Origin of the sequence: Streptococcus sp. SK643 (assembly GCF_000259505.1) — a bacterium.
GTDB lineage: Bacteria > Bacillota > Bacilli > Lactobacillales > Streptococcaceae > Streptococcus.
This window is the reverse complement of record NZ_AJMM01000025.1, coordinates 1-56289: the sequence shown is the minus strand read 5'-3', so window position 1 is coordinate 56289 and position 56289 is coordinate 1. Positions and strand designations below refer to the sequence as shown.

Here is a 56289-nt window from a genome sequence, read left to right as displayed (position 1 = left end):
TATTGATTCGGAGACAGAAACTCTTGTTCAAAATTCTCTGGCTAAGATGAGACAAGGGCGGACAACCATAGCTATTGCCCATCGCCTATCTACTATTCAAGACGCTAACTGTATTTATGTCTTGGATAAAGGAAGAATTATTGAGAGCGGGACTCATGAGGAGCTCTTAGCTTTAGAAGGAACCTACCATAAGATGTATAGCTTGCAGGCTGGAGCGATGTCCTAAGTGGTAAATCCTCTAAACTACAGATTTCTTTCACCGCCTTTTCCATTTTGTGGTATAATGAAAAATGTTGACAAATAGTATAATAAAAACAAAGGAGAAACAGCATGCTGAAATGGGAAGACTTGCCCGTGGAAATGAAATCAAGCGAGGTTGAGTCTTACTACCAGCTTGTCTCTAAAAGGAAGGGTTCGCTGATTTTCAAGCGTTGCTTGGACTGGGTTCTAGCCTTGGTCTTACTGGTTCTGACCTCTCCCATCTTTCTCATCTTGAGCATTTGGATCAAGTTGGATAGCAAGGGGCCAGTGATTTACAAGCAAGAGCGTGTGACCCAGTACAACCGTCTGTTCAAGATTTGGAAGTTCCGTACCATGGTGACGGATGCAGATAAAAAAGGAAGTTTGGTGACTTCTGCTAACGATAGTCGCATTACCAAGGTTGGCAATTTCATCCGCCGTGTGCGTTTGGACGAACTGCCTCAGTTGGTCAATGTCCTTAAAGGTGAGATGTCCTTTGTCGGTACACGACCTGAAGTGCCACGCTACACGGAGCAGTATAGCCCTGAAATGATGGCGACTTTGCTTTTACCAGCAGGGATTACCTCTCCAGCTAGCATCAACTACAAGGATGAGGACACCATCATCAGTCAAATGACGGAAAAAGGCCTGTCAGTTGACCAAGCCTATGTAGAACACGTCCTTCCTGAAAAGATGCGCTATAACCTCGCCTATCTTCGAGAGTTTAGTTTCCTTGGAGACATCAAAATCATGTTTCAAACCGTGTTTGAAGTGCTAAAATAAAGTAATCATGAGAAAATGAGTACAGATAAAAGGAGCAAATCAATGCCAAATTACAATATTCCATTTTCACCTCCCGATATTACAGAAGCAGAAATTGCTGAAGTAGCGGATACCCTGCGTTCTGGTTGGATCACAACAGGTCCTAAGACAAAAGAACTGGAGCGTCGCTTGTCCCAATACACACAGACGCCTAAGACTGTCTGCCTCAATTCTGCAACTGCCGCTCTTGAGTTGATTTTGCGCGTCTTGGAAGTGGGACCTGGTGATGAAGTCATCGTTCCAGCCATGACCTATACAGCTTCATGTAGTGTCATCACTCACGTAGGAGCAACACCTGTCATGGTGGATATCCAAGCAGATACGTTTGAGATGGATTATGACTTGCTGGAGCAAGCTATCACTGAGAAAACTAAGGTGATCATCCCAGTAGAGCTTGCAGGGATTGTTTGCGACTATGACCGTTTGTTCCAAGTTGTGGAGAAAAAACGTGATCTCTTTACCGCTTCAAGTAAGTGGCAAAAGGCATTTAACCGTATCGTGATTGTTTCTGATAGTGCCCATGCTTTGGGATCTACTTATAAAGGGCAACCAGCTGGTTCTATCGCTGACTTTACTTCCTTCTCATTCCATGCCGTTAAGAATTTTACAACTGCAGAAGGTGGAAGTGCCACTTGGAAAGCCAATCCAGCGATTGATGACGAAGACATGTACAAAGAATTCCAAATTCTTTCCCTTCACGGGCAAACTAAGGATGCCCTTGCCAAGATGCAACTGGGCTCATGGGAATACGATATCGTCACACCAGCCTACAAGTGCAATATGACCGATATCATGGCGTCACTTGGTTTGGTACAATTGGACCGTTACCCTGGTTTGCTAGAACGTCGTAAGGATATCGTGGATCGCTATGATCGTGGTTTTGCAGGTTCTCGCATCCATCCATTGGCACACAAGACTGATACTGTAGAATCTTCACGCCACCTCTATATCACCCATGTAGAAGGAGCAAGTTTAGAAGAGCGCAATCTCATCATCCAAGAATTGGCCAAAGCAGGAATTGCAAGTAACGTACACTACAAACCGCTTCCGCTCTTGACAGCCTATAAGAATCTTGGTTTTGATATGGCGAATTATCCTAAGGCCTATGCCTTCTTTGAAAATGAAATTACCCTCCCTCTTCACACTAAACTAAGCGATGAAGAAGTGGACTATATTATTGATACTTTCAAAACAGTTTCTGAAAAAGTACTAGTTTCATCAAAAAAATTGTAAAAAAGTCTTGACAAAGAGGATACAAAGATTTATAATGAATCACATAAATCAGAAAAGTAACTATTTTTAATCTTCAGGGAACCTGTGGTTATTGTGAACAGGTGGTTGGAAGTAGTGAAAGTGGGCTGATTTAAAAAATGAGTTTGAAACAATGAAAATTCGGTGTGCACACCTTACAGTGCAACTTGTTGTTAGACAAGGCAGAGATGTAAAGGGGAATAGTCTCTTTACAATTGAGGTGGCACCGCGTTACTAACGCCCTCACATGGAATTTAATTCTGTGTGTGGGCTTTTTTCTATCCGTCATTTTGTTTGTCTTCTATTAGGGCGTTAAGTAGCTTTGATGAACTTGAGTTCTATCTACAGCTCCTTGCCTACTACTAAAAGCAAACAAAAAGTCGAATAAATACAGAAAGAGGAAAATTTTATGACAACTAAAGGTTATTTTGGACAATTTGGTGGTAGTTTTGTACCGGAGCCGATTCAGGCTTTGTTGGATGAGTTGGAAGTGACATTTGACAAGTACAAGGATGATCCAGAGTTTTTGGCAGAATTTCGTCATTACTTGAAGGACTATTCAGGTCGCGAAACACCTCTCTATTTTGCGGAAAGTTTGACAGATTACTTAGGTGGAGCTAAGATTTACCTCAAGCGTGAAGATCTTAACCATTTGGGTTCTCACAAGCTCAACAATGTTTTAGGGCAAATTCTTTTGGCTAAACGTATGGGTAAAAAACGTGTTATTGCGGAAACAGGAGCGGGTCAGCACGGTGTTGCGACAGCAGCGGCTGCAGCCAAGTTTGGTATGGCCTGTGATGTCTACATGGGAGCAGAGGATGTGGAACGCCAACGTCTCAATGTTTTCCGTATGGAGATGATGGGAGCAACTGTTCATGCAGTTGAAACGGGGACACGAACTCTTAAGGATGCGGTTGATGCAGCCTTTGGAGCATGGATGAATGATTTGGAAGCATTCTACGTTTTGGGATCTGCTGTAGGACCTCACCCATATCCTACAATTGTTCATGAGTTCCAAAAGATCATCAGTGAAGAATCTCGTCGTCAAATCTTAGAAAAAGAAGGTCGTTTACCAGACTACGTTATTGCCTGTGTAGGTGGTGGTTCCAATGCCATCGGAGCTTTTTCTCAGTATGTGGCTGATGAAGAAGTCAAATTGGTTGGGGTTGAAGCTGCTGGTCACGGACTTGATACAGACAAGCACGCAGCTACTATGACAAAAGGTAGTATCGGTATTGTCGACGGCATGAAGACCTATGCAGTCTTTAAGGAAGACGGAGAGCTGGCTCCGGTTTACTCTATCTCAGCTGGTTTGGACTATCCAGGGGTTGGTCCAGAACACGCCTACTTTAAAGATTCAGGTCGCGTAGAATATGTCGCTGCGACGGATGAAGAAGCTGTTCAGGCTCTCCTCCTTCTCAGCAAGACTGAAGGAATTATCCCAGCGATTGAAAGTTCGCACGCTATCGCAGAAGCAGTTAAACGTGCACCGAAACTTAGTAAAGATGACATCATCATTATCAATGTCTCAGGTCGTGGAGACAAGGACGTAGCTGCGATTGCAGACTACCTAGAAGCTAAAAAATAAAAGATGGAAAAATTACAGTCTTTTCTCTCACAGAGAGCTTGTGGTTGCTGGAAACAAGCAGAGAAAGCTGTAAGGTTGGGTCCATTTGAAACAAGAGAAGAAAACATAATTCTCAAGGGAGTGCCCTTTATCGCACAGCCTGTTACAGGAGGTATCTGAGACAGGAATGAGAGATAGGAGAAATCCTATAATTGAGGTGGCACCGCGAATTTCGTCCTCACGCAAGTTATTTTGCGTGGGGATTTTTCATACAGTCACCACGGACTAGAAGTAGAACTGAAAGGGAAATTACAATGGAACGAATCATTCATGGAGACGTCTTATCACCAATTTTGGCTTATATGCGCCTAAAGGGGCAACACAAGGTTATCTTAGAGAGTATTCCGAGAGACAAGGAAACAGCTCGTTTTTCTATCCTAGCCTATAATCCAGTTTTTGAGATTAAGTTTGAAAATAGAGTTCTCTATCAAAATGGTCAAGTGATTGATCAGGATCCCTTGGATTTCCTTTATGAGGTGACTCATAAGAGACAGCACCATTCAGACCTACCTTTTTGTGGGGGAGCCATAGGTTTTGTTGGTTACGATATGATTTCGCTTTATGAAGAAATTGGTCAAATTCCTGAAGATACAATTGGGACGCCAGATATGCATTTCTTTGTCTATGAGAGTTACATGGTCTTTGACCACAAGAAGGAAAAAATCCATGTCATCGAGGATGCTCTCTATAGTGAGCGTAGTCAAGAAGCCTTGGAAGAAGCCTTGAACCAAGTGCTTGAGGAATTACGCATTCCTGCTCCAAATGAATTTGAAGACTTGGATCTATCTCCGTTAGACTTCAAACCGCATATCGCTCCTCAGAAGTTTGAGGAAATGGTGGAAACAGCTCGTGACTTGATTCGAAATGGTGATATGTTCCAATGCGTACTCAGTCAGCGTTTCTCAGCAGAAGTTACTGGAAATCCATTTGACTTCTACAGAAATCTCCGCGTGACCAATCCATCCAATTACCTTTATTTCTATGATTTTGGGGATTATCAGATTATCGGTGCCAGTCCAGAAAGTTTGGTTTCCGTCAAAAATGGCATCGTGACAACCAATCCGATTGCAGGGACACGACCAAGAGGCGCTACGGATGAAGAAGACAAGGCTTTGGCGACAGACCTGCTTTCGGATGAGAAGGAAACAGCAGAGCATCGGATGTTAGTAGACTTGGGACGAAATGATATTGGCCGCATCTCTGAAACGGCCAGTGTCCAAGTCACCAAGTATATGGAAGTGGAGCTTTTCCGTTATGTCATGCATTTGACCAGTGTGGTCAAGGGGCGTTTGCTTCCAGAACTCACTGCTATGGATGCCTTGAAAGCAACACTTCCAGCTGGAACAGTTTCTGGAGCACCAAAAATTCGGGCAATGAGACGTATCTATGAACTGGAAGCAGAAAAACGGGGCGTATACGCAGGAGCAATCGGCTACTTGTCTGCGACGGGTGATATGGATTTGGCCATTGCCATCCGAACTATGATTCTCAAAAATAAAAGAGCCTATGTGCAGGCTGGGGCAGGGATTGTCTACGACTCTATCGCCCAAAACGAATACCAAGAAACCATTAACAAAGCAAAATCTATGACTAGAATTGGAGAACTAAGACCATGATTTTATTGATTGATAACTATGATTCTTTTACCTATAACTTGGCCCAATACATTGGGAATTTTGCAGAAGTACAGGTCTTGAGAAATGATGATCCCAAGCTGTATGAAGAAGCTGAAAAAGCAGATGGTCTGGTCTTTTCCCCTGGTCCTGGTTGGCCAGTTGATGCTGGAAAGATGGAAGATATGATTCGTGACTTTGCTGGCAAGAAGCCGATTCTTGGGATTTGTTTGGGTCACCAAGCAATTGCCGAAGTCTTTGGTGGTAAGTTAGGCTTGGCTCCCAAAGTCATGCATGGGAAACAGAGCCATATCAGCTTTGAAGCGCCATCTGTTTTGTATCAAGGTATTGAGGATGGCCGTGCGGTCATGCGTTACCACAGTATTTTGATTGAAGAAATGCCAGAAGACTTTGAAGTGACAGCTCGTTCGACTGATGACCAAGCCATCATGGGGATTCAACATAAAAACCTGCCGATTTATGGCTTCCAGTACCATCCAGAGAGCATTGGAACGCCAGATGGCTTGTCCTCTATTCGGAATTTTATCGAGAAGGTTGTAAAGTGAGGAAACTAGGATGAAAGAGATTATTGAAAAACTAGCAAAGTTTGAAAATTTATCAGGTGTGGAAATGACGGATGTCATTGAGCGTATCGTAACTGGGCGTGTAACAGAGGCACAGATTGCTTCTCTTCTCTTGGCGCTTAAGATGAAGGGGGAAACACCTGAAGAACGCACAGCCATTGCACAGGTCATGAGAGGGCATGCCCAACATATTCCAACTGAAGTTCATGATGCCATGGACAACTGTGGTACAGGTGGGGACAAGTCTTTCAGCTTTAACATCTCCACAACTGCAGCTTTTGTCTTGGCTGGTGGCGGTGTTCACATGGCAAAACACGGTAACCGCTCGATTTCTTCTAAATCTGGTTCTGCAGATGTTCTCGAAGCCTTGGGCATCAACTTAGACCTCAAACCAGCTGAACTAGGTAAGGTTTTTGATAAGACTGGAATCGTCTTTCTCTTTGCTAAAAATATGCACCCAGCTATGAAATACATCATGCCAGCTCGTTTGGAATTGGGAATTCCAACGATTATGAACTTGACTGGTCCCCTGATTCACCCAATGGCCTTGGAAACACAGCTTCTTGGAATTAGTCGTCCAGAACTCTTAGAAAGTACAGCTCAGGTTTTGAAAAATATGGGTCGCAAACGTGCCATTGTGGTTGCTGGACCAGAAGGACTGGATGAGGCTGGTTTGAATGGAACAACTAACATTGCTCTTCTTGAAAATGGCGAAATTACCTTGTCAAGCTTCACTCCAGAGGATTTGAGCATGCAACGCTACGCTATCGAAGATATTCGTGGAGGCAACGCTCAGGAAAATGCAGAAATTTTGCTTAGTGTTCTCAAGAACGAACCAAGTCCATTCTTGGAAACTACAGTCTTAAATGCTGGTCTTGGTTTCTATGCCAATGGTAAGGCAGCTAGCATCAAGGAAGGAGTTGCCTTGGCCCGTCAAGTGATTGCTAGTGGCAAAGCCCTTGAAAAACTCAGACTGTTACAGGAGTACCAAAAATGAGTCAGGAATTTTTAGTACGAATTTTGGAGCAGAAGGCGCGTGAGGTTGAGCAGATGGAGCTGGAGGAAATCCAGCCCCTGCGTCAGACCTATCGCTTGGCTGACTATCTAAAACAACACCAAGACCGTTTACAGGTAATCGCAGAAGTCAAGAAAGCTAGTCCTAGTTTGGGAGATATCAATCTCGATGTGGATATTGTGCAACAGGCCCAGACTTATGAAGAAAATGGAGCAGTGATGATTTCTGTTTTGACAGATGAGGTTTTCTTTAAAGGGCATTTGGATTATCTGAGTGAGATTTCCAGTCAGGTACAGATTCCAACGCTCAACAAGGACTTTATCATCGATGAAAAGCAAATCATTCGAGCTCGCAATGCAGGTGCAACAGTCATCCTGCTCATTGTGGCCGCCTTGTCAGAAGAACGTCTCAAGGAACTATATGACTACGCGACAGAGCTTGGTCTGGAAGTTTTAGTGGAAACCCACAATCTAGCTGAACTAGAGGCAGCTCATAGACTTGGTGCTGAGATTATCGGGGTCAACAACCGTAACTTGACTACCTTTGAAGTTGATTTGCAGACCAGTGTAGATTTGGCTAAACATTTCAAAAATGATTGCTTGTACATTTCTGAATCTGCTATTTTCACAGGGCAGGATGCGGAACGAGTAGCACCATACTTTAACGGAATTTTAGTAGGGACAGCTCTCATGCAGGCAGAGGATGTGGCTCAAAGAATCAAGGAGTTGCAGATTGACAAAGGTTAAGATTTGTGGACTATCGACCACAGAAGCGGTGGAAACAGCCGTATCAGCAGGAGCAGACTACATCGGTTTTGTCTTCGCACCTAGTAAAAGACAGGTGACCTTGGATCAGGCTACTGAGCTGGCAAAGCTTATTCCTGCGAATGTCAAAAAGGTTGGTGTATTTGTTTCACCAAGTCGGGCAGAACTGCTAGAAGCGATTGACAAAGTTGGCTTGAACTTGGTTCAAGTTCACGGTCAGGTGGCAGATGATTTGTTTGAGGATTTGCCTTGTGCCAGTATTCAGGCTGTTCAGGTGGATGGAGAGGGTCATGTGCCCAATTCTCAGGCAGACTATCTCCTCTTTGATGCCCCTGTGGCTGGGAGTGGCCAGACCTTTGATTGGGCTCAACTGGATACGACGGAATTAGCTCAGCCCTTCTTTATCGCAGGTGGGCTTAAGGAAGACAATGTAGCAAAAGCAATTCAACACTTTACTCCCTATGCAGTAGATGTATCGAGTGGAGTGGAGACAGATGGACAGAAAGATCAGGAAAAGATTAGAAGATTTATAGAGAGGGCAAAGAATGGCATATCAAGAACCAAATAAAGATGGATTTTACGGAAAATTCGGCGGACGTTTCGTCCCAGAAACATTGATGACAGCAGTTTTGGAGTTGGAGAATGCCTACCGTGAAAGTCAGGAAGACCCAAGTTTCCAAGAGGAATTAAACCAACTTTTGCGCCAGTATGTGGGACGTGAAACTCCCCTTTACTACGCAAAAAACTTGACCCAGCATATTGGCGGAGCCAAGATTTATCTCAAACGTGAAGACCTCAACCATACAGGGGCTCACAAGATTAACAATGCCTTGGGCCAAGTTTTACTTGCCAAACACATGGGTAAAAAGAAAATTATCGCGGAAACTGGTGCTGGTCAGCACGGTGTGGCAACTGCAACAGCTGCAGCCCTCTTTAACATGGAATGTACCATCTATATGGGTGAAGAGGATGTTAAACGCCAAGCTCTCAATGTCTTCCGTATGGAACTTTTGGGAGCCAAGGTCGAGGCTGTAACAGATGGTTCGCGCGTGCTCAAGGATGCGGTCAATGCAGCCCTTCGTTCATGGGTAGCTAATATTGATGATACCCACTATATCCTTGGTTCTGCCTTGGGGCCTCATCCTTTCCCAGAAATCGTTCGAGACTTCCAAAGTGTCATCGGTAGAGAAGCTAAACAACAATACCGTGACTTAACAGGTCAAGATCTGCCAGATGCCCTAGTAGCCTGTGTTGGTGGTGGGTCGAATGCCATCGGTCTCTTCCATCCCTTTGTAGAAGATGAGTCAGTAGCTATGTATGGGGCTGAAGCAGCAGGACTTGGTGTGGATACAGAGCACCACGCAGCTACCTTGACCAAGGGTCGTCCGGGTGTCCTTCACGGTTCTCTCATGGATGTTCTCCAAGATGCCCATGGTCAAATTCTTGAAGCCTTCTCTATCTCAGCAGGTTTGGACTATCCTGGTATCGGTCCAGAACATTCTCACTACCACGATACCAAACGTGCCAGTTATGTCCCTGTGACAGACGAAGAAGCCTTGGAAGGATTCCAACTCTTGTCTCGTGTGGAAGGGATTATCCCAGCCTTGGAATCTAGCCACGCTATTGCTTTTGCGGTGAAATTGGCCAAAGAACTTGGACCAGACAAATCCATGATAGTCTGTCTATCAGGTCGTGGGGACAAGGATGTGGTTCAAGTCAAAGACCGCTTGGAAGCAGATGCAGCAAAGAAGGGAGAAGCTCATGCCTAAGACACTAACAGAAAAATTGAACGCTATTAAAGCAACTGGAAAAGGAATTTTCGTTCCCTATATCATGGCTGGTGACCACGAAAAAGGTTTGGATGGAATCGCTGAAACAATTAACTTTTTAGAAAATTTGGGTGTCTCTGCCATTGAAGTGGGCATTCCCTTTTCAGATCCTGTCGCAGATGGACCTGTTATCGAAGAAGCTGGCTTGCGCAGTTTAGCCCACGGTACCTCTACCCAGGCTTTGGTTGAAACCCTGAAAACCATTGAAACAGATATTCCACTAGTCATCATGACCTATTTCAACCCTCTCTTTCAGTACGGTGTGGAGAACTTTGTCAAAGATTTGGCTGATACAGCGGTTAAGGGTTTGATTATTCCTGACCTGCCTCATGAGCATGCCAACTTTGTAGAACCATTTTTGGCAGATACAGACATTGCTTTGATTCCTTTAGTAAGCTTGACCACAGGGATTGAACGTCAGAAAGAGTTGATTAAAGGGGCAGAAGGCTTCGTCTATGCCGTTGCTATCAACGGGGTGACAGGGAAATCAGGAAATTACCGCGCAGACTTGGACAAGCACTTGGAACAATTGCATCAAGTGGCTGACATTCCAGTTTTGACAGGTTTTGGGGTGTCTAGTCAAGCCGATGTAGAACGCTTCAATGCGGTGTCAGATGGCGTCATTGTTGGTTCGAAAATTGTAAAAGCTCTCCACCAAGGAGAGTCAATTGAGGACTTTATCAAACAAGCAGTAGCTTACCAAAAATAATCACACAAGCAGCAAGTAAGAGGAAAGGCACGAAAGGAAGTCTTTCCTTTTTCTTTTGCAGGAGAAAGGCTAGAATCCCCGTAGCAGAAGCAAACTGAATCAAGATGAGTAATTCTGTTGCGCTAAAGACGAGAGCACAAGAAGCTAAAAAGAGAAAATCCCCTGCGCCCATGCGGATATCGATAAAATGAGCCAACATTCCAAGGACAAGGAAGAAGACCATGACCAGATTCCAGCCAGAGCAGGCTATTAGGAGTAGATGAAAGACAATCCAGACCAGTAAGGGATATTCCTGATGCTTGATATCATAGATACCCAAGGTCAAACCAGCGGTGATTAGGACGACTTGACTCAAGGAAAGCAATTCCCAAGAGTAAAGCAGAAAGAGGAGACCTAAGCCTAGTTCAAAAAGAGCATACCAGAAAGGATAAGGAGTCTTGCAGTAGCGACATCGAAAGAGATGAAAGACCTGCGAGAAAATCGGAATCAAATCTAAGGGACGCAAGCGTGTCTGACAGGAATCGCAGTGACTGGCTGGACTGATAATGGATTGCTCTGGAAAACGGTCAATGACCAAACCAAGAAAGGAAGCGAGAATGCTCCCGACAAGAAAAAAATAAAAATCAATCATACTTATCTATTCGTAAAAAATAGGAGAAGTAGTATAATGGAGAAACATAGATAAGATGGTGAGGCAAAGATGACAATTCGTTTTGAAGAAAATGTGGGCACAGAAAATGCTCAGCTCGTCTGCCAATGGTCCAACTCCCTTGGCAAAGTTTTTCAAGAACAATGGATGGGAACAATGATTCCTTTTCCACTGACCCTTCAAACCTTGCAAGACTTGGAAGGAGTTTTTTCTATCTTTGATGGACACGAGTTTGTCGGGCTTATCCAGAAAATCAGACTAGAAGACAGTAATCTTCATATCGGGAGATTTTTTATCAATCCCCAGAAACAGGGGCAAGGCTTAGGTAGCCAGGCTTTAAGGAAATTTGTTAGTTTGGCATTTGAAAATGAAGACATAGATACTATTTCTCTAAATGTCTACGAGGCAAATCAAACAGCTCACAATCTTTACCAAAAAGAAGGATTTGAAATCGTTCAAATGGTTGAAACACCTATACGAAAATACATCATGAAAAAGGGTAGATAGCAGTCACGTGGGGCTGGAGTTCCAAGGATATCCAAGTATAAGGAAGTTATCTTTCAAAGTTGGAAACAAGATTTCTATGATTTCTTAGATAGAGGAGATAAACATGTCGGGACTTAAAAAAATACTAATCGTGATTGGAGCTGTAATTGCTTTAGCTACTGGCTTGAATCATTATTTTCAGTATCAAAAACAGCAAGAACATATGCAATTAAAAACCTCCTTTGAAGAGAGGGACAATATAGCCGTCTTACAACGCTTGATGGCATCAGAAAAATATGCACCTGACATCCGTAAAGCGGGCTATACAGTTCCTCCCGATGGAGATATTCGATTGGATGGAGGAATTGACTCCATAGAGATAAAAGGAGACATCGATTTGGATATCTCAAATCCGGAACGGAATGGGGTTACTGCTTATTTTGAAATAGAGATAGATGGTAAAATAACTAGTGTACTATATGAATTGGATAAGAACTTTGATTTAGTTTCTAGCGCCTATTTTCAAATAAATGAAAAAAATATAAATGAGAGAGTGACTATCCCTCAAGCTGAAGAAGAACGCCTGTTAAAGATTGTTCGAAAAGAGTTGAAAGCTTTTCTAGACAAGATGTATCAGACTTTGTATGGTTGATGTTACTGGTGAAAAATTGAGGCGAGACTCTGTTGAGGATGTGAATGATGATAAGAAAGGGGGACAAGAATGTTTACAGAATTGCTCTTTATTGTCTCTTTTGTGTTACTTTTACGTTTGTTTAAAAGCATGCGCTCACGAATCTTTATAGGAGTCTTGTATAGTTTTCTGCTAGTCTGGTTTGTCCTTTCAGTTTTGAACTATGGCAAATATACTCTTCAGACAGGTTAATCCGTCAGGTTGAGAGTAAATCCCAGAACACAAGATTTGGAATACTATTCAATATTCATCTTGAAGAAAAATGATTCAAGTAGAATTAAATTAACTGGCTCTGGTGTTTGGAGTGAGAGAAATGGTGATGTTTATTATGGAGTAGAGGAGCAAAAAATTATAAAAAAACATGGTTTGGACGAGGAGGACGAAGAACTTCCAAACAACCAACCAGATATTTATTTAGAAAAAGATGGAGTAGTTGTGAGTTATCAAGGTGAAAAAGTGTTTGATGCTACCAATAACAAGGCCTACACGATTACCATTACCAATGTGGACAAGAAACCAGCCCAATTTGAAGCTCAGGTGGTGGATAAGTAAGCAAGATGAGTAGGATGCAATCTTTTAAATGTTGTATCTTTAAAAAGGGCTATATTATTTTAAACAAGCAAAAAAGCCTTGATTCCAAGGCTTTTTCCTGTTGACAATTCCTTTTAATGAAGATTGAGAATCGTTTTTAGGGTCCTATATACAAAAAGAGAACGGTAAATGTTCTCTCTCCGACTACTATCGTTATAAGATAAATTAACTTTTAGTCTTATTTATCTTCTTTATGAAGCATGTTTTTAACACCTTCGATAGCGCCTTCTACAGCGTCTTTGGCATCTTCGGCAACTTCTTTTACTTTAGAAACAACTTTTTCAGCTGCTCCTTCTTTTTCCATTTTTTCATCACCGATGGCTTTCCCAACACCTTCTTTGATAGATCCTTTGGCTTGATTAAGTTTTTCTTCTACTGACATGATTAATTCTCCTATAAATTAGATTATTTTACGCGAGAGCTTTCGTGAGCTACTACACCAGTTGCTGCACTTTTAACGTTTTCGAAACCTTCGCCAACTTTTTCTTGGACAGTTGCAACACCGCTACCAAGACCAGATTTTACTTTTTCAAATTGTTCTGAAGCGAATTCTCCAGTTGATCCAGCAACATCAGATACTCGGTCTTGAAGGCTTACAGAATCAGCTTCGTGTTGTTCTTTAGTTTTGATGTCGACAACGTTTACGTTGATTTCAACAACTTCCAAGTCAGTCATTTTAGCAACTTCTGAAGATACGATTTCTCTGATTTCTGAATATAGAGCTGGAACATTTTTTTGGTACTCAACAATAACGTTTAAGTCAACTGCAACTTGTGTTTTACCAACTTCTACGTTAACACCACTTGTTACGTCATCGCTGTTAACGATTTTTTCTTTAAGATTTGAGAAGAAACCACCATCAATTCCCAAAAGACCTGAAACGTTTTCTAGTGAAAGACCAATAATTTTTTGGATAACTTTATCTTCGTAAGTAAGTTCTCCTTTGATTTCGTGAGCTACAGCAGTAGCATCTTTCTTTTCTACGTTAGTGTTAGTGTTAATGTTAATGTTTTTTTCGTTTGACATATGAAACTCCTTTAATTAAATTAGTATTTTTTATTTTTTTATTTATCTATATAGTTTTTTTCGATATATAATCCAGCTGCAACTCCCAGTGCTCCTAAAATCAATACAAATATTGTTTTGAAGAAGCCAAAGGAGATAATCAAACAAGCGAGAAATACGCCTATGAGACCAGCGATAATTGGATATCGATATTGTTTAAGCCATTCCATTTTTTACTTCCTTACTTCACACGACTAACAGTCTTTTTGTTTTGAGGTTTTGGTTTAGGCTGGTAGTCTTTTACTAGAACTTCTAGTTTAACCTGACGCTCAATACCAAAAAACTGCTTTAATCCATTAGCTATTTCATGTTGAATTAGTTGGCATCTGTCAGCGATGTTGTCCGAAGGAAGAATTTTACCTTCTACATGAACGAAACATTTATTTTTTCGTAAATTTACATGAACAGTTGGGTTCTTGATCAATCCATGATCACTTACCAAACTTCTAACAAAACCTTCGATTGCAGAATTCTTTAATTTTAATGTATCATTTTTAGTTTCAAGTTGAATTTCCAAATAACGTTTAGGATAAAACAACACAACTAACATCGATAACAAAACTAAAGTTGATAGAGCCACTATCCCCCAGAATATATATCTAGAGAGATAGAATTCAACGAAATGATTCTGTCTCCAGCTAAATAGCTGAATGCCTAAATCACTAACTTGATGATAATCTATCAAAACAGGAAGGAAAATTGTCAAGATTAAAATACAGAAAATAATGAAACATATTTTCTTTGCTTTTGACATATACAATCCTTTCGATTTAACATTTAAACTATTTTTCTCGTCATTGATTTAAAAATAGTTTGCTAACTTTACTGGCGAAAAGTTTACTTTCTACCTGTAAAGAATGATACTACAGTAACAACAATTGCTGCTCCTGCAATAGATGGGATCAAAGCCATTCCAGCGATGGATGGGCCCCAACTACCTAAAAGGGATTGTCCTACAGATGACCCGACTAAACCAGCGAATACATTTGCGACGATTCCCATAGAACTACCTTTTTTAGTGATTCTACCTGCTACAAGTCCAATAAGACCTCCAGCAATGATTGACCACAATATTGCTTACCCTCCTTTTTTATTTTAATATCAAAAAATCAATTCCTTTGATTATTGCTATTATACAATTTTAATATAAAATAATTAATTATTTTGATTATTATATAATTTTAATATAAAAAAATCAAATTCTTTGATTGTTGCTATTATATAATTTTTAAAATTAAAAGTATAATCTTTCGATTTGAATTTGATTCTGTATTCACGCCCTCAATAGACGGTAAAATAAGAAAATTGTTTATATATTGCTCCTGTAGTGTTATTATACGAAATAAAGGATCGTAGTAAAAGTCGTTATAGCATGTTATACCTATTCTTTGTGGTATAATTGCAAGAGGTTTAATCCGATAATTTATAAAGAGAGAAAGACATTCATGAGAGATTTATTATCTAAAAAAAGTCATAGGCAATTAGAATTATTAGAACTATTATTTGAACATAAACGATGGTTTCATCGTTCTGAACTAGCAGAGTTACTAAATTGTACAGAACGTGCAGTCAAAGATGATCTATCCCATGTTAAATCTGCTTTTCCGGACTTGATTTTTCATTCTTCTACTAATGGTATACGCATTATTAATACCGATGATAGTGATATTGAAATGGTTTACCATCATTTCTTTAAGCATTCAACTCATTTTTCGATTTTAGAATTTATCTTCTTTAATGAAGGTTGTCAAGCTGAGAGTATTTGTAAAGAATTTTATATCAGTTCATCTTCGCTCTATCGTATTATTAGCCAAATCAATAAAGTGATTAAAAGGCAATTTCAATTTGAAATCAGTCTGACCCCTGTTCAAATCATTGGAAATGAGAGAGACATTCGTTACTTTTTTGCACAATATTTTTCAGAAAAATATTATTTCCTAGAATGGCCATTTGAAAATTTTTCATCAGAGCCACTATCTCAATTGTTAGAATTGGTTTATAAGGAAACAAGCTTTCCAATGAATTTGTCAACTCATAGAATGCTAAAGTTGCTCCTGATGACCAATCTATATCGAATAAAGTTTGGTCATTTTATGGAAGTAGAGAAAGACTCTTTTCACGATCAAAGTTTGGATTTTTTAATGCAGGCAGAAGGAATAGAAGGTGTTGCTAAGAATTTTGAATCAGAATACAGTATCTCTTTAGATGAAGAAGTTGTTTGCCAATTATTTGTGTCTTACTTTCAAAAAATGTTTTTCATAGATGAAAGTCTCTTTATGAAATGCGTAAAAAAGGATAGCTATGTTGAAAAATCTTACCATCTATTGAGTGATTTTATTGATCAGATTTCAGTCAAGTATCAGATTGAGATTGAGAATAAGGATAATCTGATTTGGCATCTGCATAATACCGCACATCTGTATCGTCAAGAGTTGTCCACTGAGTTTATTTTATTTGATCAAAAAGGGAATACAATCAGGAATTTTCAAAATATTTTTCCTAAATTTGTTTCAGATGTAAAAAAAGAGCTTTCTCATTATTTAGAGACTCTGGAGCTTTGTTCTAGTTCAATGATGGTAAATCATCTATCTTATACCTTCATCACACATACTAAACATTTGGTGCTTAATTTACTACAAAATCAGCCAAAGCTGAAGGTTCTGGTTATGAGCAATTTTGATCAGTATCATGCCAAATCCGTTGCAGAGACACTTTCTTATTACTGTAGCAATAATTTTGAACTTGAAGTTTGGACTGAATTAGAATTATCAAAGGAATCTTTAGAAGAATCGCCTTATGATATCATCATTTCTAATTTTATTATTCCTCCGATTGAGAATAAGAGACTCATCTATTCAAATAATATAAACACGGTCTCACTCATATCTTTGTTAAATGCCATGATGTTTATTCGACTAGATTAGTGAGTGAAAGAAGACTCCATCCATCTCTAGGGTAGATTTCCTATAGATAGGTGGAGTCTTTTTGAATATTAAAAAATTTCAGATCTATCATTAGCAGAGTTACTAGTTCCATTCATTTGTATGCTAGTCAATGACGAAGAGGTCCTCATTACTTGTAACCTCAATGAGATAGTAGGCTAGGCCTGGCAATCCTTGCTGACGTTTGGTTAGACCTTTTACGGACCACTTATTTATTGGCAAGTGATGTATTGATTTTTAGTTGTAATATATGACATTGTGTTTTCCTTTTTATTTCTTAAAGCTGAGGACTGTTTTTCCACGTGAGCGACCATTAGCGACCTTGTCTAAGGCGCTATTTACCTCTTCAAATGGATAAACTGTATCGATAGAGGGTTTGATTTCTAATTTACTAAAGAGGTCAGCTACCTCTTGTAATTGAGCGCCATTGCTTTCTACAAAGATAAAATGGTAGTAAACGCCGTATTTGTCAGCCATCTTATCAAATTTGAGACCTGCTAAGCCAAGAATCATCTGTTTCCATTTTGGTAGATTCATGCGTTTGGCAAAGGCACCGTTTGGCATGGCACGAAGGGACACAAGATGACCACCTTTTTTCATGATAGACATTTGTTTCTCAGTTTCAGTCCCACCAAGGGTATCGAGGACATAATCAACCTGGCTAACAGTTTTTGTGTAATCCTCTGTTTTGTAATCGATAAATCTATCTGCTCCTAGTTTCAAGACACGCTCAGCGCTATCTCCAGAACCGTTGGTAATGATCTTCAAACCTTTGGCCTTGGCAATCGGAATGGCCATTCCACCGACACCACCAGTCCCACCAGAAATAAAGATCGTTTTCCCAGCTTGAGCGCCCATGAAGTCAAGAGCCTGCATGATAGTCAAGGCAGTAAGAGGAACAGCAGCAGCTTCCTCGTCTGATAGATAGTCTGGAACCTTGGCTAAGGCTTGACTATCAACAGCTACGTATTCTGCAAAGGCGCCGATATGATCAAGTGGCAGACGGCCAAAGACACGGTCTCCTACCTGAAAGTTGTTAACTTTCTTGCTAATGCTTTCAACGATTCCAACCACTTCGTTACCTGCAGTTTGAGGAAGTTTGTAAGGAACAATCATCTTAACCTCACCACGAGAGATCATGTTATCGAGAGGATTAACCCCAGCTGCGGTGACTTTGACCAAGACTTGTTTGTCTGTAATAATTGGTGTGGCGATTTCAGTGATGTTCAGTGTGATATTCTTTTTGTTATAAGTAGTATGTTGTGCGGCTTTCATGTGATTTCTCTTTTCTTTTTTAATACGACTAAACATACTTGTATCTAATACAAGTATATGTTGTTTCCAGTAAAAACTGACTTGCTATCAAATCAGTTTCGGACTTGTTTGGCTTGTTTATATAGATTGTCAATGACATCTTTTAAAGTTTGATTTGCTAATTCCTTCTCTAATTGGGATTCAGCACTAGCGAAAAGCGGTGAAACTGCTCCTTGGATATGTTTTCCAACGGGACAATCGGGATTACTATTTTGATGAACAGGAAATAAACTGATATGTTTGATTTCTTGAGTAGCATAGTAGATCTCTAGTAATGTCATTTTCTTTGGAGATTTACTGAGTTGATAGCCTGTTTTTCCTTGCTGGGAACTAATCAAACCTGTATTTTTCAATAAGGCAATCACCTTTCGAATGTAACTAGCGTTAGTCCCAACACTAATAGCTAGTGCTTGAGAACTTAAGATTTCCTTGCTTTCACTAATCATTGTTAAGATATGTAAAGCAACTGAGAATTTTGTATCCATCTGAACTCCTTTTTAGTAAACATGTATCAGATACAAGAACAAGTATAACATAAATTAAAAGAAAAGCAAGACTTTTGTTTTAAATTTTAAAAATTTTTTTGAAGAATGCCATCAGATTAGAAAGATTTGGAAGGGGTGTTCATAAAATGATTACATTCCTATCCATTGGTTGACCAAAAGTAGAACAGATAAACAAAAAAGCCTTGGGACTCAAGGCTTTTCCTGTTGTATTTAGATACCCCCTACAGGGCTCGAACCTGTGACCCATAGATTAAGAGTCTACTGCTCTACCAACTGAGCTAAGGAGGCAAATAAAAAGCTGTATTGGTGCCGAAACTTCACGGTTTGTATTGAACCCGCGCAATTAAGCAGGTGGGCAACTCGCTCTAACTGAAGCTGTTTCCGTGTGAGACGGCCTACATGCTGTTAGAAGACTTTTGTTTCCCTAAAAATACAAAAAATAGTCGGTCAACACTTAAGTGTGAAGTCGTACACCACAGCGTTTCTATGTTTATATGATACCACTTTTTTAAAAAAAATCAAGAGGAAAATTTAACTTTTTGAAAAGGATTTCATTTTTCACGCAAACGATCAATCGTTTCTTTTCTTTGTGCCAAGGCTCGTTCATATTTACCTGTATCTTCTGCTGTAAAATAGCGATGATTTTGGATTTTTTCGGGCAAATAGTTTTGCTTAACCCAATTTCCAGGATAGTTGTGTGGATAGAGATAGTCTTGGGCATTTCCCAGTTCCTTGCTTCCACTGTAATGACCATCTCGTAAATGTCGTGGAATTGGTAAGTGACCAGAAGTTTTGAGATCCGAAATCGCCTTGTCCATAGCCATATAGGCTGAGTTGGATTTTGGAGAAAGGGCCAAATCAATGACGACATTGGCAATGAGAATGCGGGCTTCTGGAAAACCAATCTTTTGAGCAGCATCCAGAGCAGTCACGGTATGGATCTGGGCTTCAGGGTTGGCTAATCCGATATCTTCATAAGCAATAACGGTCAAACGACGGGCGAGACTAGGCAAATCACCAGCCTCAATCAAACGAGCAGCGTAGTGGAGACTGGCATCGACATCCGAGCCACGGATGGACTTTTGCAGGGCTGAGAGAACATCATAGTGCCCATCTCCATCCTTGTCCATGGTAATGTAGCTCCGTTGCAGGCTATTTTCCATGATGTCTAGAGTGATATGGCGGATGCCTTTGTCATTCTCAGGGGTAGAAAGAACTGCCAAATCCAGTGAGTTGAAGGCAGAGCGCAGGTCTCCGTTTGTAGAGGTAGCAATGAAATCCAGCGCATCCTCATCTAGTTCTACTGGAAAATCAAAACCACGCTCAGGATTACTTAGAGCTATCTGAAGGGCTTCTTTGACGTCTTGGTTAGACAGAGGTTCCAACTCAAAAATTTGAACACGGCTACGAATGGCAGGAGTGACAGAAAAGAAAGGATTTTCAGTCGTAGCCCCAATCATGATGATCAGACCACTTTCCAAGAGAGGCAAGAGGAAGTCTTGCTTGGTTTTATCTAGTCTATGAATCTCGTCTAGTAATAGGACGAGACCACCAGAGAATTTAGCCTCTTCCGCAATTTCTTGCAGTCGCTTTTTACTATCAACTGTTGCATTGAAAGTTCGAAAGGCATACTTGCTCGTCCCTGCGATGGCTGAGGCAATACTGGTCTTACCGATTCCTGGAGGTCCATAGAGAATCATGGATGACAGGCGGTTGGCTTCCACCATGCGACGAATGATTTTTCCAGGTCCTACCAGATGCTCCTGACCGATGACTTGATCGATGGTTTTAGGGCGCATGCGAAGCGCGAGATTGTCTGGCATAGCAGTCCTTTCTAACGTGGATTTTCTGATGTATATGTGGTAAGATGGTAGTATCTATTTTAGCATAATTCCGAGCAATCGGGGCGATTAAAGAGTCGCATAGAAAGAGGACAAAATGGCAACATACGGATTTTTAGATGTTTTAGAGGAAGAGTTGGAGAAGAACTTTCCTTTTGACTTTGAGATTAGTTGGGACAAGCGCAACCACGCGGTTGAAGTGAGTTTTCTATTGGAAGCGCAAAATGCTGCAGGTGTGGAGATGGTGGACGAGGACGGAGAGGTGTCATCAGATGATATCCTCTTTGAGGAAGCAGTGCTTTTCTACAATCCTGCCAAGTCAACCGTCAATGCAGAAGACTATTTGACTGTTATTCCTTACCTGCCTAAAAAAGGATTTTCTCGCGAATTTTTAGCTTATTTTGCGCTATTCCTTAAAGATACTGCAGAGGTTGGACTAGATGCTCTTATGGACTTTTTGGAAGACCCAGAAGCAGAAGAATTTGTCATGGAATGGAACCAAGAAGTCTTTGAAGAAGGAAAAGAAGGCTTGGAAGAGGGAGAGTTCTATCCTTATCCGAGATACTAGGAGTTTGACATGGAAATAGAGATTTCTGATTTCACAGGCTGTAAGATTGCTTTGTTTTGTGGGGATAAGCTTCTGACTATCTTACGCGATGATAAGGCAAGCATTCCCTGGCCCAATATGTGGGAACTGCCAGGTGGTGGACGCGAAGGAGACGAAAGTCCTTTTGAGTGCGTGGCGCGTGAAGTTTATGAAGAACTGGGAATTCATCTGACTGAGGCTTGTCTGCTTTGGAGTAAGGTTTATCCAAGCATGCTTTTTACAGATAAACAGTCCGTTTTTCTAGTTGGTCAGTTGACACAGGACCAGTTTGACAATATCATCTTTGGAGACGAGGGACAGGGCTATCAGCTCATGAATGTTGAGGAATTTCTTAGCTCCAGTCAAGTTGTACCTCAGTTGTAAGAGAGATTAAAAGATTATTTAAAAGTAAGTGATTAGAAAGGATGGTTCGGTTAAATTTCTAAACTGAACCCGCCCTAAACACTGTGCCAAAAAGATAAACTTCTATTAGACACAAGCATCTTAAGAGAAGTTCCTATTTTTGCTTTGTGTTTTACGGGCTTGGTATCTTAAATATGGAAACATGGCAAGAGTTAAAAGTTACAGTCAAGCGCGAGGGAGAGGAGTTAGTCTCTAACCTCCTGATTGAGCTAGGAGCGCAAGGTGTTGCGATCGAAGACAGTATGGACTATTTGGGAAATGTTGACCGCTTCGGCGAGATTTTCCCAGAGGTTGAGCAGCAAGAAGAAATCGTTGTGACAGCCTATTACCCTGAAACGGTGGATGTGGCAGAGGTTGAGGCGGACTTGCAGGCTCGCATATCAGAATTGAAAGATTTTATGGATTTGGGAGAGGTCAAAATGGGGACGACTGCCTTGGCTGAGGAAGACTGGGCAGACAACTGGAAGAAATATTATGAACCAGCTCGTATTACTCATGATTTGACCATCGTGCCGTCTTGGACAGACTATGAGGCGACTGCTGGAGAAAAGATTATCAAGCTGGATCCTGGTATGGCCTTTGGAACAGGAACCCACCCAACTACCAAGATGAGCCTTTTTGCCTTGGAGCAGGTCCTTCGTGGTGGCGAAACGGTGCTGGATGTGGGGACTGGTTCAGGGGTTCTCTCTATTGCCAGCTCGCTGCTTGGTGCTAAGGAAATCTTTGCCTACGACCTGGATGATGTGGCAGTTCGGGTTGCTCAGGAAAATATTGAGCTCAACTCTGGCATGGAAAACATCCACGTAGCAGCAGGAGATTTGCTTAAGGGTGTTGAGATTGAGGCAGATGTGATTGTAGCTAATATCTTGGCGGATATCCTGATTCATCTGACGGATGATGCTTATCGCTTGGTTAAGGACGAAGGCTACCTCATCATGAGTGGGATTATCAAGGATAAGTGGGATATGGTGCGTGAGTCGGCTGAGTCAGCTGGATTTTTCCTTGAAACCCATATGGTTCAAGGGGAATGGAATGCCTGTGTCTTTAAGAAAACCAAGGATATTTCCGGTGTGATTGGAGGCTAGCATGCAGCAGTATTTTGTCAAGGGGAGTGCAGTCTCTCCTGTCACCATTAAGGACAAGGAAACCAGCAAGCACATGTTTCAGGTAATGCGCCTGAAAGAAGATGATGAGGTTACTTTGGTCTTTGATGATGGCATTAAACGTTTGGCGCGCGTCTTGGATGTTGAAAATCGTCAGTTTGAGTTGATTGAAGAGTTAGCTGACAATGTGGAACTACCAGTACAAGTGACCATTGCATCTGGATTTCCCAAGGGGGACAAGCTGGAGTTCATCACGCAAAAAGTGACGGAACTAGGCGCCAGTCAAATCTGGTCCTTTCCCGCAGACTGGTCCGTTGCTAAGTGGGATGGCAAGAAATTGGGTAAAAAGGTTGAAAAACTAGAAAAAATCGCCCTTGGAGCAGCAGAACAAAGCAAGCGTAATATCGTTCCAAGTATTCAGCTTTTTGAAAGAAAAGCAGACTTTCTAGCCCAACTTGACCAGTTTGACTCGATCGTAGTGGCTTATGAAGAGTCTGCCAAAGAAGGAGAAGTCGCTGCGCTCTTACAAGCAGTAGCTGGTCTTGAAGAGGGAAAAAAATTGCTCTTTATCTTTGGTCCAGAAGGTGGTCTGTCACCTGCAGAAATCGAAAGTTTTGAAGCTAAGGGAGCAGTCTTGGCAGGACTTGGTCCTCGTATTTTGCGAGCAGAAACAGCACCGCTTTACGCTTTATCAGCCCTTAGTGTTTTATTAGAATTAGAGAAATGAGAGGAAGAAAATGGAACAAAAACACCGTTCAGAATTTCCAGAGAAGGAACTTTGGGATTTAACAGCCCTATACCAAGACCGTGAGGATTTCTTACGTGCAATCGAGAAGGCTCGTGAAGACATCAACCAGTTTAGCCGTGACTACAAGGGCAATCTTCATACTTTTGAGGATTTTGAAAAGGCCTTTGCAGAATTGGAACAAATCTACATTCAGATGAGCCATATTGGTAACTATGGTTTTATGCCTCAGACGACAGATTATAGCAATGACGAATTTGCTAACATTGCCCAAGCTGGGATGGAATTCGAAACAGATGCCAGTGTAGCCTTGACCTTCTTTGACGATGCTTTGGTGGAAGCTGATGAGGAAGTCTTAGACCGTTTGGGTAAATTGCCACATTTAACAGCTGCCATTCGTCAGGCAAAAATCAAAAAAGCCCACTATCTAGGGGCTGATGTGGAGAAGGCCTTGACAAATCTCGGTGAAGTTTTCTACAGTCCGCAGGATATTTACACTAAGATGCGAGCTGGGGATTTTGAAATGGCCGACTTTGAAGTCAATGGCAAGACCTACAAAAACAGCTTTGTGACTTATGAGAATTTCTACCAAAATCATGAGGATGCTGAGATTCGTGAAAAATCTTTCCGTTCCTTCTCAGAAGGCCTTCGTAAGCACCAAAATACGGCTGCAGCAGCCTATCTAGCCCAGGTTAAGTCTGAAAAACTATTGGCAGATATGAAGGGCTACGACTCTGTCTTTGACTATCTTTTGGCTGAGCAGGAAGTGGACCGTGCTATGTTTGATCGTCAGATTGACCTGATCATGAAGGATTTTGCGCCAGTTGCTCAGAGATACCTCAAGCATGTTGCCAAGGTAAATGGTCTTGAAAAGATGACCTTTGCTGATTGGAAGTTGGACTTGGATAGTGCCCTGAATCCTGAAGTGACTATTGAGGATGCCTATGACTTGGTCATGAAGTCGGTAAAACCTTTGGGGAAAGAATATTGTCAAGAAGTTGCTCGCTATCAAGAAGAGCGCTGGGTTGACTTTGCTGCTAATAGTGGCAAGGATTCTGGTGGTTATGCGGCGGATCCATATCGCGTGCACCCTTACGTCCTCATGAGCTGGACAGGGCGTTTGAGCGATGTCTATACCTTGATTCATGAAATCGGGCATTCTGGTCAATTTATCTTTTCAGATAATCACCAAAGCTATTTCAACGCCCACATGTCTACCTACTATGTCGAAGCACCGTCAACTTTCAATGAATTGCTCCTCAGTGACTACTTGGAGCACCAGTCTGACGACCCTCGTCAAAAACGTTTCTCCCTTGCTCACCGTTTGACAGATACTTACTTCCATAACTTTATTACTCACCTTTTGGAAGCAGCCTTCCAGCGCAAGGTTTATACACTGATTGAAGAAGGAGAAACCTTTGGAGCAAGCAAGCTTAACAGTATTATGAAAGAAGTCTTGACAGATTTCTGGGGAGATGCTATTGAAATTGACGAAGATGCAGCTCTGACTTGGATGCGCCAAGCTCATTATTACATGGGCTTATATAGTTACACTTACTCAGCAGGACTTGTCATCTCGACCGCAGGTTACCTCCATCTTAAAAACTCTGAAACTGGAGCTGAAGACTGGCTCAATCTCCTCAAGTCAGGTGGTAGCAAGACACCACTTGAGTCAGCCATGATTATCGGTGCTGACATTTCAACAGACAAACCACTCCGTGATACCATCCAGTTCTTGTCAGACACGGTTGACCAGATTATCGCCTACAGTGCCCAGTTGGGAGAGTAAATTAAAAGAGTCTGGGACAAAAGTCTAACCTTAAATATAAAAAGCGAACAAAACGAGTTATCTGATACTCAGAATTCTGTCTTGTTCGCTTTTTTATCTAGTCTATTGCTTTAAAAAATTTATAATAAAGAATTCCTAAAATCAAAATTTTTTGTCCTGGTCTCTTAAATTATCCCCAAAAGCTATCTTCTTCAGCTTGATCTGAAGAGAAGAGCCAAACTTCTTTGATTTTTCCGTCTTCAATACGGAAGAGGTCAATCCCGTTCATATTGAGTTCAGTACCATCAGCACGTGTTCCAAGAAAAGTAACATTGGCTGCGAATAAATCCTTATTGTCAGAAACCCAATTTGTTATCACCTTAAAAGTTCCATTAGTTTTCTCAGCAAATGTAGCCAGGTGAGTTCCTAGCTTGTCCTTACCAACAACTGTACCAGATATACTATGAGTACCAGGTTGATGCCAGACAATATCGTCTGCCATCGTTTCAAAGACACCAGGAAAGTCACCAGCAATTAAAGCTTGGTTATAAGCATTGAAAATTTCTAAGTTTGTTGACATATCTATTCTCCATTTCTTTTTTATGATATAATTGTAACAGTTACAAACAAAAAAACAAGTAGACACTTTTTTGATATCTAGTATCAAAAGTAGTACTTTTATTGATACTAAAAGATAAATTTTTTTAAAAAAATAGAAAGAAGATATTTTATGACAAATAAAGTGAGTGAGTATGGTATTTGTCCATTTGCGACAACGCAGAGGGTTTTAACGGGGAAATGGGCACTGGTAATCATTTATCAGTTGAGTACGGGTACCAAACGATTTAAAGAATTGCAGAGATTATTGCCTGGGATTACTCAAACTATTTTGACTCGTCATCTCCGTCAATTAGAAAAGGATAAGATTGTTCAACGAAAGGTCTATGCCGAAGTTCCACCACGAGTTGAGTACAGCTTAACCGAAATGGGGCAGGAATTCAGAGTTGTTTTAGATGCTGTCGAGAAATGGGGTCTAGATTATATCAAGTTGCTAGAAATGTAGAGGTATTGACCATGTATCAAAAGTTACTTAGAAAAATAGCAGAAGAAAAACCAAGTTATCATGAGGAAGAAATCCAATGGTTGCTTGATCATTTGGGAGATTCTTCTCCAGAAATTCGAGATAGCCTTGTTTTTACAAGCTTTGCTAGAGGGATTCAGGAAGAGCTATTTACACAGGAACAATTTTATTTCATTGCTGAGGTGGTATCAGCTGATGGAGGACTAGATAAAGAGATTGATAAGGTAGGTTTGTCAACACTTGAGCGTTCTTTTAGGGCGCTTATTTATGCAAATCTCTTGTCTGCAGATGCCAACAAGCAATCGATTTTTTATCAGGAATTAAATGCAGGAATTCGTAATGTCCTTTTAAATCAAGGTTTGTATTATCTTTCAAAAGAAAAGGATACAACGGGTTTTTCAAATCAGTATGGTTGGGTTCATGCTTTTGCACATGGAGCCGATTTACTGACAGAGGTGGTTTGTCATCCAGACTTTCCTAAAACCAGAGTTCATGAAGTATTTGATATACTTGGCCAACTATTTAAAAGAATTTCGATTCGCTTTACAGATGATGAGGATTGGCGTTTAGCAAGAGTGATCTATGAACCTATTTTACAAGGGAAGTTGGAGCAAGAGCAAGTAGCTTCTTGGATAAAAGCTGTTGACTTTCCGATAGAAGAAAGGGAAGATTTTTATAAATTTTCCAACTTCAGATCCTGTCTGTTGGAAGTCTATGTCCAACTTGACCAGAGAAATAGTTTACAAGATGACTTGAAAGAAGCTATTCAATCTTTTCAATACTAGGGATAAGCTAATATTACTTATTGAAAGAGTTTCTATTGTACCCTCCTAACTAATAATGAAAACTAATAAAAGAGGTTGAATCATTTTCCAACCTCTTTTTGTCTATCTTAATGGAATTGCATACCACCATCTACGATAATGGTTTGTCCTGTAATGTAGTTTGAATCTGGTCCTGCAAGGAAGCTGACGGCAGCAGCCACATCTTCTGGTTCAGATAGACGTTTTAGAGTAATATCTTTTGCAAATGTCTGCATACCCCATTCGTCATCTTTTCCTGCATTTTTACCAACTTCATGAGCGATATCGTACATCATTGGTGTTTTCACAATACCTGGTGCGTAGGCGTTAACAGTGATGCCTGAGTCTGCTAAATCACGTGCTAATGTTTGCGTGATTCCGCGAACAGCAAATTTTGTTCCACCATAAACAGTTAGATTTGGATTGCCCACTACACCGGCTTGAGAGGTTGCGTTGATAATTTTACCTCCGTGGCCAAGTGCTTTAAATTGCGCTTGTGCAGCTTGTGAACCCCAAATGACACCACCAACGTTGATACCGAAAGTGCGTGTAAATTGTTCCTCAGTAATTGTATCAAGAGGAGTAGTTGGAGCAACACCGGCGTTATTTACGACAACATTCAAATCACCAAAATGGTCAACAACTTTTTGAAATGCTTGTGCAACTTCTGCCTGTTTCGAAACATCGGCCACGACAGCAAAGGCATTTTCAGCTGATAATTCGGAAACAGCTTTTTCAGCTGTTTCGGGATTGTAGTCTAAGACTCCTACCTTAAAGCCATCTTGAACCAATCGTTTTGCGATTGCAAAACCGATTCCTTGACCTGCACCTGTGACAATAGCAACTTTAGACATATGATTCCTCCTTGGTATCCACGATACCATTCAAACGTTCATAAAAGAACAGCAAAGTTGTAAAAATTAGTTCAAATTAGGGAATAAATAACTTATTAGAACTATATTAACATTATATACCTTTAGAAAAAATGTTTCAAATAAACACTACCGTTTTTATAGAATTTTATCCTGAAAATTTCCAGTCTATTTTCTTGAAACCCTTTCCCTCTTTTGATAGACTAGTATCTAGTTTTTGAAAAAAGGAGAAAGAAAATGAAAAAATTTGTTGCTGAGTTAATCGGTACGTTCATGCTTGTGTTCGTTGGGACAGGAGCTGTTGTTTTTGGAAATGGTCTTGATGGCCTTGGTCACCTTGGAATTGCCTTTGCCTTCGGTTTGGCAATCGTGGTTGCAGCTTTCTCAATCGGAACTGTTTCAGGGGCTCACTTGAACCCAGCTGTTTCGATCGCTATGTTTGTAAACAAACGCTTGTCATCAAAAGACCTTGTCAACTACATCCTTGGACAAGTTGTTGGAGCCTTCATCGCTTCTGGCGCGGTATTCTTCCTCTTGGCTAACTCAGGTATGTCAACTGCTAGTCTTGGTGAAAATGCCTTGGCAAACGGTGTCACTGTCTTTGGTGGTTTCTTGTTTGAAGTAATCGCAACTTTCTTGTTTGTCTTGGTTATCATGACTGTGACATCAGCAAGCAAGGGCAATGGCGCGATTGCTGGTTTGGTAATCGGTTTGTCATTGATGGCGATGATTCTTGTGGGATTGAACATTACTGGGCTTTCAGTAAATCCAGCCCGTAGCTTGGCACCAGCTGTTTTGGTAGGTGGCGCAGCTCTTCAACAAGTTTGGATTTTCATCCTTGCGCCAATCGTTGGTGGGGTTCTTGCAGCCCTTGTTGCAAAAAACTTCCTTGGAACAGAAGAATAATTGAAACTCAAAAAGCCTTGCTCCTCATTTTGAGGAACAGGGCTTTTTCGTATGATACTCTTCGAAAATCTCTTCAAACCACGTCAGCTTCCATCCACAACCTCAAAACAGTGTTTTGAGCTGACTTCGTCAGTTCTATCTACAATCTCAAAGCAGTGCTTTGAGCAACTTGCGGCTAGTTTGCTCTTTGATTTTCATTGAGTTTGAGTTTAACGGTTGTCAATTTTCTCTGGATAGAGATCGTGTTGGAAGAGGCGTTGTTCTGCCAAGCCTTCATATTTAGTTCCTGGCTTACCGTAGTTGTAGTAGGGGTCAATTGAGATACCACCGCGCGGAGTGAATTTTCCCCAAACCTCCAAATAGCGAGGGTCTAGCAAGTTGACCAAGTCTTTCCCGATGGTGTTGATACAGTTTTCGTGGAAATCTCCGTGGTTTCGGTAGCTAAAGAGGTAGAGTTTGAGGGATTTTGACTCGACACAAAGCTTGTCAGGAATGTAGGAAATATAAATCGTCGCAAAGTCTGGCTGAGCAGTGATTGGGCAAAGTGAGGTAAACTCAGGACAGTTAAATTTGATAAAATAGTCATTTTCCACATGACGATTGTCAAAGGATTCGAGGACTTCTGGTTGATACTCGAAAATGTAGTTGGTTTCTTTGTTGCCAAGGAGGCTGAGGTTTTTCATTTCTTCTTGTTGTGACATGATTTTTCCTTTCTAATCTTAAACACCACGTTGATTATCGTAGAGGAGGGTATGCAGTTGAGGAAGGACGCGGACATTGCCCCAGCTATCGTCAGAAGCGACACGTTCCCAGAGTTCTTTGAGGCGGTCCAGTTGGTCTTGGACAATATTGCCTCTAGCCTTGGGCTCAGGATTTCCTGCAGATAAGAAAAGAACATCTGGTTGGTAGCGTTCTTGAATTCCTTTGGCAAAAGCCAAATCAGTATCATCAAAGACAGGGATTTTAAAGGTGACCTTATCTGGATCCAGTTGGGAAACGATAAAGTCCAAGGTCTCAAAGTTGACTTCCATCTTGGATGAAGGAGGTTTGGGACTCAGAGTGACCTGGTCGATGTCTTTTAACCAATTTTGCCAGCGGGAGCCTTGGGTCTCAACAGCTAGAGTGACACCACGTTCCTTGAGTTTGGTTACTAGCTCAGCCATGTTGGCTGCTTGGATAGCAGGATTTCCCCCAGATAGGGTTACATAGTCGTAGCTCCCTAATTTATCCAAGGCAGCAATGACCTCGTCAGCTGTCATGCGAGTTGGTTTTTCAGAGCCATCCCATGTAAAGGCAGAATCGCACCAGTCGCAGTGGTAGTCGCAACCTGCAGTGCGGACAAACATGGTTTTCTGCCCAATGGCACGACCTTCGCCTTGAAAGGTTGGGCCAAAAATTTCCAAAACTGGTAGTTTGAGGACACGTTCCCTAGTCATCTAACCACTCCCGTCTAAACTCCGCAAAGGCAGTCGGAGTCTCATAGAGGCGAACGTATTCCAAACGGAGCCCACGTTCGTCTGGCAACTCTTGACTCATGGTTTGGAAAATCCAGTAAACCATATTTTCAGCAGTCGTGTTCATATAGGGAAGAGTTTCATTGAGATAGCGATGATCCAAGTAGGGTTCTAAGTAGTTCTTGTAGATCGCTTTGATATCTCCGAAATCGTAGGTCATGCCACGTTCATCTAAAAAACCACTGACAGCAATCTGCAGATGATAGGTATGGCCGTGCAGGGACTTGCATTTTCCCTCATAGTGAAAGAGGTGGTGGGCAGCATCGAAGGTAAACTCTTTTGATACCAAGGTTCTGTGAGGATTGTAGACAAGAGCCTCCCCAGTTTCCTGTTTGATTTCTTTGGGTGCAAAAAACATTAGGCCTCTCCTTTCTGTGAGAGATAAACATCTAGACCATGTTGTCGTAGGTGGCAGGCTGGGCAATCTCCACATCCACTTCCGATAATCCCGTTGTAGCAGGTTAAGGTCTTTTCACGAACATAGTCAAAGGCACCGAGTTGGTCAGCTAACTCCCAAGTTTCAGCTTTGTCTAGCCACATGAGAGGTGTTTGGATAACGAAGTCGTAATCCATGGCAAGGTTGAGGGTAACATTAAGGGATTTGACAAAGACATCTCTACAATCGGGATAGCCTGAGAAGTCTGTCTCGCAGACACCTGTCACGATATCTTTAATACCTCTTTGCTTAGCAAGAACTGCCGCAAAGGATAGAAAGAGGTGATTGCGACCGTCAACAAAGGTATTGGGAACCTCCCCCTCTTTTTGCTCGATCTCAAGATCAGAGGTTAGGGCATTTTCAGTGATTTGTCCCAGCAGAGACATATCTAGGATATGATGACGAATTCCCTGTTCCTTAGCGATTTCTCTAGCAATTTGAATTTCGAGATGATGGCGTTGACCGTAGGCAAAGGTAACGGCTTCGACCGTTTCATAGTGTTCTTTAGCCCAAAAGAGGCAGGTTGTAGAATCTTGACCGCCACTAAAGACGACCAAGGCTGATTGACGTTTCATAGTACTCCTTCCAAAATGGGAAATGTTCAGAGCACGCAAAAAGCTCCCTTGAGGGAGCTAAAAAATACCAAGTAGAGGTTTTTTTTAGCGATGGCATGTCCCAAACATCGTAATATTCTACCTACAGTCTAGCATATTTTTTGAAAAATGGCAAAGGGCAAGAAAAAAGAGACCAAAGAAAGTACTTGGTCTCTAATGTGATTAGCTTAATTCAGCAACGATGGCCTTGATTTGTTCTGCAGTATGAACACCTGCAACTTGTTTGACCACTTGGCCGTCTTTTTTGAAGAGAAGAGTTGGGATAGACATAATTCCAAAGGCACGAGCTGTGTTTGGATTTTCATCCACGTCCATTTTAACGATTTTCAAAACATCTTCTGAAAGTTCTTCAGACAATTTATCCAAGATTGGACCTTGCATACGACATGGACCACACCAAGTTGCCCAGAAGTCTACCAAGACCAAACCGTCTTTTGTTTCTTGTTCAAATGTTGCATCTGTAATTGCTTTTGCCATTGTTTTTCTCCTTTTTTAGTTATATTGGCTTAAATCTTGTTTCATGAGATAGAAGAAGACGTCTCCATAAGTCCCATGATAGTCCAAATCATGACCGTTGTAAGTTAATTTTTGGACAGGGTAGTAGTCTGCGACGCCGATGAGGCAAGCTTGTTGTGAACGATCAAAGTCTTCATAAGATTCGAAAGTTACAGTTCTTTCATTCTTGCTGGCATCTAGATAGGTAATTTCAATCATGTTTAAAACTCCTTTGTTTAATGATGACTTTATTTTACTCCTTGTAGAAGAGAATGTCAAGAAAAATGATTGCGCACGCAACTTTTTTTCAAAATCATCTTAAATCAAGAAATTCAAACCAGTTTCCAATCTTTCTTCGACAGCCTTTTGTAGTGTGGCCAGTGTCGTTTGCCCATCACTTGTCAGGCAGATAAAGCTAGAGCGTCTATCTTGATCACAACACCTGCGACTAAGCAGACCGCAATTTTTAGCTTCCAAGCGAGCCACCATCCGAGAAACAGCGCTCGGGCTCAGATGAAGTTTATCTGGCAGATCAATCTGGCGTAGAGATTTTTCTTGAGCCAAGTCCAGATAGTAGAGCAGGTAAAACTCTTTTAAGGTCAGACTTTGTTCACTCTGCTGGGCAACAGTCTCTTCCAAGAGACTTTCGATTTCTTTCTGACGACGATTGAAGTCAAACCATTTTTCCAAGTAGGTCATAGTATCTCCTTTCTTTTTAGAGTTGTAAATAGAAGAATGTCCATTCACAGACAGTCTCTGCATCATAAGATGATTGCGCATGCAATAATTATACTACTTTTCAAGAAAGCTGGCAAGAAAGACGCTGGCATCTTTTATCCTAATTCATGCCTGTTTTCACAGGTCAAGAATTGTTTGTATCCCCTTTCCTTTCTAATTTTCATCATCTCTTGTGTGTTTCCTTGAAATTTTCTGAAAAAAGAGTAAACTGGTATGCAAGAAGTCTATTTCGTGGAGTTTAGGATGAAATTATATGTTCAATTAATGATTCTCTTTGTGATTTCTCTAATCGGAGAGGGGATTTCCAGTTTCTTTTATTTGCCCATCCCAGGCAGTATTATTGGCTTGATCATTCTCTTTCTCGCCCTGCAATTCAAGTGGTTGAGAACTAGGCATGTCAACATGGTGGGTAATTTCTTGCTGGCCAATATGACCATTCTCTTTTTGCCACCAGCAGTGGGAATCATGGAGAAGTTTGATGTGATTGCTCCCTATCTTTTGCCCATTGTTTTGATTATCTTTTTTGCAGCAGTCATCAATATTATCCTCATAGCCTTGGTAGTTCAGTTTATCAAACGACGGTTTGAGGGAGATTATGAGAAAGGAGATGCCAAATGAGTGAATTTGTTTCCAATCCCCTGTTTGGGCTTGCCCTGTCTATCTTAGCCTACCTAGTGGGAATGCTGATTTACAGACGTTTTCCTCATCCATTGACAACGCCCTTGCTTTTGTCAGCTGTTTTCATTATCATCTTTCTAAAAGTGACGGGTATTTCTTACCAAGATTACTACCAGGGTGGGGTTTATCTGAACAACCTGATTGTCCCGTCGACCGTGGCTCTTGGGATTCCGCTTTATAAGAGTTTTCACTTGATGAAGCACCATGCACGGAGTATTCTTTTTGGAAGTCTGTTAGCGGTAGTGGTCAATACCTCTTTCACGGCCCTTGTAGCTAAGATTTTTGGAATGGACTTTTTTCTAGCCATTTCTCTCTTTCCTAAGTCAGTAACAACCGCCATGGCAGTGGGAATCACAGAAAAATTGCAAGGTCTGACCACTGTGACCTTGGTAGTTGTAGTGGCAACTGGGATTTTAACCAGTGTCATCGGCCCAACCCTTTTGAAGTGGTTGAAAATAGATGATCCAGTAGCTGTTGGGCTTGCCCTTGGAGGAACAGGTCACGCAGTTGGAACGGGAACAGCCTTTCGATACGGCTCTGTAGCAGGAGCCATGGGTGGCTTAGCAATCGGTGTCACCGGTATTCTCTATGTCTTTGTCAGCCCCATCGTAGCCAGTTTGATATTGAGTTAATACTCTTCGAAAATCAAATTCAAACCGTGTCAACGTCGCCTTGCCGTACTCAAGTACAGGCTACGGCTAGTTTCCTAGTTTGCTCTTTGATTTTCATTGAGTATAAAAAGCAAGGAATTCGGGTTCCTTGCTTTTTAAAATCGTATGTTATAGACTATTACTTTTCTTTGCTTAAGTGAATGACTTGGTCATAGTGTTTTAAGTCTTCTTCCGTGTAATGGTGAATGACTTCTATGACTGTTTGAGGTAGGGAGAAGAGCAAGTCACTGATCTTTCTGCTATTTTCCAAGTCAAGATTGGCCTTAATCTCATCGGCTAAGATGAGCTGGCTATCATGGTAGAGGGCGCGAGCAACTTCTAGGCGTTGTTTCTCGCCACCAGATAGACTATCATTGCTGAGCGTTCGATTTTTCAAATCTTCTAATCCTGTTTTTTTGAGGATGTAAGTTAGACGTTCCTCCTTTTTATCCAGTCCTAGAAGGATATTGTCGTCCAGAGAGAGCGTGTCAAAGTAATGGCTATCTTGGAGGATATAGGAACTAAGGCTTATAATTTCTTGACGTGATAGGTTTTGACCAGCAAAGCTAATCTGTCCACTTGTCGGTATCTCTTCTCCATGAATGATATCGAGGAGGGTTGTCTTACCAGAGCCACTCTCCCCGATAATGGCAATTTTTTCTCCTTGTTTGATGTGTATGGAAATAGGATATAAGAGGATATTCCCCTCTTTTTCAAGGGAGATGGTGTCAAGTTGGATAGGGAAAATATTTTCGATGCTTCTAGGCGAGATGGATTCAGACTGGCCCAAAAGTTTTTGGTATTTGTTGAGAAGACTTCGAGTTGCTTTTCGGGTGTTGGTAAAGTAGGCTAATTCTTGGAATTGATAGCCGATATTATGGGAAACCAGATAGATGGCCACAAAACTAGCCGCATCTATATAATTATAGTAGGTCATAAAGCCACCGATGACGATAGGTGTGACAGAACAGAAGGCATCAATGCTATTGATTAAGAGACTGTTTAAGGTTCGTTGTTTTTCATAGTTGATTTCGGCATCTAGACTGGTTTGTAATTGCTTTTGATAGCGAGAAAAAAAGAAGTTTTGTCCCTGATAATGGCGAATTTGTTGGCTGCCGCCAATAAAATTTGTCAAGCTTGCTAAGTAGCTCTGGTTAACAGTTGACCGCTTTTCAGAAAGTGAATCCAAACGCTTTGATCCGATAGCGCTGCAGAGTACAGGAAAGGAGTAGAAGAGAATGAAAATAAGACCCAAGTAAAAATTGGTCCATAAGGCATAGAGGATAGACACGGTGGTGAAACCAAGAGAAGAAATGATGATGACCGTTGGTTCGATATAGCTTTCTTCTAGTTGCTTGACGTCGTTTTCGAGGTCAGACAAAATATCCTTTTCATCAATCTCATAACTGTTTAAAAATCGCTTGAAAATAGCACTCTTGATTCCATATTTGAAATCAGTAATCAAGCGGGAATAGTAGTAACGTTTCCCAGCTAAGCCCAGTAATAGAATGAGGTTTCCAAGGATTCCCAAAATCAAAACTTTCCAAAGAAGGCCTAGTTCTTGATTGGTAAAACTAGCAACAATATTCTGAACAAGGGCTGGTGTGATAATTGCTTCCAGCCAAGTAATGGCAATAGAAAAGAAGTAAAGTACAAGGTGCTTTTTAGTAACAAATCTTCTCAGCATAAAGAGTTACCCTCCTTATCGATATACATGGAATCAGTTTTAAAGTTATTATACTCCTTTTTATCAAATACGTCATATAAAAATGGAAGTCTTAAGGACGAAAAAAGCCTAGCGAGTTATTGTCGCTAGACTCTGATATTATTGCAAATTAACCTTGTTTTTCAAGATGTAGTAGGTTCCGAGATAAAAGATAGCTATGAATATGAGTTCTTCAACAATGCCTATGGTCGCTCCCATATAGAAATTATCATTAAATCCTGCTAGTGAATTGGCATAGAAGTTAGAACTGGTATTGAAGAAGATTTCAATAAATCCAATGACGATTCGGATTCCGATGTAGGCTACAACAGCAAGTGCTGTACGGTATTCATTGAAAAGTTGTCCGATGGAAATGGCCAAGTAAATGCAGAGGATTCCTGAGATTGTACTAAGTAGGAAGGATAAGACAGTAAGACCAAAGCCGGTAAAATGTTCTCCAACAAATGACAGAAGAGTAGAAAGTTGAACTCTATCAGAATCTGTTGACAGTAATATAATATAGATACATAGGAGTAAGACAGCAGTGCTAATTATCGACCAGATAAAGGCACCGACTAGTTTAGCTGTAATGATATGGTGTTCGGAAACTGGAAGGGTCAAAGTTAGATAGCCTTGTCGGTCATAGACACTACCTTTGAATCGTTTAATAATCAAGAAAATGGTTGAAATTCCAAGTGTAAGCATCAAGCCCCCAAAGACTGCAGCTAGAAAGAATAGCATAGTAGGTTGACTTTCTTGGTAAGGTAGATTTTTAAAGGCTTGTGTCTGTAATCCGATAAGGGCAGAAAGGATGAACACGGCAGCGTAGAGGGCTAAATACCACTTGTTAACATTTTTAAATTCGTAGCGAACTAAATTCCAAAACATAATAATCTCCTTTGCTTAAGCCTTAAATTCCTGACGGAAGAGTTGGTCGATGGATTCACCAGACTCATAGCGAATATCATCTACATTGCCTTGACGGACGACTTTTCCGTCCTTTAGGAAGACAATTTCATCTAAGATTGGCTCGATATCAGCAATCAAGTGAGTAGAAATCAAAACGCTAGAAGTTGGGGAGTAGTTGTTGATGATAGTATTGAGGATGTAATCACGGGCTGCTGGGTCCACCCCACCAATGGGTTCGTCCAAAACGTAGAGGCGAGCATCACGGCTCATAACCAAAATCAGTTGCACCTTTTCTTTGTTTCCTTTTGATAGTTTCTTTAAGCGACTATTTTCATCAATGCCAAGGTCTGCAAGTAGATGATGGGCGCGTTCAAGATTGAAATCTTTATAGAAGGTCTTGAAGTAGGTAAGGGCTTCTTTGACCTTCATTTGCTCATTGAGATAGGTTGTATCAGGTAGATATGATACGATAGCCTTTGTTGCTGGACTTGGGTCCATGTCGTTGATAAGGACTCGTCCTAAATCTGGTTGTAAGAGGCCATTGATGAGTTTAATCAGGGTTGTTTTTCCTGAGCCGTTTGGGCCGAGGAGACCGACAATTTTTCCAGCTGGAATGTCAAGGGAAACATTTTCAAGGGCTGGGGTTGCTCCATAAGATTTGGATACATTTTCAAATGCTAGTAATGACATAGGCTTAAACTCCTTTAATATAATCGCCGACTACGCCTGGTAGTTCTTCTTTTTCATAGCCAAAATGGGTCATGGAGGAAACGAAGTGTTCCAATTCTTCTTCTGATAATTGTTTGCGCGATTGGGCGATCAGCTCCTTATCTTCAGTCACAAACCGTCCAGTTGTTCGCTTGCTGTAGACAAATCCTTCTCGTTCAAGGTCTGACAAGGCTCTTTGGATGGTGTTGGGATTGACACCAGCCTCGCTAGCCAGCTCTCGCACGGTTGGAAGTTGTTGATTGGGTTCCAGTGTATGGGAAACAATCTGAAGCTTGATTTTCTCCATAATCTGTAAATAGATGGGTTTTTTGTTGTCAAATGTCCAGGACATCTTGGTCTCCTTTCTTTTATCTTTTTGTCTTAATTAAATAATACAACAAAACAAAAAACTTGTCAAGCAAAAAGAAGAATTGTTTTGGGAATTGTTTAAAAAATGGTATAATGAAAAGAAAACGATAAGGAGGGAAAGGATGCGTTGTCCAAAATGTGGGGCTACCAAGTCAAGTGTTATCGATAGTCGCCAAGCAGAAGAAGGGAATACTATTCGTAGAAGACGTGAGTGCGACGAATGCCAACACCGTTTTACAACCTACGAACGAGTAGAAGAAAGAACCTTAGTGGTTGTTAAAAAAGATGGCACACGGGAACAATTCTCCAGAGATAAAATTTTTAATGGGATTATCCGCTCAGCCCAGAAACGTCCTGTGTCAAGTGATGAAATCAACATGGTAGTCAATCGTATCGAACAGAAACTCCGTGGTCGAAATGAAAATGAAATTCAAAGTGAGGACATTGGTTCACTCGTCATGGAGGAGTTGGCTGAACTGGACGAGATTACCTATGTACGTTTTGCCAGTGTCTATCGTAGTTTTAAGGATGTCAGTGAGTTAGAGAGCTTGCTCCAACAAATCACCCAGTCCTCTAAAAAGAAAAAGGAAAGATAAATGAAGCCAATTGACCGTTTTTCTTATCTAAAGAATAATCGGGTGTCGCAAGATACCTCATCTCTGGTACAGTGCTACCTCCCGATTATCGGTCAGGAGGCACTGAGCCTTTATCTTTATACAATCAGTTTTTGGGATAATGGCAGAAAGGAATACCTCTTTTCAAACATTCTTAACCATCTTAACTTTGGAATGGATAGATTGATAAAATCTTTGAAAATCCTATCCGCTTTTAATCTCTTAACCCTCTATCAAAAGGGAGACGTTTATCAGCTAGCCCTCCATACTCCACTTTCGAGTCAGGACTTCTTGGAACATCCTGTTTATCGCAGACTTTTGGAGAAAAAGATTGGTGATGCAGCTGTGGAGGATTTAAAAGTTGAAAGTGCTGAGGGAGAAGAAATACCTGTCTCACTCAATCAAGTCTTTCCAGACTTGGCAGAACTGGGAAGTCAAGAAGACCTTGGTCTCAAGAAGAAAGTGGCCAACGATTTTGACTTGGACCATTTTCGTCAGCTTATGGCTCGAGATGGACTTCGCTTTGCGGATGAGCAGTCCGATGTCTTGAACCTCTTTGCCATTGCTGAGGAAAAGAAGTGGACTTGGTTTGAAACCTATCAATTGGCCAAGTCAACAGCTGTTTCCCAGGTTATTTCAACCAAACGTATGCGGGAAAAAATTGCTCAAAAACCTGTTTCCTCTGACTTTAGTCCTAAAGAAGCAACCATTCTCAAAGAGGCCAAGAGTAAGACTGCCCTGCAGTTCTTGGCAGAAATCAAGCAAACTCGTAAGGGAACCATTACCCAAACAGAAAGAGATCTCTTGCAACAGATGGCTGGCTTGGGCTTGCTGGACGAAGTCATCAATATTATTCTCTTGTTGACTTTTAATAAGGTAGATTCGGCAAATATCAATGAGAAATATGCTATGAAGGTAGCCAATGACTATGCCTATCAAAAGATACATTCGGCAGAAGAGGCAGTTCTTCGGATTCGTGAGAGAGGACAGAAGAGTCAGGCTCAAAAAAGCAGTAACTCCAGTCCTACCAAGTCCAATGTACCCAAGTGGAGCAATCCAGATTATAAGAATGAAACCAGCGAGGAAACTCGTCTGGAATTAGAACGTAAGAAACAAGAACTATTAGCTCGATTAGAAAAAGGAGGAGATTAGATGGAAAGTGTCGGAGACGTACTCAAACGTCAACCTAGCCGTTTTCATTATCAGGACTTGGTCCAGAAAATCATGAAGGACCCTGATGTTGCGGCCTTTATCCAGCAAGAATCCCTTACTCCAGAGGAATTGAATCGCAGTATCTCCAAGTTTAATCAGTACATCACCGAGCGCGACAAGTTTCTTCGTGGTGATACGGATTATATTGCCAAAGGCTACAAGCCGATTTTGGTTATGAATCATGGTTATGCGGACGTTTCTTACGAAGAAACTCCTGAACTCATCGCGGCTGAAAAAGAAGCGGCTATTAAGAACCGTCTCAAGTTAATCAATCTGCCAGCGAGTCTTAAGAAAGCTAGTTTAGCTCAAGTAGATTTGGATGATTTGGGGCGCTTGCCAGTTTTTGAAAAGCTATTAGCCTTCGTGGAGCAATATCCAACTATTCGAAAAGGTCTTTACTTATATGGAGACTTTGGTGTGGGTAAAAGTTTCATGGTGGCTGCCTTAGCCCATGATTTATCAGAAAAACGTGGAGTTTCATCAACCCTTCTTCACTATCCTAGCTTTGTCATTGATGTCAAAAATGCAATCGGTGATGGCAATGTGAAGACCTTGGTGGATGAGCTTAAGCTTTCTGAAGTTCTGATTTTAGATGACATTGGTGCCGAGCAGTCAACAGCTTGGGTGCGTGACGAAATCCTGCAGGTCATTCTCCAATATCGGATGCAGGAAAATTTACCGACCTTTTTCACCTCCAACTTCAACTTTGAAGAATTGGAGCAGCATTTTGCTAAAGGGAAACATGGAAATGACGAAACCTGGGAAGCCAGACGCGTCATGGAACGCATCCGTTATTTGGCTGAGGAGACTCGTTTAGAAGGAGTGAACCGTCGATGACAGAAACAATCAAATTAATGAAGGCTCACACTTCAGTGCGCAGATTTAAGGAGCAAGCCCTTCCTCAGGAAGACTTGACTGAAATCCTGACAGCAGCCCAGATGGCCTCGTCTTGGAAGAATTTCCAATCCTACTCTGTGATTGTGATACGAAGTCAAGAGAAGAAAGATGCCTTGTATGAATTGGTGCCTCAAGAAGCCATTCGCCAGTCAGCTGTTTTCCTTCTCTTTGTCGGAGACTTGAACCGAGCAGAAAAGGGAGCCCGACTTCATACAGACTCATTCCAACCCCAAGGTGTGGAAGGTCTCTTGATTAGTTCAGTCGATGCGGCTCTTGCTGGTCAAAATGCCCTGCTGGCAGCTGAAAGCTTGGGCTATGGTGGTGTGATTATCGGTTTGGTTCGATACAAGTCAGAAGAAGTGGCAGAGCTTTTTAACCTGCCTGACTACACCTATCCTGTCTTTGGGATGGCACTAGGAATACCAAATGAAGAACATGAAGTCAAACCTCGTTTGCCATTGAATCAAGTGGTATTTGAGGAAGAATACCGAGAACAGTCAACTGATGCAATCGAAACTTATGACCGTGTACAGGCGGACTATGCTGGAGCACGTGCGACCACAAGCTGGAGTCAGCGCCTAGCAGAACAGTTTGGTCACGCAGAACCAAACTCAACTAGAAAAAATCTCGAACAGAAGAAGTTATTGTAGAAAGTGAGAAATTATGGCCCTACCAACTATTGCCATTGTAGGACGTCCCAATGTTGGGAAATCAACCCTATTTAATCGGATCGCTGGTGAGCGAATCTCCATTGTAGAAGATGTCGAAGGAGTGACACGTGACCGTATCTATGCAACGGGTGAATGGCTCAATCGTTCATTTAGCATGATTGATACAGGAGGAATCGATGATGTCGATGCTCCCTTCATGGAACAAATCAAGCACCAGGCAGAAATTGCCATGGAAGAAGCAGATGTGATCGTCTTTGTCGTGTCTGGTAAGGAAGGAATTACCGATGCAGACGAATACGTAGCCCGTAAACTTTATAAAACCCACAAACCCGTTATCCTTGCAGTTAACAAGGTGGACAACCCTGAGATGCGAAATGATATCTATGATTTCTATGCCCTTGGTTTGGGTGAACCACTGCCTATCTCATCTGTCCATGGTATCGGTACAGGGGATGTACTAGACGCCATCGTAGAAAATCTTCCAAATGAATATGAAGAAGAAAATCCGGATGTCATTAAGTTTAGCTTGATTGGTCGTCCCAACGTTGGAAAATCAAGTTTGATCAATGCTATCTTGGGCGAAGACCGTGTCATTGCCAGTCCAGTTGCCGGAACAACGCGTGACGCCATTGATACCCACTTTACAGATACAGATGGTCAAGAGTTTACCATGATTGATACGGCTGGCATGCGTAAGTCTGGTAAGGTTTATGAAAATACTGAGAAATACTCTGTTATGCGTGCCATGCGTGCTATTGACCGTTCAGATGTGGTCTTGATGGTTATCAATGCAGAAGAAGGCATTCGTGAATACGATAAGCGTATCGCGGGATTTGCCCATGAAGCTGGTAAAGGAATGATTATCGTGGTCAACAAGTGGGATACTCTTGAAAAAGATAACCATACTATGAAAAACTGGGAAGAAGATATCCGTGAGCAGTTCCAATACCTGCCTTACGCACCGATTATCTTTGTATCAGCTTTGACCAAGCAACGTCTTCACAAACTTCCTGAGATGATTAAGCAAATCAGCGAAAGTCAAAACACCCGTATTCCATCAGCTGTCTTGAACGATGTCATCATGGATGCTATTGCCATCAACCCAACACCGACAGACAAAGGGAAACGCCTTAAGATTTTCTATGCCACCCAAGTGGCAACTAAACCACCAACCTTTGTTATCTTTGTCAACGAAGAAGAACTCATGCACTTTTCTTACCTGCGTTTCTTGGAAAATCAAATCCGCAAAGCCTTTGTCTTTGAGGGAACACCAATCCATCTCATCGCAAGAAAACGCAAATAAAGAAGTAGAATCTGGAATGACATTTCCAGATTTTTTTGATAGAATGAAGCTGAAGAAAACGCTGTTAAAAAGAGGTATCGATGATGGAACATTTGTTTAAATCTTTACTCATATTACCCTGTTTTTACTTTTTCAGCTGGATTGAAAAGGACAACAGAAATAGTAAATTTTTCCCAATATTTTACTATTTTTACTGGACTTACATCATCCTCTATGCTCTTTTTAGTCTTGCTTGGACAGTTTTTTCAGTCCTGTTTTTCAATATCGTCTTGAAAAATGTGGCAGACATCAAGTCCTGGGGCATTTGGCTATTATTAGTACTTCTCGCATTTGCCAGTGATTGGTTAACCTATATCTTTTTCAAAAAAATGCTTAGACTAAGACGAGAACTAGGGAAGTCTAAAAGTGGAAGGCATTGATTTATATAGATTTGTAGGAGGTGGCTTATGGTACACCTGAAATCATTTATTACAGGCTATTCCAAGGTCTATATTGGCTTAGTCACACTTATCTGGACAGGTTTCTTCTTTGTTCCTTGGGGCAGTCCGGTTCTGGGGGTGACGATTGATATCTTCAGCATTCAAAAAATCTTGCTAGTTTTTGAAATTCTGTCCATTATAATGTCCCTACTTTTCGAGAAAGTCAGCCTCTTTATTTTTGGACTTATCTGCTGTCTCTCTCTTTGGATAAATCTATTTATCCTATTTGCTCTTTTGCCCATTTTTGGAAATTAAACAGTCATAAAAGTCAGAGAGGTTAGCTTGAAAAGTAGCCTCTTTTTCCTTTTCAAAATGGGGATTCTTCCTTGAAAATAATCAGTAAATATGCTACAATTAAAAGAACATTCTAAAATATTCGGAATTTAAAGTAAGGAAAAACATGGCTAATATTTTAAAAACAATTATCGAAAATGATAAAGGAGAACTTCGTCGTCTGGAAAAGATGGCTAACAAGGTTTTCAAGTATGAAGACCAGATGGCTGCTCTTACAGATGAACAACTAAAAGCAAAAACAGTTGAATTTAAAGAACGTTATCAAAATGGGGAATCATTGGATTCGTTACTTTATGAAGCCTTTGCGGTTGTCCGTGAGGGAGCTAAACGTGTCCTAGGACTTTTCCCATATAAGGTTCAAGTCATGGGAGGGATCGTTCTTCACCATGGTGACGTGCCAGAGATGCGTACAGGAGAAGGGAAAACCTTGACGGCGACCATGCCGGTATACCTTAATGCCCTTTCAGGTAAAGGTGTCCACGTAGTTACGGTCAATGAGTACCTGTCAGAACGTGATGCGACTGAGATGGGTGAACTATACTCATGGCTTGGTTTATCAGTAGGGATTAACTTGGCTGCCAAATCTCCAATGGAGAAAAAAGAAGCCTATGAGTGTGACATTACCTACTCAACCAACTCAGAAATCGGATTTGACTACCTACGTGACAACATGGTCGTTCGTGCTGAGAATATGGTCCAACGTCCGCTTAACTATGCCTTGGTCGATGAGGTTGACTCTATCTTGATTGACGAGGCTCGTACACCTTTGATCGTATCAGGTGCTAACGCAGTTGAAACTAGTCAGTTGTATCACATGGCAGACCACTATGTAAAATCGTTGGATAAAGACGACTACATCATCGATGTGCAGTCTAAAACTATTGGTTTGTCAGATTCAGGGATTGACAAGGCTGAAAGTTACTTTAAACTTGAAAATCTCTACGATATCGAAAACGTAGCTCTGACTCACTTTATCGATAACGCTCTTCGTGCTAACTACATCATGCTTCTCGATATTGACTATGTGGTGAGCGAAGAACAAGAAATCTTAATCGTTGACCAATTTACAGGTCGTACCATGGAAGGTCGTCGTTATTCTGATGGCTTGCACCAAGCCATTGAAGCCAAAGAAGGTGTGCCAATCCAGGATGAAACCAAGACATCTGCCTCAATCACTTACCAAAACCTTTTCCGTATGTACAAGAAATTATCTGGTATGACGGGTACTGGTAAGACTGAGGAAGAAGAATTCCGTGAAATTTACAACATTCGTGTTATTCCAATCCCAACAAACCGTCCGGTTCAACGTATTGACCACTCAGACCTTCTATATGCAAGTATTGAAGCTAAGTTTAAGGCAGTTGTTGAAGATGTGAAGGCTCGTTACCAAAAAGGTCAGCCGGTCTTAGTTGGTACAGTAGCAGTTGAAACCAGTGACTATATCTCTAAGAAATTGGTAGCAGCTGGCGTTCCTCACGAAGTATTGAATGCTAAAAATCACTATAGAGAAGCTCAAATTATCATGAACGCAGGTCAACGTGGTGCGGTTACTATCGCGACCAACATGGCTGGTCGTGGTACCGATATCAAGCTTGGGGAAGGGGTTCGTGAACTTGGAGGTCTTTGTGTTATCGGTACGGAACGCCATGAAAGCCGTCGTATCGATAACCAGCTTCGTGGACGTTCAGGTCGTCAGGGAGATCCGGGTGAGTCACAATTTTACCTCTCTCTTGAAGATGATTTGATGAAACGTTTTGGTTCAGAGCGCTTGAAAGGAATTTTTGAACGATTAAATATGTCTGAAGAGGCAATCGAGTCTCGTATGTTGACACGTCAGGTTGAAGCTGCTCAAAAACGTGTTGAAGGAAATAACTACGATACTCGTAAACAAGTCCTTCAATACGACGATGTTATGCGTGAACAACGCGAGATTATCTACGCTCAACGTTACGACGTTATCACTGCAGACCGTGATTTAGCACCTGAAATTCAGGCTATGATCAAACGCACGATTGGTCGTGTCGTTGATGGTCATGCGCGTTCTAAGCAAGATGAAAAACTTGAGGCTGTTTTAAACTTTGCCAAATACAACTTGCTTCCTGAAGATTCTATTTCTCTTGAAGACTTGTCAGGCTTGTCTGATAAAGAAATCAAGGATGAACTCTTCCAACGTGCTTTGAAAGTTTACGATAGTCAGGTTTCAAAATTACGTGATGAAGATGCGGTTAAGGAATTCCAAAAAGTCTTGATTCTACGTGTTGTTGATAACAAGTGGACAGACCATATTGATGCTCTTGATCAACTGCGTAATGCAGTTGGACTCCGTGGATATGCTCAAAATAACCCAGTTGTAGAGTATCAAGCAGAAGGTTTCCGCATGTTTAATGATATGATTGGTTCCATTGAATTTGATGTGACTCGTTTGATGATGAAAGCACAAATTCATGAGCAAGAAAGACCACAAACGGAACATCATATCAGTACAACAGCCACTCGCAATATTGCTGCTCAGCAAGCAAATATGCCAGAAAATCTGGATTTGAGTCAAATCAAACGTAATGAACTTTGTCCATGTGGTTCTGGTAAGAAGTTTAAAAACTGTCACGGAAAAAGACAATAAAATGAGATAGTTTAAAGGCGGATACCTTGTGAAAAGTAAATTTTTACTTGGTGTCCGTTTGCTTTATAAGGAGATGAGTTATGGTATTTAGAGCGAAAAGTCCTAAAATTAATATTGAAGAAGTTCGTTCCATATCTAAGTTAGAAGGATTGGCTTTGGAGAGGAAAGCTCAACGCGATCAGGAGTTAGAAGCTATTATTCGTGGGGAAGATCAACGTATTCTCTTGGTAATTGGTCCGTGCTCATCGGACAACGAAGAGGCCGTTCTTGAGTATGCCAAACGTCTCGCAACTTTACAAAAAGAAGTAGCAGACCGTATCTTCATGGTGATGCGCGTTTATACTGCTAAACCTCGTACCAACGGTGATGGTTATAAGGGTTTGATTCACCAGCCAAATGCGACAGAAGCACCTAGCTTAATTAATGGCATTAAGGCCGTTCGTCATCTTCATTATCGCGTCATTACAGAGACAGGCATGACAACGGCTGATGAAATGCTTTATCCTGAAAATCTGCCTCTAGTAGATGATTTAATTTCCTATATGGCTGTAGGGGCTCGTTCGGTAGAAGATCAACAGCATCGCTTTGTTGCTAGTGGAGCAGGATTTGCGACTGGATTTAAAAACCCAACTTCTGGCAATCTCAATGTTATGTTTAATGGGATTTATGCAGCGCAAAATAAGCAAAGTTTCCTATTTCATGGGAAAGAGGTAGAGACAACTGGAAATCCACTGTCTCATGCTATTCTTCGTGGAGCAATCGATGAGTATGGGAAGAACATTCCTAATTACTACTACGATAATTTGTTAGATACCATTGTCCATTATGAGAAAATGGGCTTGGAAAATCCATTTATTATTGTGGATACCAATCATGACAATTCTGGTAAACAATATATGGATCAGATTCGGATTGTTCGTCAGACCTTGATCAATCGTGACTGGAATCAAAAAATCAAGCAATACGTTCGAGGTTTTATGATAGAGTCTTACTTAGAAGACGGCCGTCAAAATGAACCAGAGGTTTTTGGTAAGTCTATTACAGACCCCTGTTTAGGTTGGGAAAATACGGAAGCCCTCGTTCGAGAAATCTACCAAACGCTAGGAGAATAAGATGGCATTTATTGAAAAAGGTCAAGAAATTGATATTGAAGCAATTAAGGTATCAACCCAATTAACTGCTGAAGCTTTACGACAAAAGGAGCGTCGTGATAGAGAATTGGCAGATATTATTGCAGGAGAAGATGACCGTATCCTTTTGGTGATTGGTCCTTGCTCTTCTGACAATGAAGAGGCTGTGCTAGAATATGCCCGCCGTTTATCAGTCTTGCAACAGAAGGTGGCGGACAAGATTTTTATGGTCATGCGTGTTTATACAGCAAAACCTCGTACCAATGGAGATGGCTATAAGGGCTTGGTTCACCAGCCCGATACATCAAAGGCGCCTAGTTTAATCAATGGCTTACAGGCTGTACGCCAACTTCACTACCGAGTGATTACAGAGACTGGTTTGACGACTGCAGATGAAATGCTTTACCCATCAAATCTGGTTTTGGTGGATGATTTGGTCAGCTACCATGCTGTAGGTGCCCGTTCTGTGGAAGACCAAGAGCACCGCTTTGTGGCCTCAGGGATTGATGCGCCGGTCGGGATGAAAAATCCAACCTCTGGAAATTTGGGTGTCATGTTTAACGGAATATACGCCGCTCAAAATAAACAAACCTTCCTCTTCCATGGTCAAGAAGTTGAGACATCAGGAAATCCCTTGGCCCACGTCATCCTTCGTGGGGCGGTTAATGAATATGGAAAAAATGAGCCTAACTTCTATTATGAAACCTTGTTGAATGCCATTGAGCGCTATGAAACAATGGGACTCGAAAATCCCTTTATTCTCATTGACACCAACCATGATAACTCAGGCAAGCAATATATGGAGCAGATTCGGATTGTTCGCCAGACCTTGCAAAATCGTGATTGGAATGAGAAAATTAAGAGGACAGTTCGTGGTTTTATGATTGAATCCTATCTAGCAGATGGTCGTCAGAATCAACCAGAGATTTTTGGTTGCTCGATTACGGATCCTTGCTTGGGTTGGGAAAATACAGAAGCTTTGATAGAAGAAATCTATGAGAGCTTAACAAAATAAGTGAGAAGGATGGAGTTGGGGGAATCTCAACTCCTTTTGATGAGTATGATAGTTGGACACGGAATTGATATTGAAGAGTTGGCTTCGATAGAAAGAGCAGTTACACGACACGCAGACTTTGCCAAGCGCGTATTGACCACAAAGGAAATGGAACGATTTACCAGTCTCAAAGGTCGGAGGCAAATCGAATACTTAGCGGGTCGCTGGTCTGCCAAAGAAGCTTTTTCAAAGGCCTTAGGTACAGGGATTGGGAGATTGGGCTTTCAGGATTTGGAAGTCTTGAACAATGAACGCGGGGCTCCTTATTTTAGTCAGTCCCCATTTTCAGGAAAGATTTGGCTGTCAATCAGCCACACAGATCAGTTTGTGACAGCCAGTGTCATTTTGGAGGAAAATCATGCAAGCTAGTCCACATAGACCAACCAAGGCTCTGATTCATCTGGGAGCTATTCGACAAAATATTCAGCAAATGGGGGCTCATATCCCTCAAGGAACGCTCAAATTTGCAGTAGTCAAGGCTAATGCCTATGGGCATGGAGCTGTTGCTGTTGCGACGGCGATTCAGGATGAAGTTGATGGCTTTTGCGTTTCCAATATCGATGAAGCCATTGAACTCAGGCAAGCTGAACTCAGGAAGAAAATCCTTATTTTAGGAGTTTCTGAAATCGAAGCTGTTGCTCTAGCTAAAGAATACGACATCACCTTGACGGTGGCTGGATTGGAGTGGATTCAAGCACTCTTAGATAAGGAAGCGAACCTAACTGGATTGACAGTCCACCTCAAGATTGACTCAGGAATGGGACGGATTGGTTTTAGAGAGGCCGGTGAGGCTGAGCAGGCTCAAGACTTGCTCCAACAACATGGTGCTCGTGTTGAAGGGATTTTTACCCACTTTGCTACTGCAGACGAGGAATCAGATGACTACTTTAATGCCCAGTTAGAACGGTTTAAAACTATTTTAGCTAGTATGAAAGGTCTTCCAGAGCTTGTTCATGCTAGTAATTCGGCAACGACCCTTTGGCATGCAGAGACTATTTTCAATGCGGTCCGTATGGGAGATGCTATGTATGGTCTTAACCCTAGCGGAGAGGTTTTGGACTTACCCTATGACTTGATTCCAGCCTTGGCCTTGGAGTCTGCTCTGGTCCATGTCAAGACAGTTTCAACTGGAACTTGTATGGGCTACGGAGCTACCTATCAGGCAGATAGCGAGCAAGTCATCGCGACTGTGCCAATCGGCTATGCGGATGGTTGGACACGAGACATGCAGAATTTCTCTGTCTTGGTAGATGGCCAAGCTTGCCCAATAGTCGGGCGGGTTTCTATGGACCAAATTACCATTCGTCTGCCTAAGCTTTATCCTTTAGGAACCAAAGTCACCCTCATTGGTTCTAATGGGGGCAAGGAGATCACAGCTACTCAGGTAGCGACCTACCGTGGAACCATTAACTACGAGGTCGTTTGTCTCCTCAGCGATCGCATTCCGAGAGAATATTATTAGAAAAGAAAGGAGTGGAGCATGAATCTACATCAACCCTTGCATGTCTTACCTGGTGTGGGACCAAAGTCAGCAGAAAAATACGCCAAACTAGGAATTGAAAACTTGCAAGATCTCTTGCTCTACTTTCCTTTCCGATATGAAGATTTCAAGACCAAGCAGGTGCTGGAGCTAGAAGACGGTGAAAAGGCAGTTCTTTCTGGTCAAGTCGTGACTCCTGCTAGTGTCCAGTATTATGGTTTCAAGCGCAATCGCCTGCGCTTTAGCCTCAAGCAGGGAGAAGTCGTTTTTGCGGTGAACTTCTTTAACCAGCCCTATCTAGCAGATAAGATAGAGTTGGGAGTAACCCTTGCTGTATTTGGAAAATGGGATCGTGCCAAGACTAGTCTGACTGGGATGAAGGTCCTGGCTCAGGTGGAAGATGATCTCCAACCTGTCTATCGCTTGGCTCAGGGAATCAGTCAGGCCAGTCTGGTCAAGGTTATCAAGACAGCCTTTGATCAGGGACTGGATCTCTTGATAGAGGAAAATCTTCCCCAGTCTTTGCTGGACAAATACAAACTCATGTCCCGTTGCCAGGCTGTTCGCGCTATGCATTTTCCTAAGGATTTGGCAGAATACAAGCAGGCCCTTCGCCGTATCAAATTTGAGGAACTATTTTATTTCCAAATGCAATTGCAGACGCTCAAGTCTGAAAATAGAGTTCAGGGAAGCGGTTTGGTTCTGGATTGGTCTCAGGAAAAAGTGACAGCAGTTAAAGAAAATCTCCCTTTTGCCTTGACTCAAGCTCAGGAAAAGAGTTTGCAGGAAATTTTAACCGACATGAAGTCGGACCACCACATGAATCGACTCTTACAGGGAGATGTAGGGAGCGGTAAAACGGTGGTTGCAGGTCTTGCTATGTTTGCGGCGGTGACAGCTGGCTATCAGTCCGCCCTTATGGTGCCAACAGAAATCCTTGCAGAGCAACACTTTGAGAGTCTACAGAGTCTCTTCCCAGACCTAAAACTGACTCTCTTGACAGGTTCCTTGAAAGCTGCAGAAAAGAGAGAAGTCTTGGAGACTATTGTCAAGGGTGAAGCTGATTTGATTATCGGAACTCACGCTCTGATACAAGACGGGGTTGATTATGCTCGCCTTGGTTTGATTATCATTGATGAGCAGCACCGTTTTGGTGTAGGACAAAGGCGTATTTTACGTGAAAAAGGGGACAATCCAGATGTCCTTATGATGACGGCGACTCCCATTCCTAGAACCTTAGCCATCACAGCCTTTGGGGATATGGATGTTTCTATTATCGACCAGATGCCAGCAGGTCGAAAACCGATTGTGACTCGCTGGATTAAACATGAGCAACTGCCTCAAGTCTTGACTTGGTTAGAGGGGGAAATCCAAAAAGGTTCTCAAGCCTATGTCATTTCTCCCTTGATTGAAGAATCAGAAGCATTGGACTTAAAAAATGCCATCGCCTTGTCGGAAGAACTGACGGCTCATTTTGCAGGAAAAGCGGAAGTAGCCCTCTTACATGGGAAGATGAAGAGTGACGAAAAAGACCAGATTATGCAAGATTTCAAAGAGAGAAAAACGGATATCTTGGTCTCTACTACCGTTATTGAGGTAGGGGTCAATGTTCCCAATGCGACCGTCATGATCATCATGGACGCTGACCGTTTTGGTCTCAGTCAACTCCATCAGCTAAGAGGACGTGTAGGTCGGGGAGACAAACAGTCCTATGCTGTTCTCGTTGCTAATCCCAAGACTGATTCTGGGAAAGACCGCATGCGTATCATGACAGAAACAACCAATGGTTTTGTTCTTGCTGAGGAGGACCTGAAAATGCGTGGTTCAGGTGAGATTTTTGGAACAAGACAGTCTGGACTTCCTGAGTTTCAAGTAGCTGATATTATCGAAGATTTTCCGATTTTAGAAGAAGCTAGAAAGGTGGCTAACTATATCAGTTCTATTGAAGGCTGGCAAGAGGATCCAGAATGGCGCATGATTGCCCTTCATATGGAAAAGAAAGAACATTTAGATTAATACTCTTCGAAAATCAAATTCAAACCACGTCAGCTTCGCCTTGCCGTACTCAAGTACTGCCTACGGCTAGCTTCCTAGTTTGCTCTTTGATTTTCATTGAGTATAAGCTTTCTCTAAGGAAAACTTAAGCTAGCTTTTAGGTTTAACCTTTATACTAGAGTCATCAAAAAGAAACGAGGACTCTCACATGACCGTAACGATTAAAGTAAATTACCAAACCACTTATCAAAAGAAAGAAGATAAAAATTAAATTGTGAATAGACTAAAAAGAGCTTAAGAGCTCTTTTTTCTTGCTAAAAACCACTTTTAAGCGTTAGGAAATAAGGAGAGGAATTCAAATTCACTTTCTATTTACCCTTCTTTCTTGCAATGCTTTTCTAAATATGCTACAGTTGTGGTAGCGATTACAAAAATGAAGGAGCATGTTATGAAAAATCCAGCTTTATTAGAAGAAATCAAGACTTATAAAGGAAGGGATGAGGTTCCAGAAGACTTTGATGCTTTCTGGGATGAGGAAGTGAAAAAAGTTTCAACACTTCCAGCCTACCAGTTGGAGGAGAGAGATTTCCATATTCCTCAAGTCAAGTTCTATGAGTTAACTTTTAAAGGTAGCAATGAAGGTCAAGTTTATGCACGTCTAGTTATCCCAAAGAGTGAAGAAAAAGTTCCTGTGATTTTCCATTTTCATGGCTATATGGGTCGTGGCTGGGACTGGACTGACATGTTGGCCTTTACTGTAGCTGGTTATGGTGTTGTGTCTATGGATGTGCGTGGTCAATCAGGTTATTCTCAAGATGGTTTACGCTCACCTCTGGGCAATACTGTGAAAGGGCACATTATCAGGGGCGCAGTGGAAGGACGAGACCAGCTTTTTTATAAGGATGTTTATCTGGACATTTACCAGTTGATCGAAATTGTTGCTAGTCTGCCTGAGGTAGATGAGAAGCGCCTTTCTAGCTATGGTGCCTCGCAAGGAGGGGCTCTAGCCTTGGTTGCGGCGGCGCTTAATCCTCGAATTGAGAAAACTGTTGCCATCTATCCTTTCTTGTCAGACTTCAGACGGGTGCTTGAGATTGGTAATACTAGCGAGGCTTACGACGAACTTTTTCGTTATTTCAAGTTTCACGATCCCTTCCACGAAACTGAGGAGGAAATCATGGCGACCCTTGCTTATATCGATGTGAAAAATCTTGCCCATCGTATCAAGGGTGAGGTTAAAATGATTACGGGCTTGGACGACGATGTTTGCTACCCTATTACCCAGTTTGCGATTTACAACCGTCTGACCTGCGATAAGGCCTATCGCATCATGCCTGAGTATGCCCATGAAGCTATGAATGTTTTTGTCAATGACCAAGTCTATAACTGGCTATGTGGAAGTGAAATTCCTTTTAAATATATCAAATAATCATTGAGAGAGCCTTATTGTACTGCCCTAAGTTTAGTCTAGCTTTTTGGATTTAGTGCAATAGAGTTCTCTTTTTTAGTTCAAAAACAGAAAGTACTTTCAAAGAATATTAGAATATTAAAACATTCCTGAAAGTAAAATCTATTCTATGACAAGCTCGATAAAAACCAATAACTTTGTTGTATAATAAAGGAAAAGTCACTAGGAAAGGAGTAAAATAGCTACTGTTTGCCATTCAGATAGCTAGGTAGAGAAAGAGAGACTGATGGGGGCTCCCGCTTGTTTCATACTTTCTTATTAGTATCTCCATATTTATAGGGAGTAAAAATTTCAAGATAAAAAGAAAGCGCTTTAATTATATAGAAGTGAAAGGAAAAAAGATGGATAAGAAATATGTTGATAGAAAACAGAGATATGGAATTCGTAAATTTGCAGTGGGTGTAGCCTCTGTAATCATTGGTGCAGTGATCTTTGGAGTAAATCCTGTATTGGCAAATGAGCAAGGAAACTCAACTGTAACCGCTGCTGAAAATAACAATCCAGGCTTAACGGAATTACCAAAAGAATCCTCTTCAGGAAGTCTTGCCCATTTAGATAGTGAACTAGCTGGAAAATTGGCAACAGCGAAAGACAATGGTGTGGAAGTTGATCAGGATAAGTTGAAGAAAAATGAGACTACTGAAGCAGAGACGGCCACTCCAACAAATACACCTGCAGCTGACAATACGCCAGCTCCTGCTGAAAACCCTAAGGTAGATTCTACATCCACAGAAGCTACTAACAAGGAACAAGATAAAGAAGAAGAGGGAGTGATTCCTCGAGATTATTATGCTAGAGACATCGCAAACGCAACTCCAGTAGTGGAAAAAGAAGATGTTGAAACAAATTCGAAGAATGGTCAACGTGTAGATTTAGCCAGTGAATTAGATACATTGAAGAAACTTCAAAATGCGACCATTCATATGGAATTCAAGCCAGATGCAAAAGCTCCAGCATTTTATAATCTATTCTCAGTGTCTAGTGATAAGAAAAAAGATGAGTACTTCACCATGGCTGTTCTCAACAATACAGCCTTAATTGAGGGACGTGATGCAAATGGAGCACAATTTTATGATAAATATACGGATGCTCCATTGAAAATTAAGCCTGGGCAGTGGAATTCAGTTACCTTTACTGTTGAAAGACCGAATGCAGAAAATCCAGAAGGAAAAGTTAGACTCTATGTAAATGGTGTATTGTCACGTACCAGTTTGAAGTCTGGTAAATTTATCAAGGATATGCCAGATATTACCCATGCCCAACTTGGTGCAACAAATCGAGCAGGGAGCTCAGTTTGGGGAGCAAATTTACAGGTTCGTAATTTAAGTGTTTATGATCGTGTATTAACTCCAGAGGAAGTTCAAAAACGGAGTCAATTGTTTGAGAGATCTGATTTGGAGCAAAAGCTACCAGAAGGGGCTAAAGTTACTGAAAAACAAGATGTCTTTGAAGGTGGTGTGCATAACAAACCAAATAAAGATGGCATCAAGAGTTATCGTATTCCTGCTCTTCTTAAGACAGATAAAGGTACTCTGATTGCTGGTGCAGATGAGAGACGCTTGCATCACTCTGACTGGGGTGATATCGGTATGGTCGTCAGACGAAGTGAGGATAAGGGGAAAACATGGAGCGATCGAGTAACGATTACAAATTTACGAGACAATCCAAAAGCTTCTAATCCATCAATCGGTTCTCCAGTGAACATTGATATGGTTTTGGTTCAAGATCCTGCAACAAAACGAATTTTTTCTATCTATGATATGTTCCCAGAAGGGCAAGGAATCTTTGGAATGGCTGCTCAAAGAGAAGAAGCCTATAAACAAATCGATGGAAAAACTTATCAAATCCTCTACAAAGAAGGTGAAGAAGGTTCTTACACAATTCGTGAAAATGGGACAGTTTATACACCAGATGGCAAAGCAACAGATTACCGTGTTGTTATAAATCCAGTGAAACCAGCTTATAGCGATAAAGGAGATTTGTATCAAGGGGAACAACTATTAGGTAATATTTATTTCACAAGTAATAAAACGTCTCCATTTAGAGTTGCTAAGGATTCTTATCTATGGATGTCTTACAGTGATGACGATGGTAAGACTTGGTCAGCACCTCAAGATATAACGCCAATGGTAAAAGCCGATTGGATGAAATTCTTAGGGGTTGGGCCTGGAACAGGAATTACTCTTCATACTGGACCTCATAAAGGTCGAATCATTGTACCTACTTATACAACTAATCAGACCAACCACTTAAACGGTTCTCAATCATCTCGGATTATCTACTCAGATGACCATGGTAAGACTTGGCATATGGGAGGTGGTGTGAATGACCATCGTACGCTGACTGATGGCACTGTGATTGACTCAAGTACCATGAGTAATTATTATGCTCAAAATACTGAGTCCTCTGTTGTACAATTAAATAATGGAGATCTCAAGCTCTTCATGCGTGGCTTGACAGGGGACCTTCAAGTTGCTACTAGTAAAGATGGTGGAGTAACTTGGGAAAATGATATAAAACGTTATGCGGATGTCAAGGATGTTTACGTTCAATTGGCTGCTATTCATACGATGCATGATGGAAAAGAGTATATTGTTCTTAGTAATGCAGGTGGGCCAGGACGTTTCAACGGTTTGGTACACTTAGCCCGTGTCGAAGAAAATGGAGAGCTGACTTGGCTTAAGCATAATCCTATTCAAAGTGGTAAGTTTGCCTACAATTCTATTCAAGATCTCGGAAATGGCGAATATGGTTTGCTTTATGAGCATGCAGATAACAACCAAAATGAATATACCTTGTCTTATAAGAAATTCAATTGGGATTTCTTAAGTAAGGATATGGTTTCTCCAACTGAAGCAAAAGTGACACATGCCGTACATATGGGTCAAGGCATTATTGCCATGGAATTTGATTCAGAAGTATTGGTCAATCAAGCACCAACATTACAGCTTGCAAATGGTAAGACAGCTACCTTTATGACGCAATACGATACAAAGACTCTATTGTTTACAGTAGATCCTGAGGATATTGGTCAAAAAGTTACAGGCTTAGCAGAAGGCGCTATCGAAAGCATGCATAATTTACCAGTATCTGTAGCAGGTTCCAAACTTACTCATGGCCTAAATGGAAATGAAGCAGCAACCAATGAAAGTCCTGAATTTACAGGTGCAGCAAATGGCCAAGAAGGCGCAGTTACAGAAGCAGCTCCAGAATATACAGGGCCATTAGCGACTGTGGGTGAAGAAGCAGCTCCAACCCTAGAATCCTCTGAATATACTGGTTCGATTGCAACAGTAGGCGAAGACGTAGCCCCAACTCTAGAAAAATCTGAATTTACAGGTGGAGTAAATGGAGTAGAAGCTCTAGTGACTGAAATTCCAGAATACACAGGGGGAGCAAATTATGTTCTAGCAGCTTCAAACGAAGTTCC

The 56289-nt window shown here is 41.4% G+C and carries 61 protein-coding genes, 1 tRNA gene, 1 pseudogene and 2 other annotated features (1 of these 65 only partly in view); of the genes and pseudogenes, 40 read left to right on the top strand and 23 right to left on the bottom strand.

The features are described from left to right. The 11 genes from HMPREF1117_RS09505 to trpA form a co-directional block, all read left to right on the top strand. Positions 1-226, top strand: partial view of an ABC transporter ATP-binding protein gene (locus tag HMPREF1117_RS09505; protein ID WP_001180035.1) — the 3' portion only. 1517 nt of this gene lie to the left of the window's left edge; 226 of the gene's 1743 nt are visible here — the last part of the coding sequence; the start codon falls outside the window, past its left edge; it ends in the stop codon at positions 224-226. A 104-nt stretch (positions 227-330) separates the two neighbouring features. Next, complete coding sequence (locus HMPREF1117_RS09500; protein WP_000922196.1) at positions 331-1023, top strand: sugar transferase; 693 nt, start codon at positions 331-333, stop codon at positions 1021-1023. Positions 1024-1065: 42 nt separating this feature from the next. Beyond that, the gene (locus HMPREF1117_RS09495) at positions 1066-2295 is read left to right on the top strand and encodes a DegT/DnrJ/EryC1/StrS family aminotransferase (RefSeq protein ID WP_001134522.1); all 1230 of its coding nucleotides are present in this window, start codon (positions 1066-1068) and stop codon (positions 2293-2295) included. 34 nt (positions 2296-2329) lie between these two features. Continuing rightward, positions 2330-2561: a binding site (T-box leader), on the top strand. Between the two features lie 161 nt (positions 2562-2722). Next, entirely contained in the window at positions 2723-3901 is a 1179-nt protein-coding gene (gene trpB, locus HMPREF1117_RS0102305) for a tryptophan synthase subunit beta (protein WP_000208445.1), read from the top strand. After that, positions 3898-4123, top strand: a binding site (T-box leader). Its footprint overlaps the gene before it by 4 nt. 71 nt (positions 4124-4194) lie before the next feature. Beyond that, positions 4195-5556, top strand: a complete 1362-nt coding sequence (gene trpE / locus HMPREF1117_RS09485) for an anthranilate synthase component I (protein WP_000439658.1) — start codon at positions 4195-4197, stop codon at positions 5554-5556. Continuing rightward, a complete protein-coding gene (locus HMPREF1117_RS09480; protein ID WP_000601896.1) occupies positions 5553-6119 on the top strand; it encodes an aminodeoxychorismate/anthranilate synthase component II in 567 nt (188 codons plus the stop codon). The genes trpE and HMPREF1117_RS09480 overlap by 4 nt, the downstream gene beginning before the upstream one ends. Positions 6120-6129: 10 nt before the next feature. After that, positions 6130-7134 carry an anthranilate phosphoribosyltransferase gene (trpD, locus tag HMPREF1117_RS09475; protein WP_000658715.1) on the top strand — a complete coding sequence of 335 codons (1005 nt, stop codon included), beginning with the start codon at positions 6130-6132 and terminating at the stop codon, positions 7132-7134. Then, a complete protein-coding gene (gene trpC / locus HMPREF1117_RS09470; RefSeq protein WP_000076572.1) occupies positions 7131-7898 on the top strand; it encodes an indole-3-glycerol phosphate synthase TrpC in 768 nt (255 codons plus the stop codon). The genes trpD and trpC overlap by 4 nt, the downstream gene beginning before the upstream one ends. After that, positions 7885-8484, top strand: a complete 600-nt coding sequence (locus HMPREF1117_RS09465) for a phosphoribosylanthranilate isomerase (protein ID WP_000169931.1) — start codon at positions 7885-7887, stop codon at positions 8482-8484. Before trpC ends, HMPREF1117_RS09465 begins: the two co-directional genes overlap by 14 nt. After that, entirely contained in the window at positions 8462-9685 is a 1224-nt protein-coding gene (trpB, locus tag HMPREF1117_RS09460; protein WP_000331304.1) for a tryptophan synthase subunit beta, read from the top strand. Before HMPREF1117_RS09465 ends, trpB (HMPREF1117_RS09460) begins: the two co-directional genes overlap by 23 nt. After that, positions 9678-10454 (top strand): tryptophan synthase subunit alpha, encoded by a 777-nt coding sequence (trpA, locus tag HMPREF1117_RS09455; protein WP_001127021.1) that lies wholly within the window; start codon positions 9678-9680, stop codon positions 10452-10454. Before trpB (HMPREF1117_RS09460) ends, trpA begins: the two co-directional genes overlap by 8 nt. Here the strand turns inward: trpA and HMPREF1117_RS09450 are convergent. Then, the gene (locus HMPREF1117_RS09450; protein WP_000564996.1) at positions 10426-11085 is read right to left on the bottom strand and encodes a prepilin peptidase; all 660 of its coding nucleotides are present in this window, start codon (positions 11083-11085) and stop codon (positions 10426-10428) included. The genes trpA and HMPREF1117_RS09450 overlap by 29 nt on opposite strands. Positions 11086-11154: 69 nt before the next feature. On the opposite strand from HMPREF1117_RS09450, the gene HMPREF1117_RS09445 reads away from it, so the two are divergent. The 3 genes and pseudogenes from HMPREF1117_RS09445 to HMPREF1117_RS09435 all read left to right on the top strand — a co-directional run bounded on the left by HMPREF1117_RS09445 (position 11155) and on the right by HMPREF1117_RS09435 (position 12832). Continuing rightward, positions 11155-11610 carry a GNAT family N-acetyltransferase gene (locus tag HMPREF1117_RS09445; protein WP_000155438.1) on the top strand — a complete coding sequence of 152 codons (456 nt, stop codon included), beginning with the start codon at positions 11155-11157 and terminating at the stop codon, positions 11608-11610. Positions 11611-11713: 103 nt separating this feature from the next. Next, a complete protein-coding gene (locus HMPREF1117_RS09440; RefSeq protein ID WP_000015794.1) occupies positions 11714-12241 on the top strand; it encodes a hypothetical protein in 528 nt (175 codons plus the stop codon). Positions 12242-12310: 69 nt separating this feature from the next. Further along, positions 12311-12832 (top strand): annotated as a pseudogene (locus tag HMPREF1117_RS09435) (hypothetical protein). 217 nt (positions 12833-13049) lie between these two features. On the opposite strand, the gene HMPREF1117_RS09430 reads toward HMPREF1117_RS09435, so the two are convergent. The 5 genes from HMPREF1117_RS09430 to HMPREF1117_RS09410 all read right to left on the bottom strand — a co-directional run bounded on the left by HMPREF1117_RS09430 (position 13050) and on the right by HMPREF1117_RS09410 (position 15010). Beyond that, positions 13050-13253, bottom strand: a complete 204-nt coding sequence (locus tag HMPREF1117_RS09430) for a CsbD family protein (RefSeq protein WP_000109951.1) — start codon at positions 13251-13253, stop codon at positions 13050-13052. Between the two features lie 23 nt (positions 13254-13276). Next, entirely contained in the window at positions 13277-13897 is a 621-nt protein-coding gene (locus tag HMPREF1117_RS09425; RefSeq protein ID WP_000064107.1) for an Asp23/Gls24 family envelope stress response protein, read from the bottom strand. 38 nt (positions 13898-13935) lie between these two features. Continuing rightward, positions 13936-14106, bottom strand: coding sequence for a DUF2273 domain-containing protein (locus tag HMPREF1117_RS09420; RefSeq protein ID WP_000455064.1), 171 nt, complete (start codon positions 14104-14106; stop codon positions 13936-13938). 11 nt (positions 14107-14117) lie between these two features. Next, positions 14118-14690 carry an alkaline shock response membrane anchor protein AmaP gene (gene amaP, locus HMPREF1117_RS09415; RefSeq protein ID WP_000030218.1) on the bottom strand — a complete coding sequence of 191 codons (573 nt, stop codon included), beginning with the start codon at positions 14688-14690 and terminating at the stop codon, positions 14118-14120. Positions 14691-14773: 83 nt separating this feature from the next. After that, positions 14774-15010: a GlsB/YeaQ/YmgE family stress response membrane protein gene (locus HMPREF1117_RS09410; protein WP_025171608.1), complete on the bottom strand. Its 237-nt coding sequence runs from the start codon at positions 15008-15010 to the stop codon at positions 14774-14776. Positions 15011-15381: 371 nt separating this feature from the next. On the opposite strand from HMPREF1117_RS09410, the gene mgaSpn reads away from it, so the two are divergent. After that, positions 15382-16860 (top strand): virulence factor transcriptional regulator MgaSpn, encoded by a 1479-nt coding sequence (gene mgaSpn / locus HMPREF1117_RS09405; protein ID WP_001205270.1) that lies wholly within the window; start codon positions 15382-15384, stop codon positions 16858-16860. Positions 16861-17148: 288 nt separating this feature from the next. On the opposite strand, the gene HMPREF1117_RS09400 is transcribed toward mgaSpn, so the two are convergent. The 4 genes from HMPREF1117_RS09400 to HMPREF1117_RS09385 all read right to left on the bottom strand — a co-directional run bounded on the left by HMPREF1117_RS09400 (position 17149) and on the right by HMPREF1117_RS09385 (position 20521). Beyond that, positions 17149-18153 (bottom strand): NADP-dependent oxidoreductase, encoded by a 1005-nt coding sequence (locus tag HMPREF1117_RS09400; protein WP_000642297.1) that lies wholly within the window; start codon positions 18151-18153, stop codon positions 17149-17151. Positions 18154-18245: 92 nt separating this feature from the next. Then, complete coding sequence (locus HMPREF1117_RS09395; RefSeq protein WP_000379850.1) at positions 18246-18677, bottom strand: Rrf2 family transcriptional regulator; 432 nt, start codon at positions 18675-18677, stop codon at positions 18246-18248. Between the two features lie 236 nt (positions 18678-18913). After that, a tRNA-Lys gene (locus HMPREF1117_RS09390) sits at positions 18914-18986 on the bottom strand. Positions 18987-19249: 263 nt separating this feature from the next. Further along, entirely contained in the window at positions 19250-20521 is a 1272-nt protein-coding gene (locus HMPREF1117_RS09385; RefSeq protein WP_001113186.1) for a replication-associated recombination protein A, read from the bottom strand. A 115-nt stretch (positions 20522-20636) separates the two neighbouring features. On the opposite strand from HMPREF1117_RS09385, the gene HMPREF1117_RS09380 reads away from it, so the two are divergent. The 5 genes from HMPREF1117_RS09380 (at position 20637) to pepF (ending at position 25185) form a co-directional block, all read left to right on the top strand. Beyond that, complete coding sequence (locus HMPREF1117_RS09380) at positions 20637-21107, top strand: DUF3013 family protein (RefSeq protein WP_000257120.1); 471 nt, start codon at positions 20637-20639, stop codon at positions 21105-21107. A gap of 9 nt (positions 21108-21116) precedes the next feature. Further along, the gene (locus HMPREF1117_RS09375; RefSeq protein WP_000401992.1) at positions 21117-21509 is read left to right on the top strand and encodes an NUDIX hydrolase; all 393 of its coding nucleotides are present in this window, start codon (positions 21117-21119) and stop codon (positions 21507-21509) included. A gap of 173 nt (positions 21510-21682) precedes the next feature. Then, positions 21683-22633: a 50S ribosomal protein L11 methyltransferase gene (gene prmA, locus HMPREF1117_RS09370; protein WP_007557333.1), complete on the top strand. Its 951-nt coding sequence runs from the start codon at positions 21683-21685 to the stop codon at positions 22631-22633. A 1-nt stretch (position 22634) separates the two neighbouring features. Continuing rightward, positions 22635-23378, top strand: coding sequence for a 16S rRNA (uracil(1498)-N(3))-methyltransferase (locus HMPREF1117_RS09365; protein ID WP_001188230.1), 744 nt, complete (start codon positions 22635-22637; stop codon positions 23376-23378). A 10-nt stretch (positions 23379-23388) separates the two neighbouring features. After that, positions 23389-25185 carry an oligoendopeptidase F gene (pepF, locus tag HMPREF1117_RS09360; RefSeq protein WP_000435577.1) on the top strand — a complete coding sequence of 599 codons (1797 nt, stop codon included), beginning with the start codon at positions 23389-23391 and terminating at the stop codon, positions 25183-25185. A gap of 169 nt (positions 25186-25354) precedes the next feature. Here the strand turns inward: pepF and HMPREF1117_RS09355 are convergent, their stop codons facing one another. Beyond that, the gene (locus tag HMPREF1117_RS09355; RefSeq protein ID WP_000106203.1) at positions 25355-25744 is read right to left on the bottom strand and encodes a nuclear transport factor 2 family protein; all 390 of its coding nucleotides are present in this window, start codon (positions 25742-25744) and stop codon (positions 25355-25357) included. Positions 25745-25894: 150 nt separating this feature from the next. Between HMPREF1117_RS09355 and HMPREF1117_RS09350 the strand changes: the two genes are divergently transcribed. Both HMPREF1117_RS09350 and HMPREF1117_RS09345 read left to right on the top strand, forming a co-directional pair. Beyond that, positions 25895-26227, top strand: coding sequence for a winged helix-turn-helix transcriptional regulator (locus HMPREF1117_RS09350; protein ID WP_000182730.1), 333 nt, complete (start codon positions 25895-25897; stop codon positions 26225-26227). 11 nt (positions 26228-26238) lie between these two features. Next, positions 26239-27030: a DUF2785 domain-containing protein gene (locus HMPREF1117_RS09345; protein ID WP_000284388.1), complete on the top strand. Its 792-nt coding sequence runs from the start codon at positions 26239-26241 to the stop codon at positions 27028-27030. Between the two features lie 107 nt (positions 27031-27137). Here HMPREF1117_RS09345 and HMPREF1117_RS09340 read toward each other — a convergent pair whose 3' ends face one another. Further along, a complete protein-coding gene (locus HMPREF1117_RS09340; protein ID WP_000048150.1) occupies positions 27138-27902 on the bottom strand; it encodes a (S)-acetoin forming diacetyl reductase in 765 nt (254 codons plus the stop codon). 255 nt (positions 27903-28157) lie between these two features. Here HMPREF1117_RS09340 and HMPREF1117_RS09335 point away from each other — a divergent pair, with 255 nt between their 5' ends. Next, positions 28158-28826 (top strand): MIP/aquaporin family protein, encoded by a 669-nt coding sequence (locus tag HMPREF1117_RS09335; protein ID WP_000714840.1) that lies wholly within the window; start codon positions 28158-28160, stop codon positions 28824-28826. Positions 28827-29035: 209 nt separating this feature from the next. On the opposite strand, the gene queF is transcribed toward HMPREF1117_RS09335, so the two are convergent. From queF to HMPREF1117_RS09300, 7 genes are all read right to left on the bottom strand, one after another. Beyond that, positions 29036-29527: a preQ(1) synthase gene (gene queF / locus HMPREF1117_RS09330; RefSeq protein ID WP_000082587.1), complete on the bottom strand. Its 492-nt coding sequence runs from the start codon at positions 29525-29527 to the stop codon at positions 29036-29038. 18 nt (positions 29528-29545) lie between these two features. Continuing rightward, complete coding sequence (queE, locus tag HMPREF1117_RS09325; protein ID WP_000196470.1) at positions 29546-30262, bottom strand: 7-carboxy-7-deazaguanine synthase QueE; 717 nt, start codon at positions 30260-30262, stop codon at positions 29546-29548. Next, a complete protein-coding gene (gene queD / locus HMPREF1117_RS09320) occupies positions 30255-30698 on the bottom strand; it encodes a 6-carboxytetrahydropterin synthase QueD (RefSeq protein WP_000464560.1) in 444 nt (147 codons plus the stop codon). Before queD ends, queE begins: the two co-directional genes overlap by 8 nt. Further along, positions 30698-31351: a 7-cyano-7-deazaguanine synthase QueC gene (queC, locus tag HMPREF1117_RS09315; RefSeq protein ID WP_000828757.1), complete on the bottom strand. Its 654-nt coding sequence runs from the start codon at positions 31349-31351 to the stop codon at positions 30698-30700. The genes queD and queC overlap by 1 nt, the downstream gene beginning before the upstream one ends. A 201-nt stretch (positions 31352-31552) precedes the next feature. After that, on the bottom strand, positions 31553-31867 hold the full coding sequence (gene trxA, locus HMPREF1117_RS09310) for a thioredoxin (protein WP_001029581.1): 315 nt from the start codon (positions 31865-31867) through the stop codon (positions 31553-31555). Between the two features lie 15 nt (positions 31868-31882). After that, positions 31883-32104: a DUF4649 family protein gene (locus HMPREF1117_RS09305; protein ID WP_000570256.1), complete on the bottom strand. Its 222-nt coding sequence runs from the start codon at positions 32102-32104 to the stop codon at positions 31883-31885. 99 nt (positions 32105-32203) lie between these two features. Beyond that, positions 32204-32584 (bottom strand): MarR family winged helix-turn-helix transcriptional regulator, encoded by a 381-nt coding sequence (locus tag HMPREF1117_RS09300; RefSeq protein ID WP_000221638.1) that lies wholly within the window; start codon positions 32582-32584, stop codon positions 32204-32206. Between the two features lie 282 nt (positions 32585-32866). Between HMPREF1117_RS09300 and HMPREF1117_RS09295 the strand changes: the two genes are divergently transcribed. After that, positions 32867-33241 (top strand): CidA/LrgA family protein, encoded by a 375-nt coding sequence (locus HMPREF1117_RS09295; RefSeq protein ID WP_007557315.1) that lies wholly within the window; start codon positions 32867-32869, stop codon positions 33239-33241. Next, on the top strand, positions 33238-33933 hold the full coding sequence (locus tag HMPREF1117_RS09290; protein WP_001288951.1) for an LrgB family protein: 696 nt from the start codon (positions 33238-33240) through the stop codon (positions 33931-33933). The genes HMPREF1117_RS09295 and HMPREF1117_RS09290 overlap by 4 nt, the downstream gene beginning before the upstream one ends. A gap of 157 nt (positions 33934-34090) precedes the next feature. Here HMPREF1117_RS09290 and gggC read toward each other — a convergent pair whose 3' ends face one another. The 4 genes from gggC to HMPREF1117_RS09270 all read right to left on the bottom strand — a co-directional run bounded on the left by gggC (position 34091) and on the right by HMPREF1117_RS09270 (position 37625). Further along, positions 34091-35638, bottom strand: a complete 1548-nt coding sequence (gene gggC / locus HMPREF1117_RS09285) for a streptosactin export ABC transporter GggC (protein WP_000946122.1) — start codon at positions 35636-35638, stop codon at positions 34091-34093. A 138-nt stretch (positions 35639-35776) separates the two neighbouring features. Further along, the gene (locus tag HMPREF1117_RS09280) at positions 35777-36544 is read right to left on the bottom strand and encodes a hypothetical protein (protein WP_000498754.1); all 768 of its coding nucleotides are present in this window, start codon (positions 36542-36544) and stop codon (positions 35777-35779) included. 15 nt (positions 36545-36559) lie between these two features. Continuing rightward, a complete protein-coding gene (locus HMPREF1117_RS09275; protein WP_000054193.1) occupies positions 36560-37255 on the bottom strand; it encodes an ABC transporter ATP-binding protein in 696 nt (231 codons plus the stop codon). Between the two features lie 4 nt (positions 37256-37259). Beyond that, on the bottom strand, positions 37260-37625 hold the full coding sequence (locus HMPREF1117_RS09270) for a GntR family transcriptional regulator (protein ID WP_000119149.1): 366 nt from the start codon (positions 37623-37625) through the stop codon (positions 37260-37262). 139 nt (positions 37626-37764) lie between these two features. Between HMPREF1117_RS09270 and nrdR the strand changes: the two genes are divergently transcribed. The 15 genes from nrdR to HMPREF1117_RS09195 all read left to right on the top strand — a co-directional run. Beyond that, positions 37765-38238 (top strand): transcriptional regulator NrdR, encoded by a 474-nt coding sequence (gene nrdR / locus HMPREF1117_RS09265; protein ID WP_001203672.1) that lies wholly within the window; start codon positions 37765-37767, stop codon positions 38236-38238. Further along, the gene (locus HMPREF1117_RS09260) at positions 38239-39408 is read left to right on the top strand and encodes a DnaD domain protein (protein ID WP_000802370.1); all 1170 of its coding nucleotides are present in this window, start codon (positions 38239-38241) and stop codon (positions 39406-39408) included. Further along, entirely contained in the window at positions 39409-40305 is an 897-nt protein-coding gene (gene dnaI, locus HMPREF1117_RS09255) for a primosomal protein DnaI (protein ID WP_000446505.1), read from the top strand. Next, entirely contained in the window at positions 40302-41015 is a 714-nt protein-coding gene (locus tag HMPREF1117_RS09250; protein ID WP_000140818.1) for an NADPH-dependent oxidoreductase, read from the top strand. The genes dnaI and HMPREF1117_RS09250 overlap by 4 nt, the downstream gene beginning before the upstream one ends. Before the next feature lie 13 nt (positions 41016-41028). Beyond that, a complete protein-coding gene (der, locus tag HMPREF1117_RS09245; RefSeq protein ID WP_001207696.1) occupies positions 41029-42339 on the top strand; it encodes a ribosome biogenesis GTPase Der in 1311 nt (436 codons plus the stop codon). An 83-nt stretch (positions 42340-42422) separates the two neighbouring features. Beyond that, the gene (locus HMPREF1117_RS09240) at positions 42423-42758 is read left to right on the top strand and encodes a hypothetical protein (protein WP_025171607.1); all 336 of its coding nucleotides are present in this window, start codon (positions 42423-42425) and stop codon (positions 42756-42758) included. Positions 42759-42785: 27 nt separating this feature from the next. Continuing rightward, on the top strand, positions 42786-43073 hold the full coding sequence (locus HMPREF1117_RS09235) for a hypothetical protein (RefSeq protein ID WP_000233472.1): 288 nt from the start codon (positions 42786-42788) through the stop codon (positions 43071-43073). Between the two features lie 145 nt (positions 43074-43218). Beyond that, the gene (gene secA / locus HMPREF1117_RS09230; protein WP_001284120.1) at positions 43219-45732 is read left to right on the top strand and encodes a preprotein translocase subunit SecA; all 2514 of its coding nucleotides are present in this window, start codon (positions 43219-43221) and stop codon (positions 45730-45732) included. An 80-nt stretch (positions 45733-45812) separates the two neighbouring features. Next, entirely contained in the window at positions 45813-46844 is a 1032-nt protein-coding gene (locus HMPREF1117_RS09225; protein WP_000231869.1) for a 3-deoxy-7-phosphoheptulonate synthase, read from the top strand. A 1-nt stretch (position 46845) separates the two neighbouring features. Then, positions 46846-47877, top strand: a complete 1032-nt coding sequence (locus HMPREF1117_RS09220; protein ID WP_000864054.1) for a 3-deoxy-7-phosphoheptulonate synthase — start codon at positions 46846-46848, stop codon at positions 47875-47877. Positions 47878-47922: 45 nt separating this feature from the next. Then, positions 47923-48285 (top strand): holo-ACP synthase, encoded by a 363-nt coding sequence (acpS, locus tag HMPREF1117_RS09215; RefSeq protein ID WP_025171606.1) that lies wholly within the window; start codon positions 47923-47925, stop codon positions 48283-48285. Continuing rightward, positions 48275-49378 (top strand): alanine racemase, encoded by a 1104-nt coding sequence (alr, locus tag HMPREF1117_RS09210; protein ID WP_001148938.1) that lies wholly within the window; start codon positions 48275-48277, stop codon positions 49376-49378. Before acpS ends, alr begins: the two co-directional genes overlap by 11 nt. Positions 49379-49396: 18 nt before the next feature. After that, positions 49397-51412: an ATP-dependent DNA helicase RecG gene (gene recG, locus HMPREF1117_RS09205; RefSeq protein ID WP_001048787.1), complete on the top strand. Its 2016-nt coding sequence runs from the start codon at positions 49397-49399 to the stop codon at positions 51410-51412. Between the two features lie 427 nt (positions 51413-51839). Beyond that, positions 51840-52820: an acetylxylan esterase gene (locus HMPREF1117_RS09200; protein ID WP_000795095.1), complete on the top strand. Its 981-nt coding sequence runs from the start codon at positions 51840-51842 to the stop codon at positions 52818-52820. A 380-nt stretch (positions 52821-53200) separates the two neighbouring features. Beyond that, a partial coding sequence (locus HMPREF1117_RS09195; RefSeq protein WP_000359179.1) for an SIALI-17 repeat-containing surface protein occupies positions 53201-56289 on the top strand: 3089 nt, incomplete at its 3' end.

Excerpts from the sequence above, each read along its gene's own strand:
- HMPREF1117_RS09395 (WP_000379850.1), bottom strand. The coding sequence starts at position 18,677 with ATGGATACAAAATTCTCAGTTGCTTTACATATCTTAACAATGATTAGT.
- HMPREF1117_RS09440 (WP_000015794.1), top strand. The coding sequence starts at position 11,714 with ATGTCGGGACTTAAAAAAATACTAATCGTGATTGGAGCTGTAATTGCT.
- HMPREF1117_RS09275 (WP_000054193.1), bottom strand. The coding sequence starts at position 37,255 with ATGTCATTACTAGCATTTGAAAATGTATCCAAATCTTATGGAGCAACC.
- mgaSpn (WP_001205270.1), top strand. The coding sequence starts at position 15,382 with ATGAGAGATTTATTATCTAAAAAAAGTCATAGGCAATTAGAATTATTA.
- HMPREF1117_RS09400 (WP_000642297.1), bottom strand. The coding sequence starts at position 18,153 with ATGAAAGCCGCACAACATACTACTTATAACAAAAAGAATATCACACTG.
- recG (WP_001048787.1), top strand. The coding sequence starts at position 49,397 with ATGAATCTACATCAACCCTTGCATGTCTTACCTGGTGTGGGACCAAAG.
- trpB (WP_000208445.1), top strand. The coding sequence starts at position 2,723 with ATGACAACTAAAGGTTATTTTGGACAATTTGGTGGTAGTTTTGTACCG.
- HMPREF1117_RS09235 (WP_000233472.1), top strand. The coding sequence starts at position 42,786 with ATGGTACACCTGAAATCATTTATTACAGGCTATTCCAAGGTCTATATT.
- HMPREF1117_RS09495 (WP_001134522.1), top strand. The coding sequence starts at position 1,066 with ATGCCAAATTACAATATTCCATTTTCACCTCCCGATATTACAGAAGCA.
- der (WP_001207696.1), top strand. The coding sequence starts at position 41,029 with ATGGCCCTACCAACTATTGCCATTGTAGGACGTCCCAATGTTGGGAAA.
- queD (WP_000464560.1), bottom strand. The coding sequence starts at position 30,698 with ATGTTTTTTGCACCCAAAGAAATCAAACAGGAAACTGGGGAGGCTCTT.
- nrdR (WP_001203672.1), top strand. The coding sequence starts at position 37,765 with ATGCGTTGTCCAAAATGTGGGGCTACCAAGTCAAGTGTTATCGATAGT.
- queE (WP_000196470.1), bottom strand. The coding sequence starts at position 30,262 with ATGACTAGGGAACGTGTCCTCAAACTACCAGTTTTGGAAATTTTTGGC.
- trxA (WP_001029581.1), bottom strand. The coding sequence starts at position 31,867 with ATGGCAAAAGCAATTACAGATGCAACATTTGAACAAGAAACAAAAGAC.
- HMPREF1117_RS09250 (WP_000140818.1), top strand. The coding sequence starts at position 40,302 with ATGACAGAAACAATCAAATTAATGAAGGCTCACACTTCAGTGCGCAGA.
- HMPREF1117_RS09270 (WP_000119149.1), bottom strand. The coding sequence starts at position 37,625 with ATGTCCTGGACATTTGACAACAAAAAACCCATCTATTTACAGATTATG.
- HMPREF1117_RS09425 (WP_000064107.1), bottom strand. The coding sequence starts at position 13,897 with ATGTCAAACGAAAAAAACATTAACATTAACACTAACACTAACGTAGAA.
- HMPREF1117_RS09335 (WP_000714840.1), top strand. The coding sequence starts at position 28,158 with ATGAAAAAATTTGTTGCTGAGTTAATCGGTACGTTCATGCTTGTGTTC.
- queF (WP_000082587.1), bottom strand. The coding sequence starts at position 29,527 with ATGTCACAACAAGAAGAAATGAAAAACCTCAGCCTCCTTGGCAACAAA.
- gggC (WP_000946122.1), bottom strand. The coding sequence starts at position 35,638 with ATGCTGAGAAGATTTGTTACTAAAAAGCACCTTGTACTTTACTTCTTT.
- trpC (WP_000076572.1), top strand. The coding sequence starts at position 7,131 with ATGAGTCAGGAATTTTTAGTACGAATTTTGGAGCAGAAGGCGCGTGAG.
- dnaI (WP_000446505.1), top strand. The coding sequence starts at position 39,409 with ATGGAAAGTGTCGGAGACGTACTCAAACGTCAACCTAGCCGTTTTCAT.
- pepF (WP_000435577.1), top strand. The coding sequence starts at position 23,389 with ATGGAACAAAAACACCGTTCAGAATTTCCAGAGAAGGAACTTTGGGAT.
- HMPREF1117_RS09450 (WP_000564996.1), bottom strand. The coding sequence starts at position 11,085 with ATGATTGATTTTTATTTTTTTCTTGTCGGGAGCATTCTCGCTTCCTTT.
- HMPREF1117_RS09340 (WP_000048150.1), bottom strand. The coding sequence starts at position 27,902 with ATGTCTAAAGTTGCTATTGTCACAGGTGCAGGTCAAGGAATCGGTTTT.
- HMPREF1117_RS09200 (WP_000795095.1), top strand. The coding sequence starts at position 51,840 with ATGAAAAATCCAGCTTTATTAGAAGAAATCAAGACTTATAAAGGAAGG.
- HMPREF1117_RS09260 (WP_000802370.1), top strand. The coding sequence starts at position 38,239 with ATGAAGCCAATTGACCGTTTTTCTTATCTAAAGAATAATCGGGTGTCG.
- trpE (WP_000439658.1), top strand. The coding sequence starts at position 4,195 with ATGGAACGAATCATTCATGGAGACGTCTTATCACCAATTTTGGCTTAT.
- HMPREF1117_RS09445 (WP_000155438.1), top strand. The coding sequence starts at position 11,155 with ATGACAATTCGTTTTGAAGAAAATGTGGGCACAGAAAATGCTCAGCTC.
- amaP (WP_000030218.1), bottom strand. The coding sequence starts at position 14,690 with ATGTCAAAAGCAAAGAAAATATGTTTCATTATTTTCTGTATTTTAATC.
- HMPREF1117_RS09380 (WP_000257120.1), top strand. The coding sequence starts at position 20,637 with ATGGCAACATACGGATTTTTAGATGTTTTAGAGGAAGAGTTGGAGAAG.
- HMPREF1117_RS09420 (WP_000455064.1), bottom strand. The coding sequence starts at position 14,106 with ATGGAATGGCTTAAACAATATCGATATCCAATTATCGCTGGTCTCATA.
- HMPREF1117_RS09220 (WP_000864054.1), top strand. The coding sequence starts at position 46,846 with ATGGCATTTATTGAAAAAGGTCAAGAAATTGATATTGAAGCAATTAAG.
- HMPREF1117_RS09295 (WP_007557315.1), top strand. The coding sequence starts at position 32,867 with ATGAAATTATATGTTCAATTAATGATTCTCTTTGTGATTTCTCTAATC.
- HMPREF1117_RS09430 (WP_000109951.1), bottom strand. The coding sequence starts at position 13,253 with ATGTCAGTAGAAGAAAAACTTAATCAAGCCAAAGGATCTATCAAAGAA.
- HMPREF1117_RS09280 (WP_000498754.1), bottom strand. The coding sequence starts at position 36,544 with ATGTTTTGGAATTTAGTTCGCTACGAATTTAAAAATGTTAACAAGTGG.
- HMPREF1117_RS09240 (WP_025171607.1), top strand. The coding sequence starts at position 42,423 with ATGGAACATTTGTTTAAATCTTTACTCATATTACCCTGTTTTTACTTT.
- alr (WP_001148938.1), top strand. The coding sequence starts at position 48,275 with ATGCAAGCTAGTCCACATAGACCAACCAAGGCTCTGATTCATCTGGGA.
- acpS (WP_025171606.1), top strand. The coding sequence starts at position 47,923 with ATGATAGTTGGACACGGAATTGATATTGAAGAGTTGGCTTCGATAGAA.
- HMPREF1117_RS09305 (WP_000570256.1), bottom strand. The coding sequence starts at position 32,104 with ATGATTGAAATTACCTATCTAGATGCCAGCAAGAATGAAAGAACTGTA.
- trpD (WP_000658715.1), top strand. The coding sequence starts at position 6,130 with ATGAAAGAGATTATTGAAAAACTAGCAAAGTTTGAAAATTTATCAGGT.
- HMPREF1117_RS09345 (WP_000284388.1), top strand. The coding sequence starts at position 26,239 with ATGTATCAAAAGTTACTTAGAAAAATAGCAGAAGAAAAACCAAGTTAT.
- trpA (WP_001127021.1), top strand. The coding sequence starts at position 9,678 with ATGCCTAAGACACTAACAGAAAAATTGAACGCTATTAAAGCAACTGGA.
- HMPREF1117_RS09290 (WP_001288951.1), top strand. The coding sequence starts at position 33,238 with ATGAGTGAATTTGTTTCCAATCCCCTGTTTGGGCTTGCCCTGTCTATC.
- queC (WP_000828757.1), bottom strand. The coding sequence starts at position 31,351 with ATGAAACGTCAATCAGCCTTGGTCGTCTTTAGTGGCGGTCAAGATTCT.
- HMPREF1117_RS09375 (WP_000401992.1), top strand. The coding sequence starts at position 21,117 with ATGGAAATAGAGATTTCTGATTTCACAGGCTGTAAGATTGCTTTGTTT.
- HMPREF1117_RS09300 (WP_000221638.1), bottom strand. The coding sequence starts at position 32,584 with ATGACCTACTTGGAAAAATGGTTTGACTTCAATCGTCGTCAGAAAGAA.
- HMPREF1117_RS09480 (WP_000601896.1), top strand. The coding sequence starts at position 5,553 with ATGATTTTATTGATTGATAACTATGATTCTTTTACCTATAACTTGGCC.
- secA (WP_001284120.1), top strand. The coding sequence starts at position 43,219 with ATGGCTAATATTTTAAAAACAATTATCGAAAATGATAAAGGAGAACTT.
- HMPREF1117_RS09355 (WP_000106203.1), bottom strand. The coding sequence starts at position 25,744 with ATGTCAACAAACTTAGAAATTTTCAATGCTTATAACCAAGCTTTAATT.
- HMPREF1117_RS09350 (WP_000182730.1), top strand. The coding sequence starts at position 25,895 with ATGACAAATAAAGTGAGTGAGTATGGTATTTGTCCATTTGCGACAACG.
- HMPREF1117_RS09365 (WP_001188230.1), top strand. The coding sequence starts at position 22,635 with ATGCAGCAGTATTTTGTCAAGGGGAGTGCAGTCTCTCCTGTCACCATT.
- HMPREF1117_RS09385 (WP_001113186.1), bottom strand. The coding sequence starts at position 20,521 with ATGCCAGACAATCTCGCGCTTCGCATGCGCCCTAAAACCATCGATCAA.
- HMPREF1117_RS09500 (WP_000922196.1), top strand. The coding sequence starts at position 331 with ATGCTGAAATGGGAAGACTTGCCCGTGGAAATGAAATCAAGCGAGGTT.
- prmA (WP_007557333.1), top strand. The coding sequence starts at position 21,683 with ATGGAAACATGGCAAGAGTTAAAAGTTACAGTCAAGCGCGAGGGAGAG.
- trpB (WP_000331304.1), top strand. The coding sequence starts at position 8,462 with ATGGCATATCAAGAACCAAATAAAGATGGATTTTACGGAAAATTCGGC.
- HMPREF1117_RS09225 (WP_000231869.1), top strand. The coding sequence starts at position 45,813 with ATGGTATTTAGAGCGAAAAGTCCTAAAATTAATATTGAAGAAGTTCGT.